The sequence below is a fragment of the Bacillus salipaludis genome (assembly GCF_030938565.1).
Taxonomy (GTDB): Bacteria; Bacillota; Bacilli; order Bacillales; family Cytobacillaceae; genus Neobacillus; species Neobacillus salipaludis_A.
In genome coordinates this window covers 6,051,240-6,105,000 of the sequence record NZ_JAVGVR010000001.1, presented here as the reverse complement: position 1 = coordinate 6,105,000, position 53,761 = coordinate 6,051,240, and the positions used below count along the sequence as shown (strand labels likewise).

Here is a 53,761-nt window from a genome sequence, read left to right as displayed (position 1 = left end):
CCCAAGGGTTGGGCTGTTCGCCCATTAAAGCGGTACGCGAGCTGGGTTCAGAACGTCGTGAGACAGTTCGGTCCCTATCCGTCGTGGGCGCAGGAAATTTGAGAGGAGCTGTCCTTAGTACGAGAGGACCGGGATGGACGCACCGCTGGTGTACCAGTTGTCTTGCCAAAGGCATCGCTGGGTAGCTATGTGCGGACGGGATAAGTGCTGAAAGCATCTAAGCATGAAGCCCCCCTCAAGATGAGATTTCCCATAGCGTCAAGCTAGTAAGATCCCTGAAAGATGATCAGGTTGATAGGTCAGAGGTGGAAGCATGGCGACATGTGGAGCTGACTGATACTAATAGATCGAGGACTTAACCATAGTCTTAAGGTGAACTCGTTTTTACTAAAACTTCTTCTGTATTATCTAGTTTTGAGGGAATGATACCTCAAACAAAATAGTCTGGCAATAATGGCGAGAAGGTCACACCCGTTCCCATACCGAACACGGAAGTTAAGCTTCTCAGCGCCGATGGTAGTTGGGGGCTGTCCCCCTGTGAGAGTAGGACGTTGCCAGGCGAAAGACAGGAAGTTTCTTCTTAGTCTTTTTAAATCCCTTTAAGAATTAAAAACTTTCTCTTGCATTAAAACACCAAGGGTGTTAATATAAGAAAGTTCCTTAAAAAAGGGAAGTCAATTAATAAGATCTTTCGAGATTTTTCCTAAAAAATAATTGACATTGATTTTTGAAAGTGGTAAGATTAATTTTGTCGCTTTTAAAAAAGATTGTTCTTTGAAAACTAAACAAACAAAAACGTCAACAAACAATAATAATCGTGTTTCTTCTATTATATAGAGAACATGAGCCAACGTAACAAATGAGCTATATCAACTTTCTTGGAGAGTTTGATCCTGGCTCAGGACGAACGCTGGCGGCGTGCCTAATACATGCAAGTCGAGCGAATCAATAGGAGCTTGCTCCTGTTGATTAGCGGCGGACGGGTGAGTAACACGTGGGCAACCTGCCTGTAAGACTGGGATAACTTCGGGAAACCGGAGCTAATACCGGATAATCCTTTTCCTCTCATGAGGAGAAGCTGAAAGTCGGTTTCGGCTGACACTTACAGATGGGCCCGCGGCGCATTAGCTAGTTGGTGAGGTAACGGCTCACCAAGGCGACGATGCGTAGCCGACCTGAGAGGGTGATCGGCCACACTGGGACTGAGACACGGCCCAGACTCCTACGGGAGGCAGCAGTAGGGAATCTTCCGCAATGGACGAAAGTCTGACGGAGCAACGCCGCGTGAGCGATGAAGGCCTTCGGGTCGTAAAGCTCTGTTGTTAGGGAAGAACAAGTATCGGAGTAACTGCCGGTACCTTGACGGTACCTAACCAGAAAGCCACGGCTAACTACGTGCCAGCAGCCGCGGTAATACGTAGGTGGCAAGCGTTGTCCGGAATTATTGGGCGTAAAGCGCGCGCAGGCGGTCCTTTAAGTCTGATGTGAAAGCCCACGGCTCAACCGTGGAGGGTCATTGGAAACTGGGGGACTTGAGTGCAGAAGAGGAAAGCGGAATTCCACGTGTAGCGGTGAAATGCGTAGAGATGTGGAGGAACACCAGTGGCGAAGGCGGCTTTCTGGTCTGTAACTGACGCTGAGGCGCGAAAGCGTGGGGAGCAAACAGGATTAGATACCCTGGTAGTCCACGCCGTAAACGATGAGTGCTAAGTGTTAGAGGGTTTCCGCCCTTTAGTGCTGCAGCTAACGCATTAAGCACTCCGCCTGGGGAGTACGGCCGCAAGGCTGAAACTCAAAGGAATTGACGGGGGCCCGCACAAGCGGTGGAGCATGTGGTTTAATTCGAAGCAACGCGAAGAACCTTACCAGGTCTTGACATCCTCTGACACTCCTAGAGATAGGACTTTCCCCTTCGGGGGACAGAGTGACAGGTGGTGCATGGTTGTCGTCAGCTCGTGTCGTGAGATGTTGGGTTAAGTCCCGCAACGAGCGCAACCCTTGATCTTAGTTGCCAGCATTTAGTTGGGCACTCTAAGGTGACTGCCGGTGACAAACCGGAGGAAGGTGGGGATGACGTCAAATCATCATGCCCCTTATGACCTGGGCTACACACGTGCTACAATGGATGGTACAAAGGGCTGCGAAACCGCGAGGTTTAGCCAATCCCATAAAACCATTCTCAGTTCGGATTGTAGGCTGCAACTCGCCTACATGAAGCCGGAATCGCTAGTAATCGCGGATCAGCATGCCGCGGTGAATACGTTCCCGGGCCTTGTACACACCGCCCGTCACACCACGAGAGTTTGTAACACCCGAAGTCGGTGGGGTAACCGTAAGGAGCCAGCCGCCTAAGGTGGGACAGATGATTGGGGTGAAGTCGTAACAAGGTAGCCGTATCGGAAGGTGCGGCTGGATCACCTCCTTTCTAAGGATAATGCAGTCCTAGTGGACTGATAAGATGTTGACTGTTTCTTGTTTGTTTAGTTTTGAGGGAGCAATTCTCTCAAAGCTTTTTTAAATCGTTCTTTGAAAACTAGATAATCGTAAGAAGAAGTAACCAAGTAAAAACCGAGTAATCGCCATTTTAGTTTTTCTCTCAAAATTTAGAGTAAAACCTTTTAGGTTAAGTTAGAAAGGGCGCACGGTGAATGCCTTGGCACTAGGAGCCGATGAAGGACGGGACTAACACCGATATGCTTCGGGGAGCTGTAAGTAAGCTTTGATCCGGAGATTTCCGAATGGGGGAACCCACTGTTCGTAATGGAGCAGTATCTTTATCTAAATACATAGGATAATGAAGGCAGACCCGGGGAACTGAAACATCTAAGTACCCGGAGGAAGAGAAAGCAAACGCGATTCCCTGAGTAGCGGCGAGCGAAACGGGAACAGCCCAAACCGAAAGGCTTGCCTTTCGGGGTTGTAGGACACTCAACATGGAGTTACAAAGGAACGGGGTAGATGAAGCGATCTGGAAAGGTCCGTCATAGAAGGTAAAAACCCTGTAGTTGAAACTTCGTTCCCTCCTGAGTGGATCCTGAGTACGGCCGGACACGTGAAATCCGGTCGGAAGCAGGGAGGACCATCTCCCAAGGCTAAATACTCCCTAGTGACCGATAGTGAACCAGTACCGTGAGGGAAAGGTGAAAAGCACCCCGGAAGGGGAGTGAAATAGTTCCTGAAACCGTGTGCCTACAAGTAGTCAGAGCCCGTTTATGGGTGATGGCGTGCCTTTTGTAGAATGAACCGGCGAGTTACGATTACATGCAAGGTTAAGTTGATGAGACGGAGCCGCAGCGAAAGCGAGTCTGAATAGGGCGTTTGAGTATGTGGTCGTAGACCCGAAACCAGGTGATCTACCCATGTCCAGGGTGAAGTCCAGGTAACACTGGATGGAGGCCCGAACCCACGCACGTTGAAAAGTGCGGGGATGAGGTGTGGGTAGCGGAGAAATTCCAATCGAACTTGGAGATAGCTGGTTCTCTCCGAAATAGCTTTAGGGCTAGCCTCACGAAGTAAGAGTCTTGGAGGTAGAGCACTGTTTGGACTAGGGGCCCTCATCGGGTTACCGAATTCAGACAAACTCCGAATGCCAATGACTTATCCGTGGGAGTCAGACTGCGAGTGATAAGATCCGTAGTCAAAAGGGAAACAGCCCAGACCACCAGCTAAGGTCCCAAAGTATACGTTAAGTGGAAAAGGATGTGGAGTTGCTTAGACAACCAGGATGTTGGCTTAGAAGCAGCCACCATTTAAAGAGTGCGTAATAGCTCACTGGTCGAGTGACTCTGCGCCGAAAATGTACCGGGGCTAAACGTATCACCGAAGCTGTGGGTGGACACCATTAGGTGTCCGCGGTAGGAGAGCGTTCTAAGGGCGTTGAAGCTAGACCGTAAGGACTGGTGGAGCGCTTAGAAGTGAGAATGCCGGTATGAGTAGCGAAAGATGAGTGAGAATCTCATCCACCGAATGCCTAAGGTTTCCTGAGGAAGGCTCGTCCGCTCAGGGTTAGTCGGGACCTAAGCCGAGGCCGAAAGGCGTAGGCGATGGACAACAGGTTGATATTCCTGTACCACCTCTTTATCGTTTGAGTGATGGGGGGACGCAGGAGGATAGGGTAAGCGCGCTATTGGATATGCGCGTCCAAGCAGTTAGGCTGAGAAGTAGGAAAATCCGCTTCTCGCGAAGGCTGAGCTGTGACGGCGAGGGAAATTTAGTACCGAAGTTCCTGATTCCACACTGCCAAGAAAAGCCTCTAGCGAGATAAAAGGTGCCCGTACCGCAAACCGACACAGGTAGGCGAGGAGAGAATCCTAAGGTGAGCGAGAGAACTCTCGTTAAGGAACTCGGCAAAATGACCCCGTAACTTCGGGAGAAGGGGTGCTCTTTGAGGTGAATAGCCTCGAAGAGCCGCAGTGAATAGGCCCAGGCGACTGTTTAGCAAAAACACAGGTCTCTGCGAAGCCGCAAGGCGAAGTATAGGGGCTGACGCCTGCCCGGTGCTGGAAGGTTAAGAGGAGGGGTTAGCGCAAGCGAAGCTCTGAATCGAAGCCCCAGTAAACGGCGGCCGTAACTATAACGGTCCTAAGGTAGCGAAATTCCTTGTCGGGTAAGTTCCGACCCGCACGAAAGGCGTAACGATCTGGGCACTGTCTCAACGAGAGACTCGGTGAAATTATAGTACCTGTGAAGATGCAGGTTACCCGCGACAGGACGGAAAGACCCCATGGAGCTTTACTGTAGCCTGATATTGAATTTTGGTACAGCTTGTACAGGATAGGTAGGAGCCGTAGAAGCCGGAGCGCTAGCTTCGGTGGAGGCGTCGGTGGGATACTACCCTGGCTGTATTGAAATTCTAACCCGCACCCCTGATCGGGGTGGGAGACAGTGTCAGGTGGGCAGTTTGACTGGGGCGGTCGCCTCCTAAAGAGTAACGGAGGCGCCCAAAGGTTCCCTCAGAATGGTTGGAAATCATTCGCAGAGTGTAAAGGCATAAGGGAGCTTGACTGCGAGACCTACAAGTCGAGCAGGGACGAAAGTCGGGCTTAGTGATCCGGTGGTTCCGCATGGAAGGGCCATCGCTCAACGGATAAAAGCTACCCTGGGGATAACAGGCTTATCTCCCCCAAGAGTCCACATCGACGGGGAGGTTTGGCACCTCGATGTCGGCTCATCGCATCCTGGGGCTGTAGTCGGTCCCAAGGGTTGGGCTGTTCGCCCATTAAAGCGGTACGCGAGCTGGGTTCAGAACGTCGTGAGACAGTTCGGTCCCTATCCGTCGTGGGCGCAGGAAATTTGAGAGGAGCTGTCCTTAGTACGAGAGGACCGGGATGGACGCACCGCTGGTGTACCAGTTGTCTTGCCAAAGGCATCGCTGGGTAGCTATGTGTGGACGGGATAAGTGCTGAAAGCATCTAAGCATGAAGCCCCCCTCAAGATGAGATTTCCCATAGCGTCAAGCTAGTAAGATCCCTGAAAGATGATCAGGTTGATAGGTCAGAGGTGGAAGCATGGTGACATGTGGAGCTGACTGATACTAATCGATCGAGGACTTAACCAAAACGAAAAGCGGAGGCGACTGTTCAACTTCGACAGACGTTGAAGAGCCGGCACTGCAAATCCTGCCTTTTGGATTTGTAGGGACGGATCGAAACGGCCGAGAAGTTAGGAGCCGAAGCTAGACAAGTCTTAAGGTGAACTCGTTTTTACTAAAACTTCTTCTGTATTATCTAGTTTTGAGGGAATGATACCTCAAACAAAATAGTCTGGCAATAATGGCGAGAAGGTCACACCCGTTCCCATACCGAACACGGAAGTTAAGCTTCTCAGCGCCGATGGTAGTTGGGGGCTGTCCCCCTGTGAGAGTAGGACGTTGCCAGGCTAAGCCCTTTATGGGGCTATTATTTTTGCTGATTTTTTAAAAAAGGCCCCTTGGTCAAGCGGTTAAGACACCGCCCTTTCACGGCGGTAACACGGGTTCGAATCCCGTAGGGGTCACCAAAGTTTTTATTACGACAGTAAAAAAAATGTCATTATAATGGAGGATTAGCTCAGCTGGGAGAGCATCTGCCTTACAAGCAGAGGGTCGGCGGTTCGATCCCGTCATCCTCCACCATAATATTTTTCTTTAAACCTGCCGGTTTAGCTCAATTGGTAGAGCAACTGACTTGTAATCAGTAGGTTGGGGGTTCAAGTCCTCTAGCCGGCACCATCTTTAATTTTAGAGCCATTAGCTCAGTTGGTAGAGCATCTGACTTTTAATCAGAGGGTCGAAGGTTCGAGTCCTTCATGGCTCACCATTTAGAACAATGCGCCCGTAGCTCAATTGGATAGAGCGTTTGACTACGGATCAAAAGGTTATGGGTTCGACTCCTTTCGGGCGCGCCATACTATCGGGAAGTAGCTCAGCTTGGTAGAGCACTTGGTTTGGGACCAAGGGGTCGCAGGTTCGAATCCTGTCTTCCCGACCAGTCCAATGCTTTAAACTATATACTTTTTATTTTTACGGAGGAATACCCAAGTCCGGCTGAAGGGATCGGTCTTGAAAACCGACAGGCGGGTTAAACCGCGCGGGGGTTCGAATCCCTCTTCCTCCGCCATATGTTTTTATCTTCAGCATTGATTTTTAGCTTTAATTTCTATTATCGCGGGGTGGAGCAGTCTGGTAGCTCGTCGGGCTCATAACCCGAAGGTCGCAGGTTCAAATCCTGCCTCCGCAATTTGGTCTGGTAGTTCAGTTGGTTAGAATGCCTGCCTGTCACGCAGGAGGTCGCGGGTTCGAGTCCCGTCCAGACCGCCATTTGTTGGTTCAGTAGCTCAGTCGGTAGAGCACGCCCGAATAAGCTACAATGAATAAGCATCAGCGCACCAATCGAGCTGCTGCTAGAATAAGCTTTCTGAGATGGGGGCGAAGGACTTACAGCTTTATGGTTGTAGGGGATATAAACTAACATGGCTCAGTAGCTCAGTCGGTAGAGCAAAGGACTGAAAATCCTTGTGTCGGCGGTTCGATTCCGTCCTGAGCCACCATTTAATTTCGTGCTTTTTTTATTTTTATATGGAGGGGTAGCGAAGTGGCTAAACGCGGCGGACTGTAAATCCGCTCCCTCAGGGTTCGGCGGTTCGAATCCGTCCCCCTCCACCATGTTTTTTAATAAGGGCCTATAGCTCAGCTGGTTAGAGCGCACGCCTGATAAGCGTGAGGTCGATGGTTCGAGTCCATTTAGGCCCACCAAAGTTTTTTGCGATAGCAAAAAATTAACCATATTATTAATTGTTCCGCAGTAGCTCAGTGGTAGAGCAATCGGCTGTTAACCGATCGGTCGTAGGTTCGAGTCCTACCTGCGGAGCCATTTTATTTTTTTGAGGGAATAACTAATCCCAGATAATCTTTAACACACCTACATATACCATGCGCCTTTAGCTCAGCTGGATAGAGCATACGCCTTCTAAGCGTACGGTCAGAGGTTCGAATCCTCTAAGGCGCGTAAACATGATGAAAAACGCTTGGACAATTGTCCAAGCGTTTTTTTATAACTTGGAGATTTTTGTATAAATAATAAAAACCCCTCTGAAAAAGAAGAATCAGAGGGGAACGTATTTTTTATATTAAAACATTTGTATTCTGTTGTTCATAAACCTTTTTAATGAAATCTAATAGGGTTAAATAGATCAACCCGTTTCCTTCGACCTTTGGTGAATTTCCTAATGGCACCGTTCTTTTTATTAATTGGGCATACAATTCGGGCTCCGTGAGTACTCTTTCAAATTGCTTTGAAGAAAGATCTTTTAATAAGGCAAGTGCCCCTGAAACATGTGGTGTAGCCATCGATGTGCCACTCAGTGTTGCATACGTTCCATTTAGATAAGTAGAAGTAATTTTTTCACCTGGTGCTACGAGGTCTACTTCATTGTTTGAGTTCGTAAAATAAGAGGATTGCCGGTTCAGGTCAACCGCCCCTACACTAATCACTTCATTATAGCTGCCAGGGAAGGCAAACTCATCGGTTGAGGAATCTCCATCCCCTTCATTACCCGCGGCACAGACGACAAGAATTTGATGGTTCAGCACCGCTTCCTTGATCGCATCATGTAATTCTTTTACATCGGTAGGACCGCCTAATGACATTGAAATGATATCGACTTTTTGTTCGATGGCATAGTGAATGGCGTTAATGATCCAGTCATACTGCCCAGAGCCATCTTTTCCTAAAACCTTTAAGATTAAAAGATTTGCTTCCGGAGCAACGCCTGCTACGCCTGTGTGGTTGATTGTCGCTGCAATCGTACCTGCCACATGAGTGCCGTGGCCATTGTAATCCTCGAAGATAGCCGGATTTCCGCCATCGTCTTGTGTAAAATTTCGTCCGCCAATGATTCGATTTTGCAGGTCCGGATGATCGGTATCACAGCCTGTATCCAGTATAGCTACTGTTATACCTTTGCCAGTTGATTGCGCCCATATTTCGGGGGCTTGAATTAGTTCAACACCTTTGGGAATCTCGTTCACGTTTTCTAACTGCTCAATCATTTTGTAGGGAATCAGATAGATAGCATCTTTCATAAAAATCCCTCCTATTTTTTAATTGAAGTCAGAACTTGGTGATAGAGAAATCATATCATTTTGATAGAGGGATAAATAGGTTAAATAGAATTATTTTCCATACAGGCAGGATGTCCTATTATTTTGTGCGCAGAAAAGGGACTTCATTGGAGGGGATTTTTTTCATAGATGAGAGGGAGAAGAAGTTTATTTGTTGTAATTCAGCAAACGGAGTTCATTTTTCAAAAAAGGGGAATGAGCTCCGTTTGTTATCGTTTGGAGAGTGATTATTTAGGATTATAGAGAAATAAGAGTGTTTTACGTTTGCTAGAATGTTTGGACCAGTAATCATGGAATGCATCCAATACTTCTTTCGCAAATGCATCTCCTTTTTCTTCCTGCCTGATCACGCCATAGTTCAGCTGGCCTTGATGTGTTTTGCCAGTCACTTGTTTATAATTACCTGAGTCCAACTCAATAAAAAATTCCACTTCGATTCCTTCGCTATTTTTGATAGAAGCGAGATGATTTCCGAATTCTTCAATCAGAACCTTGGACACCCACCCCTTTTGCTCACTTTCCTTTAAAAATTCTTGATATAGCCTGATAAAAGAATTTAAATCCATTTATCCACACATCCTTTACTAAGAATTGATCCACACATATAGCAGCAATTGGAATGAAAACGGGAAGGTTCAAGGTGATTTAGATTGTATGTATAGACTATATGCAACAAAATAGAAGGTAAGAATAGAATTTGGTCTGACTCCACTCTATTAAAGTTTAAAGCGGTGAAATGTGAATATGTAAATATCTATATGAATCACAATCAGGTGCCTTTTCTGTTTTTTACAATGTTGATAAAATAAGGTGTTATTGGATGTCATCAATGAAGCAGGAGTGAAGATAAATGAGCGGTAATAAAAAATGGTGGATGCTGGCTGCAATGTTCTGGATGTTGATCATCTTTTTGGTAACACAGCTACCTTATTTTACGGGAGAACGTACGGCGTCGGCGATAAATGAAGTGTCCGGCGCGGGAAAGGGTTTGATAGATGAACTGAATTTTATGATAAGGAAAGCTAGCCATTTTTCTGCGTTTGGAATCCTGGCATTCTTGTTTTATAAGGTAATGAGTAACTATCGATTCGCATATTTCTTTGCCTGGGTTACTGCCTTCCTCTATGCCATGTCAGATGAATGGCATCAATCCTTTATGCCGGATCGAATGGCTTCGTTTAAAGATGTATTGATTGATGGGGGCGGGGCGTTTCTAGCGTTAGTGTTGACTTTTTTGGTTAGCAGGTGGAGAAAGGCGGTTGGATCGTAAAATGAATGACAAGGCCGCCTGCTTTATCAAGGGCTGGCCCTATTTTTAAAAGAATTGTAAGAGCATTAATCGTATGATAAGATAATTTGTGAATTTTCCGATAATAAACATATAGAGTACAAGTGGGGAGGTTGAGGTATGAAATTTAAGTGGTTTAAGAGTTTAGTAGTAACCGCTGCTATCTTGGGATTTGGCATGACTGTATCCGAATCCAGTGTGCATGCGGAGGAAGTTTCGTTTTACACAAGCAATCCTGTCATTATAAAAGTGAAGATGCCAACCTATACATATCAGGACATTGAATTAACGAAAAAGATTGCTTTACAAAAGAAGGATACCTTTTTACATGTAAAACGTTTGGTAAAAACAGAAACAGGGAAACCACGGTTACAGTTAACCAACGGAAAATATGTAACGGCCAATAAATTAAAGGTCGTAAAAACAAAAGGGTATCAAAATCCGAAGCGTTATTATCAAGTGCAATACAAACAAATTCAGCCGACTGGGAAGGTGGGCTATAATCTATCACGCGGCTATGAAGGTGTAAAAACGTGGAAAGTCATGCGCAAACTGGGGATTATCGGTACGCATGGGTATGCGAAATATAACAATAAAACATGGTATGCGGTTCGAAGCTTTCAGGCAAAGCATAAATTACCTGTCACCGGGGATGTAGATCTGAGAACTTGGCAGAAGCTAGGGTTTAGTGAAAGCTCATGGTATAGCATCGATAGCTATATCGCACCGTTAAAGGCGCATGCATGGGATGGCCGTTCTGCTCATATTGAGGCAATGATCAAGCAAGCCTATCAATATATGGGGAATCCTTATATTGTGGGGGCATCTTCGTCTCCAAAGTATGGACTTGACTGCAGTGGATTGGTAACGCAGGCCTTGTATGCTGCCGGGATTAATCCGGTGCCTGTGTCGAGTATTCAGCATGCGCATCCTGGGAACGAATGGAACAGCCGAAAACTGTTTGCTTCGAAGAATTTTAAACACGTGCCCTATAGCCAGCGACAACGCGGCGATTTAATCTTCTACTATCAACCAGGCACCCATACCATTTGGCATGTAGCTATTTATCTAGGAAACAACAAAGTAATCGAATCCTGGCCGCCGCGTGTCATGATACAACCAATCAAGAATTCGCATCGGAACGTGATTGCAGGGGTGGCACGGCCGTTTCTTTAATAGTTCGGCAAAATTCGGGTGGTGCCTGGCACCACCCGAATTTTGTCGGAAATGTATTATATATTATGGCTGAGGGCTATCTTGTTTTGCTAATTCGTCGCCAAAGTTGTTTGCGATGAAGGTTTTTTCTTCTGCCTTTGTCATGGTTCCGTACGCTTTGCCGACGGTGCCGCCTTGTTGCTGCCAGAAATAGTTATGGTCTTCGGCTATTTCTTCAAAATTCCCCACTTTCCATTTCTCTAGTATGGCTAGTAGGTCGCTTTTCAGCTCGAAATCGCTGTTTTTCACTATGTTGTAAACTTGGTTAATAGTATCCGGAATCATCGGGACGGCGCCCCATTTTTCTTTGGCCTTTACTTTTTGGTGGGTCATCTTGTGCATGACCTCAATCACAGCCTCTTGCGAACTACTTTTATCCAATTTAATGTCGTATTGAACTCCGCCAATATAGCCAGTCTGTTCTTTCTTCTCCTTTGCAGCATCCTTTTTCGCAACAGCAGTGGTTTCCACTGTATGTTTTCTTTCAAATTCTGATGCATTGTTCATGACTTTATATACTGCGATTCCCCCGATGAAAAGAAAGGCCAATATCATGGTCGTCGTTAAGCTTAAACCTTTTTTCAATAGAATCCCTCCTAAAAACAGTTGGATAATTCTAACTTAACAAAAAAATAGAAGGTGTACTAGCTATAAGTTTGATAGAAAAATAGTAGAGCTGCGTCTGTCCTAATTTCTGACATACCATCCTTCGACAATCGTTTTAAAGCGTTGAAGGGGAAATGTCTTATTTCATAACGGTTTGCTGTGAATCTAATCAAACGTTTGATTGGATAGCGGATTTAGGGGAACTAGTCAAAGTATGTAGAAGGATTCTATTTTTCGTCAGGATTGGAGCTTTGTAAGGAAATAAAGGCTTTTTTATCGACAAAAAATTTCCCCGGAAACTACAAGTAGTTCGTTTTTCAAAAGGGGTTGTCGGGATTTTTATCAAACGTTTAATTGAATGAATTTCTGTGGAGGGGTGTCGAATGAGTCGTCGGATGTTTCATTCTTCCTCAAGGCGGGTAATGTAAATGAACAAGAGGAGGGATTTCAATGTTTAAACATGACAAGCATTTGGTAGGAGTGTACGATACGGAGAACGAGGCGATTCGGGCGGTTGAAGATCTTAAACGTCAAGGGTATACGGCAGAGGAAATTTCAGTCATCGGTAAGAATAGAGAGGATGTAACGGCAATCAATGATGCGACGGGTACGAAAACGGAAGATGGTCTTGCAGCCGGGGCAGCAACCGGTGGTGCACTTGGCGGCATGGTTGGTTTGTTGGCGGGAATGGGTGCTCTAGCGATACCAGGGATTGGACCGCTTATTGCTGCAGGTCCGATTGCGGCAACGCTGACCGGGGCCGTTTTCGGTGCAGGAGTGGGCGGTCTGACGGGGGCATTGATTGGAATGGGAATCCCCGAGGAGGAAGCAGGGCGCTATGAAGACTATGTGAAAGACGGTAAATTTCTTGTGGTCGTGGAGCGCAGGGAAGATCGTGCAGGTTTTGGGGCAGACGTCTATCAAGATGTTACAGGCAGGAATATGATTGGAAATGATTCACCCAATGCTCCGCTGACTCGGGAGGATCTCGCAAATCGACGCTAAATACTAGAATTCTTTTTAAAAGGAAATTGCTATTTTCGGCAATTTCCTTTTTTGTCTCATTTCCTTGGAGGAACATTTTGGAAGGGGGCATTTTATATTGTGAAATGGGGTTTATTTTTTATTGTGGGTGAAGTGGTACTGTATCGGTTAGGGCATGTTCGCATGACCATGCCTGGAATTTAGGCTGGTCTGTATTGTTTGATTTCACTATGTTCATCAAGCTGAGATTACATTTTAAAAAGCCGATATGGGCAGTCGTTCTCTCATTATTCTTTACTTTACTTTATTTGTATGTGTTTGGATATTTTCGGTAACCGCTGGTGCCGGCATCGGAAACCTCAGTTGACCAATGGACACTTCCAGCCGGAAAGCGGCCATTGGTGTGTTTGTGAAAGATAGACTAGGGGTTAGTTAATTCCCATAAGTTATTCCTTCAAAAATCTTTTGTCCTCTCCTTAGTGTAGTCCACTTGAACAAAGAACTGTCTCCAAGTCTCTATGCTTTCTCCATATCCTTTTGGTCCACATTGAGTTCAATTAAGTTACCATCGGGATCCGCGCAGAATATTTGTGCAAATCCACTTTTGCTGTTTGGCTTTTCTAGAATTTCCACGCCATTTTTCTTCAACCAGTTTAGCGTATTCTGGTAGTTTTCCACTCTCAAAGCAAAGTGGCCTTCCCGGCTGCTCACGTATTTATCTTGGCGAATCGTTTGGGATTTGGGGAGAACAATGAGATGGAGTTGCTGCAGCCCGATTCCATACCATGCCCCTGAAAGTCAAAGTCCGGGCGTTGGATCTCCTCTAAACATAAAATACTGCTATAAAAATCCTTAGCCCTCTCTAAATCCGAAACCGTTAAACTCACATGGTGAAGCTCCCTATATTGAATCAAGCCATTCATCTCCTTACTAGATTTAAAGGGGAAACCCTACTTGTTCTATCTTAATAGATTATATTATTTTACCAGAAATATGGTTTCGACAAAATTCGGGTGGTGACAGGCACCGCCCGAATTTTGTCGAATGGGTTGGGTAGTACTATTCCCATTCTTTCCACAATAAATTGAGATTAGCAGATGTCTGTTTTTATTAGTTTGTAAAGGGGGGAGGGTGCTGGTGGTTTGTAGGGGAGGCAGGTGTCTGTCAGGTTGTGTTGTGGTTTTTAAATTGGTTAAGGAGTTAAGCTGCGGATGTTGGATGTATTGTTGACGGAGAAGACGGTACAGGTTAGGTCAAGGGTTGGGGATTGGGCTGAAGCAATTCGTATAGCTTCGAACCCTTTGGTGACAGACGGATCCGTTACTGGAGGGTACGTGCAGTCGATGATTGACAATGTCAAGTCGCTTGGCCCCTATATTGTCATCGTCCCGCAGATTGCGATTCCGCATGCCCGGCCTGAACAAGGGGTCAAAAAATTAGCGATGAGTATGCTTTGTTTGGAAAATCCAGTGAGTTTTTCGGAAAAGGAAGAGCATCAAGTCAGGCTTGTCATTGTGCTGGCTGCCATCGATCATGAGCAGCATTTGCAAGCTTTGTCTGAATTGGTCACACTCCTTGCAGACAAGGATAAGGTTGTTCAAATCATGTCGGCCTCAACTTCAGAAGAGGTGTTATCTGTTGTACATGGAGCATAAAGGAATGGAGGGATGATCATGAGAATTTTAGCCGTATGCGGCATGGGTTTTGGCAGCAGCATGGTGTTAAGGATGACGATTGAAGCGGTGCTCAGGGAAGCGGGGATTTCTGCAAGTGTTTCTACGTCGGATATCAGTTCGGCCAAAGCCGAGCCGGCGGATGTCATTGTGACCTCTGCCGAATTTTCGGAGCTTTTATCTGGAATGAACATCCCGATTGTGACGGTAAAAAATTACGTGGACAAAAATGAAATGAAACAAAAGCTGATCCCAATTTTATCAAAATAAGGGGGACTAACAAATGGCTGTGTTACATTTTATTGTGGATGAGATTTTGAGCAATGCCGCGATTCTTGTTGGTTTTATGGCTCTTATCGGTTTAATTGCCTTGAAAAAGTCTTTAAGTGATACGATAACCGGAACACTGAAAACGATTATCGGGTTTTTGATCCTTGGCGGAGGCGCCGGAATCATTATTGGGGCGCTGAATCCTCTCGGTGCCATGGTTCAAGCAGGGTTCAATCTGCACGGGGTGGTACCGACGAACGAAGCGATTGTGGCGATTGCGCAAAAAAGTTTCGGGGCGCAGACCGCGATTATTATGGCCCTCGGTTTTGTCGTCAACCTGCTGCTAGCCCGCTTTACACCTGCTAAGTTTATTTTCTTAACTGGTCATCATTTATTTTTTATGGCAACCGTTTTAGCAGTTGTGCTTGGCAGTGCAGGGATTACCGGAGTAAACCAGGCTATCCTCGGAGCGATTTTCCTTGGTACGGTCAGCACGATTATGCCAGCGCTGGTTCATCCTTTTATGAAAAAAGTAACCGGAAATGCGCCATTTGCGCTTGGTCATTTTAATACATTAGGTTATATCATTTCGGCATTGGTTGGGAAAGCCACCGGAAAAAATAGCCGGACGACAGAAGAGATCAAGGTTCCGAAAAATCTAGGCTTTTTACGCGATTCGCTGGTTATGACCACGTTAACGATGATTGTGATGTACTTAATTCTTGCGCTTGTTGCGGGTCCGGATGCATTGAAGGATTTTACGGGTGGTAAAAATTATATTGTGTACGTAGTGGTGCAAGCGCTTACTTTTGGCGCCGGAATTGCTGTTGTCCTCATGGGCGTACGGATGATTCTAGCAGAGCTTGTTCCTGCGTTCCAAGGGATTGCCAATAAAATTGTACCAAATGCGCTTCCTGCGCTTGATTGTCCGACGACGTTTACGTTTGCTCCGACTGCTGTAATAGTTGGATTTATTTCGAGTTTAATTGGCGGGATTATCGGGATGTTTTTGATGGGGCCGCTTGGTCTGGCGTTGATTATTCCGGGGATGGTGCCGCATTTCTTTGACGGGGGGACTGCCGGGGTTTTCGGAAATGCAACTGGCGGCCGTCGTGGTGCGGTGATTGGCGCGTTGATTAATGGCTTTTTAATCACGTTGATTCCAGCTTTGCTTTTATCTTTCTTAGGGTCGCTCGGGTTGTCGAATACGACGTTCGGTGATGCCGATTTCGGCTGGGTCGGAATTCTTGCCGGAGCTATGGCGAAGGTGGGTGTCGGCGGTTTTTATGCTTTAACGGTGATTGTCTGCGGCGTCTTGATTGCTTTTGCAAGTTTTGTTTCGGTTAAAACGAATAAAGGTGATGCAGAGGCTTAATGGTTGGAGGCTGAGCGGGTGCGATGGGGATTGGATCGTGCCCGAAGTTGAGGGAAAAGAGGTAGAGCGGGCACTAAAGGGATTAGGTTGTGCCCGTAGCTGAGGAAAAAGAGTTTGTGCGGGCGCTATAAAAGATGGATAGTGCCCGTGATGGTGAGAAAAAGGTTTGTGCGGGCACTATGAAAGTTTAATAGTGCCCGTAACTATTTAAAAAGAGGTCCAGTGGGCACAAAAAATTTGAAAGCGCTAAAACACTCTTAAAGAAGCGTAATAGGTTGCTTTTTCAAAAAAAAATAAGAAACTTTTAGTAGAAAGGATGTAAGCATTGAATTCACCGATTCAGCAGCTTGCCATCAATACGATTCGAACGCTTGCCATTGATAGTGTGGAGTGCGCCCAATCCGGTCATCCGGGGATGCCGATGGGCGCTGCCCCGATGGCTTTTACCCTGTGGACAAAATTTTTAAAGCAAAACCCTGAACATCCAAAATGGTATAATCGCGACCGCTTCATTTTATCATCGGGGCATGGATCGATGCTGTTATACAGTCTTTTGCATTTATCAGGATTTGATTTGACCCTTGAGGATTTGAAAAATTTCCGCCAGTTTGGCAGCCGCACACCCGGTCATCCTGAATACAACCATACCCCGGGAGTAGAAGCCACAACAGGCCCGCTTGGGCAAGGGGTGGCGATGGCCGTCGGGATGGCAATGGCAGAACGGCACTTGTCGGCCATATACAACCGAGCCGGCTATCCGATTGTTGATCATTTTAGCTACTGTATTTGCGGCGATGGTGACTTGATGGAAGGGGTTTCGGCTGAAGCCGCATCCTTGGCCGGCCACCTAAAGCTTGGACGCCTCATCGTGATGTATGATTCCAATGGGACGTCTCTGGATGGCGAGACAAACCTTTCGTTTACGGAAAATGTTGGCGGACGATTTGAAGCCTATGGATGGCAGGTTCTCCATGTTGAAAACGGGAATAACGTGGGGGCAATCGAAAGTGCTCTGGAAGCGGCTAGACTGGAAACCGAGCGTCCGACGCTCATTCAAGTAAGGACGATTATTGGATACGGGGCTCCCAATAAGGCGGGAAAAAGTGTTGCTCATGGTGCGCCGCTAGGCAGGGATGAAGCTTCTGCTGCTAAAGCTTTTTACCATTTGGTTTCTACTGAGGAATTTCACGTCCCTGACAAAGTCTATGAATTTTTTCAGACCATAAAGGAGCAGGGGAAGCAAAGAGAAAGGGAATGGATTCAACTTTTTCAAAACTATAAAGAGGTGTATCCGACGCTTGCGGATCAATTTGAACGAATTACCAATGGAGATTTACCAGAAGAATGGGACTCGGCACTTCCTTTTTATGATGCAGGAGGAAAAATGGCGACGCGGGTTGCCTCCAATCAGGTTCTTGAAGCTCTCGGGCAGCGCTTACCGGAGTTTTTTGGAGGCTCGGCAGACTTGGCGTCTTCTACTAAGGGCAAGATTAATGGCGGCGGCGATTTCCGAGCGGGACACTATGAAGGCCGTAATGTTCACTTTGGTGTCCGCGAATTTGCGATGGCCGCAACGGCAAACGGGATGGCGCTTCACATTGGTGTCCGGCCTTTTGTAAGCACGTACTTTGTTTTTTCCGATTACCTGCGCCCTGCCCTCAGGCTATCCGCCTTAATGGGCGTCCCGGTCACGTATATTTTTACCCATGATAGCCTTGCCGTTGGAGAGGACGGTCCGACACATCAGCCGGTGGAGCAGCTATTATCCCTTCGTGCGATCCCCAGGGTATCGGTAATTCGGCCTGCGGATGCGAACGAAACCGCGTTTGCATGGAAGGCAGTGGTGGAGGAACGAGAGCGGCCGACGGTTCTTGTGCTGTCACGCCAGGATTTACCGATTCTCGAAGGCACAGCCTGTTTGGGGAAAAATGGTGTGGAAAAAGGGGCTTATGTTTTGTCCGAGGCAAAGGGTGAGGCGAAAGCATTGTTGATGGGCTCCGGGTCAGAGGTGCAGCTTCTGTTAGGTGCGCAAAAGGTTTTGGCTGAAAAAGGGATTGGCGTATCTGTGATCAGTTTCCCATCGTGGGAGCTTTTTGAAAAACAGTCACAGGACTATAAAAACCAAGTGCTTCCCGACTCGATTGATGTACGGTTGGCAGTGGAGATGGGGTCTTCGCTTGGCTGGCATAAATATGTTGGCAGGAATGGGAAAGTGATTGGGGTCGACGATTTTGGGGCATCGGGTAAGGGGGCGCAGTTGGTAGAAATGCGCGGGTTTACCGTTGAACATATTGTTTCACAGGTATTGGAACTGTTGGGGGACTGACCAAAGATTGGTTAACTCCAAGAAACCACCACGATAATGCAAAAAAAGGAGAAGCGTTCGCCGCACTTCTCCTTTTTGACATCCTATTTATCTTCTCTTAACAAATAATCATTTCCATCTTGGTCCTTAAAGGAGAACATCGTTCCAAACGGCATGCGCATCATTTCGTCTACCTGAACTCCGTTTTGTTTCATATTTTCATAAGCGGATTCGATATCGGTTGTGCTGAATAGAATCGAAGGGTGGGCAACCTTCGATGGAACATGCTGCTCCATTGCTTCCTTCGCATAAAGTACCAAAGTAGTAAATTCGTCTTCGCTTGGGCCGACCTCAATCCAAGAAAAATCCGGTCCCATCGGCTGCTCCATTTTCAACACAAAACCAACCTTATTTATCCAAAAATCCTTTGCCTCTTCTTGATCTTTTACATACACCGTTATTTTACCAATTTTATTAATCATGAACGAAAACTCCTTTATATATATTTGCGTGAATTTAGTTTATCAACGCAAAAGGGCAAAAGCAATTTTGACGTCGGATTTTTGGAGGTAATTTCTCTTAATAAATAGCCCCCATTTACAAGCATTTCTTTAATTCTCCTTAGAGGATGGAAGTTGAATGAATCCATATAAATAAAAAGGGAAAGATGGATTGGCCTATCGATAAACTGTTATAATAAAGCAGTGATTTTATTGTTCGACAAAATCCGAGTGGTGACAGGCACCGTCCGAATTTTGTCGAATACTTTACTAGTTGTGATTTGAAAGGTTGATTGGATGTTTTTGCATTTTGATCCGACGTTGTTGGTTATTTTGGTTGTGTTTGGGTTTTTGGCGGCTTTTATTGATTCGGTTGTTGGCGGGGGTGGGTTGATTGCGTTGCCTGCGTTATTGTTTACGGGTTTATCGCCGGCGGCAGCGGTTGCGACGAATAAATTGGCAGGGACGATTGGCTCGTTGACGAGTACAATTATGTTTTATCGTTCCGGCAAGCTTGATATAAAATCCGTATATAAGCTATTTCCGCTCACGTTTATTGGCTCGATGATCGGCGCTTGGACGGTTCATTTGATGAATCCGGAATTGCTGAAGCCGCTGATGCTGGTCATGCTTGCGGCAGTTGCGATTTATACCATTTTCAAAAAGGATTGGGGCAGTATTTCCAGCGTTAGAAAATTATCCTTCCAGCACATGGCCCTTTTTATCTTTGCCATTTTTGCGATTGGTTTTTATGATGGATTTCTTGGACCGGGGACTGGTTCCTTTTTAATGTTTGCCTTTTTAATGATCGGTTTTGATTTTTTGAAGGCGGCTGGAAATGCGAAGTTTTTAAACTTTGGCAGTAATATTGCAGCCCTGATTATGTTCATGTTTTTGGGGCAAGTCAATTATGCTTATGGTATTCCGATGGGAATTGCTCAAATTGCGGGTTCAATTGTTGGCTCAAGATTCGCGATTAAAAGGGGAAGCGGCTACGTCCGCGCTCTGTTCATTACCGTCACTTTTTTATTGCTGGCGAAAAATGCGTATGATTACTTTCTTTAAATGTTTTTGCGAAAAAGAGGACCTCATCAAAAGGTCCTCTTTCTTAACTTATCTACTATTCAAATAATGGTCATACATTTCTAGACATTCCAGTAGCTCTGTTTTATAGACCATTAATGCCTTTTTTACGGTTTCAGTATGGCTTTTCTGAAGCTCTCGGTTACATTCCTCTAAATCTATTGTTTTCATAACCGTAAGTTCATGATAAATACTGGTCAAATCTCTGCTCATTTCTCCGTTCCCCACTTCTATTTTTGTATTCTGCTCTCTGCTATCAGCATCGCCAAAATACTCACTTTTTAAACAGAAGCAGACCATCTATCCACTTATTTAATGATAAATACCGGGCACGGAGATTTTTGGACGACGTAATGGCTGACGCTTCCGAGGAATAGCTCTTTTAATCCACTCAATCCACGGCTTCCCATTACAACAAGATTTGCGTTTTCTTCTACGATGAAATTGACAATCGACATGGCCGGGCTTCCTTCAATGATGAAGGTTCTTACCTTGTTTGGCAGTTCTGAAAGCTTTTCTTTTACCTCATTGAGCATTTCTTTGGCTTCAGCCAGCTGAGCCTGCCGTACTGGATCACTGTCAAAATTAACATAGTTATAAATAGTTGTTTGGGTATTAATAACGGTAACCACATTCACTTCAATTTTTTCATCCTGTTTGGCCATTGTTATCGCTGTTTCCAACGCCCTTTTACTTAATTCAGATTGATCATATGGAACCACAATTCTTGAGCAAATCGTTAACATCTTCATCATCCTCCTAGAAAAATCAATTTCCTCTTCCTTGCCTTCATTGTATCAGCATCTATCAATCTATAACCCACTAAGATTTGACAATATTAAGGCAATGTAAAAGTGGTTATGGTGCCTGTCACCACCCGAAATTTGTCGAAAACAGTTTGGATATTCATGATTAAAAGAGGGTGTGGAGAATAATGGGTTTCTGGGATTTTTTAGCGCCCGAAAAAGCAAGGTCGGTTAAAATTCGGTAGGGAATAAAGGGGAGGGCAAAATAGCTGGCAAGAAAGAAAAAGTGTCCTTCAATGCTCAGTGAAGGACACAATTATTTAGGGGAATCCGATAAATTTTTCCAAAAACCAAGACTTAGCATAAATTCTGCCATACTCTTGAGCTGTTAACCACTGAGTTATTTTCAATAATGGCATAGGCTGCATTCGTAATCGCCTGTGCCAACGTTACCCCAGTCCCGCGCACTTCATTGAAGCAAGCCTCGGAATTGTCATTTGTTGTAAATGTATACCCAAACTGCTCTAATCTTTCCACAATACGCATCGCATGATCAAGGTTATCCTCAGGCTGAAAATCGGAATCATGAATAAAAGTACGGTTCTCATAATCATACCAACGATCCCAGCGATTTAACTTCCACCCCAAAATTCTCCGTGCAATTGAATCCGTTTTGTTCATACCCATTACCCTCTTTTCATTTTTTTGATTGGTCTATTATATAACAGTTTTAATTGATTGATAATATTATATAACACAATCACGAAAAACGACCACCATTTTTGGTGATATTTTCAATATTTCATTCGACAAAGTTAGGGTGGTGCCTGTCACCACCCGAATTTTGTCGAAAATAAAAAGCATTCAAGGTGTTGGCCCTGAATGCTTTTATGTGTTGTGGATAACTTGGACTCGTCCAATTTTTCCGTCTGTCAGCCTTACTTTGATTCCGTGGGGATGGGTGGCTGATTTGGTGAGTATGTCTTTTACAATGCCTCTGGTTAGTTTTCCTGTTCGTTGGTCTGCTTTTAAAACGATATCAACCGTCAATCCCGGTAATACGTCTTTTCGATTTTGTCCATTCATTCCACACTAAACGCCCATTTTTCTGCGAGTATTGCTAGGTTTCTTTGTTTGCTGGCTTTTCATTTTTTTCGTGGAAAGATCGCCAGTGGCCTTACCATTCCCAGCAGAGTTCTGGTTCTTTTTGTTTTCAAGCTGCTGTCTCATTGCTTCCTGCAGGCTGATCTTCTTTTTTGGTGCTTCGGTTTGATTGTTTTCTGTCATCGTTAAATCCTCCTTTTTCAAATAGGGTAGTTAGTCCAGTATAATCTATTTTCGGCCGTTTAGGAAATTGATAGAGGGATGAAGTTTGAAAATTATTGGGACAATCCCGAAAAAATTAAAAACCTTCATAAACAGGGATCAACACTCATAGATTATTTTAATGACCAATAAAAGAGGGGGCCGAAGGAATGAAATACAGAAAGTCGATAGTAGGCGGTCTTGTGGCGATTGTGGTCTTGATTCTAGTGTTTTCTTCCCTCACGACAGTGTCATCAGGTAATCGAGGAGTTCTTTTGCAATTCGGTGCGGTTAAGCCGACGATTTTGTCGGAAGGGCTACATTTTAGGATTCCATTTATGCAAACCGTTCAACAGATTGAAGTTCGCGTGCAAAAAGAAGAAAGCTCGCAGTCAGCTGCTTCTAAAGATCTTCAGATCGTCACGACCAAGGTGGCGGTCAATTATTCAGTCGATCCCGAAGCAGTCAATAAACTTTACCAAGAAATCGGCTTGGATTATCGTTCCCGGATTGTAGATCCTGCCATTGCTGAGTCGCTTAAAGCTATTACGGCACAGTACACGGCAGAAGAGCTTATTTCCAAACGGCCCGAGGTTTCAGCCGAAGTGAAAGATATGCTTGGCAAAAAATTAACGAAGTACTATATGAAACTAGAGGACATCAATATTAAAGAATTCGCTTTTAGCGAGGAATTCAATAAAGCAATTGAAGCTAAACAGACGGCGGAACAAAACGCACTAAAGGCCAAACGAGATTTAGAACGCGTCAAAATCGAAGCCCAGCAGCAAGTCACCCAAGCTCAAGCAGAAGCACAAGCCTTAAAACTGAAAAAACTCGAAGTGACCCCAGAACTCATCCAACTCAAACAAATCGAAGTCCAAGAAAAAGCCCTTGAAAAATGGGACGGCAAACTGCCAAGCGTCACAGGCGGCGCCACCCCTTTCATCGATGTAAGTGGGATTACGAAGAAATAATGTTTCGACAAAATTCGGGTGGTGCCTGTCACCACCCGAATTTTGTCGAAAAGAGCAGTCTTATCTAAAGCAGGTTAAGCGTCTATTCCTCTCTCTTATTGGACACATACACTATGTTGGAATTGATCTAAAGAGGAGAGAGTAATATGGAAAATAAGCCCTATCAAGGTTCGAATGTTATGCCAAATTTACCGATGGCGCCGGCGAATGTGATGCCTTCAAACATTGCGCCAAACGTAATGCCGAATATGGTGCCTTCAAATATGCCTTATGTAGCTCCGCAAGTGCAGCCGCAGCCATGTGTGGTGCCGTATTATCAAAATTGCTGTTATCCGATGCAAAATCCGTGTTGTTATCCGATGTATAACCCTTGCTGCTATCCTGCTTACAATCCTTGTTGTTACCCAAGTTACTATCCTTGTTGTTAAAAGATCTTTATAGCAAATAATTATAAAACCCCATTTCCGTGGATTACCGGGAACGGGGCTTTTCTATGTTTGCCTCAGTAATATTTCGGTTATTTCTTTTATCAGTAATTAATTGTGAATTTTGGAAAAATTCATTAAGTAACTGAATAGAAAGTGCCATTCTTGTTGATATTGAGAGTAGAGATGCAAATTAAAAAAGGGAGAGTTGTCTTATGCAAAAATTTGATCAGGAATTTTGGGAAGAAAAATATGCTCACTTTGGTGCGGTTGCAGCCATTACGGAAATTCTTTATTTTGCGGTACATGAGGAATAGAGGAATCCAAAATTCGACAAGTGCCTGTCACCGCCCGAATTTTGTCGAAAAAAAGCCCGTTTCAGCAATTAAGCTGGAACGGGCTTTTTGTGTGGAAATCTTATCGCACATGCATATCGTTGGGATGTGAACCCCTGCGGCGATCTCGATTAAGCTGATGAATTTGCTGCATTTCATCTGCATTTAGCTCGAAATCAAATACATTAAAGTTCTCCTCGATTCTCGCTGGAGTAACAGATTTCGGAATGACAATCGTGTTGTTTTGTAAATGCCAGCGCAATACGACTTGTGCAGGTGATTTACTATGTGCTTCGGCAATTTTTAGAATTACTTCATCCTTCAGCACTTCTCCACCCTGTTCAAGCGGGCTCCACGCTTCCACAAAAATATCATGTTTTGCACAGAAATCTTTTAATTCTTTTTGAGAAAGGTATGGATGGCACTCTACTTGGTTTAAAACAGGTTTTACTTCACATTCGTTTAAGAGGCGCTCGAGGTGTTCGATTTCAAAATTACAAACACCGATCGCTTTCACACGGTCATCATGATAGAGCTTTTCTAAAGCTTTGTATGTATCAACGTATTGATCGAATTTAGGGGTCGGCCAGTGAATTAAGTATAAATCCACATACTCAAGACCTAATCTTGCCAGGCTTTCGTCAAAGGCTTTTAGTGCATTATCATAGCCTTGGTCGCTATTCCACACTTTTGTTGTAATAAAGAGGTTTTCACGGGGAACTGTGGATTCCTGAATTGCTTTACCCACACCTTCCTCATTTTTGTAAATCATCGCTGTATCGATAGATGTATATCCGACTTCAAGTGCTTTCGCTACGGCAGTGGTCGCTTGATTATTTTCGACCTGCCAAACACCAAAACCAAGCTGCGGCATTTTAACACCATTATTTAAAGTAACAAAATTCATTTGAACTTTCTCCTTTACCATTTATTTGTTTCTCAACAACAAAAGTAGTCTTCCCACTGCGATTGGAAAAACACCCCAAATCACATGTTTATTATACTGCAGCGGAAGTGGGAAAGTATAGAATTTAGGATTGCGAAATATAATTAGGTTCGACAAAATCCTGGTGGTGCCTGTCACCACCAGGATTTTGTCGGAATTTATTGATGGATGGAACCCCTAGTCTCGGTGGAATACTTAGGATAATATTCTTCCTTTTGGATATACTTCTGCGAAAAGGGGGGTCGAATTATGTCGAAGGAAAAGAGAATAATTATTTCCTCTTTGATCGTATCTTTTTTGTTGCTTTTGTTTTTAACGCCTAAAAGAAAGATCCGTCAGGCTGCCCTCATCCTTTTATTTCAGCAAACTTATGCCTGGATTACGGGTTTATTTGTGGTTGAAAAGGGATGGATTGCTTATCCGAAACGGATATTTTTCAAGAAATCCTATAAAGGAAGCTTTACTTTTGAACATTTTGTCTTCCCCATTGTTTCTGTTCTTTTTAACCTTTATTACCCTGTTCAAAAGAATTCAGTCTTTAAAGTACTTTATTATCTATTTTACTGTTCCGTTATATGTACGTTAGAAGTTATTGGCGTTAAATATACTCGAGTTGTTACCTATAAAAAATGGCATTGGTATTTTAGTTTTATCAGTATGTGGTTTTCGTTTTATGTTTCTAGAGTTTTCTATAGGTGGTTTTTTAAATATGGACTTGTCAAAGATGAAAAATAGTTCTACAAAAATTTGTTGGTCACCACCTAATTTTTTATCGAATCTAAAAAGCACCTCATTCCCAATAAAATTCAGGTTTGAGGTGCTTTTTGCGTTATGCAGTGTGGTTCACTGCTTTATTTCCTTTTGCAGTTGTTCTACGGATGAACGGTATCACCCAGCGGTCTAAACCGTATCGGCCTGCGTTGTAGCCGGCTGCAATGATGATTGCTCCCATGATAATATCAGTTGGGCTGTGAGAAACGGTTCCTGCCATTATGAATGAGAGGTTCATAACTACTCCAAAGAACGCAGCAGCAGCGGTTAAGCATCCAAGAATTAATCCTAAGCCGACAAGGAATTCACCTAAAGGAATAATGGTATTGAAAAGATCCACATTTGGTAATGCAAAATGTTGTAAGAAACTTACATACCCCGCATAGACGGCGCTGCCATCCGGACCTTTGACCGGGTTGGCGATTGCGCCTTTTAGGAATCCAGCTGCGTCAAACCCGCCTGTTAGCTTGTGAAATCCAGCTGTTAACCAAGAATATCCAAGATATAACCGAACGACGGTAAGAAGGGCTGCAGCGACTTTGTTCTCTCTTAAAAATTTGTTAAACATATAAAAGACCCCTTTAGAAAAAGTATTATTAATAACTTGATTACACTTATATTATAATCCGTTTATCTTGAAATGAGAGTTATTTGTTCACTATTTCACAAATTTGTAATAAAGGTTTGAACAAATTATTACAAGGGTGTGGGAATCGACAAAAAGCACCTCATTCCTGGGAAAGTTCAGGTTTGAGGTGCTTTTGCGTTATGCAGTGTGGTTCACTGCTTTATTTCCTTTCACAGTTGTTCTACGAATAAACGGTACTACCCAGCGGTCTAAACCGAAGCGGCCAGCGTTATAACCTGCTGCAATGATCATGACACCTAGTAAAATATCTAATGGGTTGCTAGAAACGGTTCCGGCCATTACATAAGCGAAATTCATGACAAGTGCAAAGAATACAGCGGCAGTTGTTAAGCAACCAAGAATCAAGCCTAAACCAACAAGGAACTCACCTAATGGAATCATCGTATTGAAAAGATCTGCATTTGGAAGGGCAAAGTGTTTTAAGAACCCAACGTAAGTGGCATAGACAATGCTTCCATCTGGACCTTTGACCGGGTTTGCGATTGCGCCTTTCAAAAATCCTGTAGCATCAAATCCACCTGTGAGTTTGTGAAGACCGGCCATCATCCATTCATACCCAAGATATAAGCGAATGACTGTAAGAAGAGCAGCAGCGACTTTGTTCTCTCTTAAAAATTTGCTAAACATATAAAAGACCCCTTTTAGAAAAAGTATTATTAATAACTTGATTACACTTATATTATAATCCGTTTATCTTGAAACAAGAGTTCTTTGTTCACCTTTTCACAAATTTGTAATAAAGGTTTGAACAAATTATTACAAGGGTGTGGGAATCGACAAAAATCGGGTGGTGCCTGTCACCGCCCGATTTTTGTCGATTCCCAACTACTTTTTCACAGGGCTTAAGATTACACTTTTTTGATGTCAAAGTGCTGGTTTATTGCTTGGCATGTATTGCGGAGGGCTGCAGCAAGCTTCTGCTCGTTACCATAAAAACGGGTTGATGGGAGCGGAATCGAGACAGCGCTTAAATTCCCCATTGAATCCAAAATAGCTGCGCCGACTGCACAAATTCCCGGAATGTGCTCTTCCCTGACAAAAGAAACACCCTCTTTATGAACCACTTCCAATTCCATTAACAATTCATCCCTGCTTGTAATCGTATGATCTGTGTATGGTTGCAGCTGCATTGGCAACAATTTTTCAACGTCAGCAATAGACATTGATGCCAGAATGGCCTTTCCGTTTGCGGTGCAATGTAATGGAAAAGATGCCCCGGGTTGTGAAGTTGCTTGTAATGGATGCGGAGCAATAATCTGATCCACAAAAAGCACCTTTCCGTTATCTAATACGGAGAAATCGACTGTTTCATTGACTTGATGGGAAAGTTGTATTAAAAATGGCCTAATTTCTTCTCTTATATCACTATGGACTGCATTCGCAAGCATCGCAATCTCGGGTCCAAGACGGAAACCGCCGTTAGCAGAGGCTGCTGCAACATAACTTTCCTCCTCCAGGGCAGTCACAATTCTTTGAACCGTTGACCTAGCCAGCCCCACCTCTTTGGCAATTTGCGATAGACTTAATCCTTTTGGATGTTCCCGAAGCGCCCTCAAGATTTTTGCCGCACGAGAAATGACTTGAACACTAGATGTTTTGGTTTGTTCCTGTTTATCGATGTTCAAAAGTATGAACTCCTTCCTGTATCCATCGTTCTATTATAACGAAAATTTATTATATAACAGTGGAAAAATGGGGCCATTAATTTGCGCCTTATAATAATAAAAGCTGGACAGCAAGAGTAATAAATTGTTATGGACATGTGGATTAATGATATTTTATACTAAGGTTAATCACTTTATGATACAAGTGTACCACAATGTGGTTAAATATAAAAACCTCATTAAAAATGATAATAAAATTAATCCCAAAAAGGACGGTGATTGATATGGATGTAGTTAAAATTGGTGTGATCGGCATTGGAAATATGGGCAGTTCACATGTTCAAATGCTTACCAAAGGCCAAATTAACGGAGCGGTATTAACGGCAGTTTGCAGCAGGAATGAAAACCGTATTGAATGGGTGAAAGCCTATACAAAGGGAACTGTGAAAATTTTCAAGGACGAAGAGGCCTTTTTCAACGATTCAGATATCGATGCCGTCCTGATTGCAACACCACATTACAGTCATCCAGAACTAGCCAAAAAGGCCTTTGCAAAAGGGAAACATGTCCTTATCGAAAAACCAGCCGGTGTCTATACAAAAAACGTACTGGAAATGAATGCAGCAGCGAAATCTTGTGGGAAAGTGTTTGGCATCATGTATAACCAAAGGGCAAATCCCCTTTATCAAAAAATTCGATTCCTTATTCAATCTGGCCAGCTGGGTGAATTAAAACGAACAAATTGGATTATTACGGATTCATACCGTCCGCAAAGCTATTACGATTCAAGCCATTGGAGAGCAACCTGGAAAGGGGAAGGCGGCGGGGTTCTTTTAAATCAGGCACTTCACCAATTAGATCTTTTGCAGTGGACGACGGGGTGTATGCCAAAAAGCGTTCGTGCCGTTTGTAGTGTAGGGAAGTATCATGATATTGAAGTGGAAGATGATGTAACAGCATTTGTGGAATATGATAATGGTGCAACTGATGTGATCATTGCTTCAACGGGAGAAGCACCAGGGACAAATCGTTATGAGATCGTTGGGGACCGGGGAAAAATCATAGTCGAAAATGAGGAACTTCTTTTTTATCAATTATCACAATCAGAACGCGAATTTAATGCTATGTATGCAGGAGGATTCGGCAAGCCTGATTATGAAAAAATAAAAATTCCCGTAATCAGTGAAAATGCGAATCATGCGACCATTGTTCAAAACTGGGTGAATGCCATCAGGAATGGAACACCGCTACTTTCACCTGGTGAGGAGGGCGTCAATGCGCTGGAAATTTCAAATGCCATCTACTTATCTTCCTGGTTAAACGAAACGGTAGAATTGCCAGTTAACCCAGATCTGTATTATGAAAAATTACAAGAAAAAATCAACACATCCAACCTTGAGAAAAAGCATGTAACGAACACTACGTTGGATGTCAGCGGGACTCATTAGTAATTAAACAACAGAAGATTTGAAGATTGAGAGTTCAACAAAATTCGGGTGGTGCCTGTCACCACCCGAATTTTGTTGAATCCCTAAATATAAAGTCCGTTCGCATAAACGGCGGTCATGGTTCCGGCGATTTCTTCGACGGTGCCAAGGTGTTCGTTGCGGACGATTTCCCATAAGTACATTTCGTTGGTGAAGAACCAGCCTCGGGCGACGAGTCCATGGTTTAGTTCCGTTCGAGCTAGACCTCTTTCTTGAGCGAAGGCAATATCTTTTGAGATTCGTTGGATAAATTTTTCGCGGATTTCTTTCCATTTGGTTGATATCGAAGGGGAAATCCCAATGGCCTGCTCGAACAATTGCATCATGCTTCGTTCGGTTTCGGCCATTTTTAAAAAGGCAGTTGCCTGCGAAAGGATGATCTGCCTGGCTTCCTCCTTTGTTTTTGGTAAAAAGGAAACCTCGGCAATGTCATAAAATTTTTCCATGACATCATCCATCAAAATCATTAAAATTTCCTCTTTTCCCTCAAAATGAACATATGCGGTGCCATAGCCAATCCCCGCTTTTTTAATCATTTGCGAAATCGTTGCTTTTTGAAAGCCCTCCTCAAGAAACACTTCTTTTGCTGCTTCTAGCAGCTTTTGCTTTGTCTTTATCGAGCGCAAATGGCGTTTGTCAATCACATCATGTTTCTCATTCATATCCGTTTCCCCCCGTACTCTCTACCATTAAGCATATAAGGATTTTTCCAAAAATAAAAGTGATTACAACATTAGCAATTTTCAAAATTATAATATTGACATGATGTCATATTTATTGATATAGTTTCTTCAAGTAATAAAAAGGGGGAAAATCATAATGATGCAACCAACTTTAGAATACGCCAAACAGTTGGACAAGGGGGACTCGTTAAGGCAGTTTCGCGAGGAATTTTATCTAAAGCCAGGGACGATTTATATGGACGGAAATTCATTGGGGCTGCTTTCGAAGCGGGCGGAACGAACCCTTCTAGAATCAGTCGAGGATTGGAAAGAACATGGAATTGACGGCTGGACGATGGGAAATCATCCATGGTTTGCACTTTCTGAGAGATTAGCAGAAAGGTTGGCACCACTAGTTGGCGCATCTGCTGATGAAGTAATTGTAACCGGTTCCACGACCGTCAATCTTCACCAGCTGGTGGCGACCTTTTTTCAGCCGCAAGGAAAACGGACGAAAATTTTAGCCGATGAGTTGAATTTTCCGACCGATATTTATGCGCTAAAAAGCCAGCTGCGTATCCACGGATTTGATCCGGAACAGCATTTGATTCGTGTAAAAAGCCGCGATGGCCGCCTGATTGAAGAAGAGGATATTATTGAAGCAATGACAGATGAGGTTGCGTTAGTGATTCTTCCAACGGTACAGTATCGCAGCGGGCAAATCCTTGATATGAAGCGGTTAACCAAGGAAGCCCATAAACGCGGGATTTTAATTGGCTTTGACGGCTGCCATTCTGTCGGCGCGATTCCACATTCTTTCAGTGAATGGGATGTCGATTTTGGCTATTGGTGTAATTACAAATATTTGAATGGCGGACCGGGAAGTGTTGGCGGGCTGTACGTCAACCGCAAACATTTTGGCGCGAACCCGGGATTAGCCGGATGGTTTGGTTCCCGTAAGGATAAGCAGTTTGACCTTGAGCATACTTTCACTCCTGCGGAAACAGCGGGAGCTTATCAAATTGGCACACCGCATGTATTAAGTATGGCACCGCTGCTTGGCTCCCTGGAAATTTATGATGAAGCAGGAATTGAAAATATTCGAAAAAAATCGCTTGAGATTAATCAATATTTTATGGATTTGATTGAAGTTGAATTGGCGGGTCTTGGGTTTGAAATTGGCAATCCGCGTGATGATGTACGCCGAGGCGGCCATGTTTGCCTGGAACATCCGGAAGCGGCACGTATCTGTAAATCATTGAAAGAAAATGGGATTATTCCAGATTTCCGCGCACCTAACGTGATCCGTCTTGCCCCGATTGCGCTATATACTTCCTATGAAGATGTTTGGAACGTGGTTCAAATTTTGAAAAAGATTATGGTTGAAAAGCAATATGAGAAGTTTGCGAATGAGCGGGAAATTGTAGCATAGATTGATTCGCGGATAAACGCTATCAATCCGCGGATAAATCACTCCGATTCGCGGATAAAACCCAAAAATTCGCGGATAAAATTCAATTATATACTCTAGGATCTTTCAAAAATCGATTTCTACAAAGGAAAGGCGGGGACGTATGGAGAATAAGATGGAAAAGGGATTAAAGCGGGAGTTAAAAACAAAGCAGTTGACGATGATTGCGATGGGGTGTGCCATCGGGACCGGGCTTTTCCTCGGCAGCGGTCTTGCGATTAGTACGGCAGGACCGGGCGTGCTGATTAGTTATGCGGTCGGGGCATTTATTGTTCTGCTGCTCATGGGGTGTTTAGCGGAAATGACCGTTGCACACCCATCCTCAGGATCATTTGGACTGATTGCCGAAAAATACATTCACCCGATGGCCGGATATCTTGTCCGCTACTCGTATTGGGTTGCCAATGTACTCGCGGTCGGCGTCGAAGTAAGCGCGATTGCCGTTTATATGAAATACTGGTTCCCAACCGTTCCGGGGATTGTCTGGATTTTGCTGTTTGGAGCCGTACTTATTTATGTAAATGCCACCAGTGTAAACACCTTTGCCACCTTTGAATACTGGTTTTCAATGATTAAAATCAGTGCAATTATCGGTTTTATTTTACTAGGAGCCTATGTTTTATTTGGATCCACCTCTGGCGCTGCCAAAATTGGACCTGAAAATTTCACAAACGACGGGGGATTTCTTCCGTTCGGCTTTAAAGGCGTCTGGATCGCCATCTTCATTTCATTGTTCAGCTTTTTAGGAACGGAATTGATTGCCGTGACCGCTGGTGAAGCGAAGGATCCCGATGTTGCAGTGCCAAAAGCCTTGAAGGCAACCGTTTTCCGTCTTTCTACTTTTTACGTCTTAACGCTCGCTATCATGTTGATGATTGTTCCTTGGAAAAATGCAGGCATCGATAAAAGCCCATTTGTAAAAGTAATGGAAATTTTGAATATCCCTGGTGCATCCGGAATTATGAATTTTATTATTTTAACCGCGGCATTATCGGCGATGAACAGTCAATTGTATGCATCGACGAGAATGGTGTTTTCCTTATCGCAGTCAAAATTTGCTCCGGCCGTTTTTGGAAGGGTCAATAAAAGAGGAGTGCCATCATCTGCTCTTGCAATATCCGCAGTTGGGATTATAGTGGCAGCAGTTGTTAGTGCCTTGTTCCCGGAAACTTCGTACGCCTTTATGATGGGAATTTCGATGTTTGGCGCAATTTTCACCTGGTTTATGGTATTTATCTCGCATTTATTTTTTCGAAAAATGTGGGAAAAATCAGGCGGCCGTAAGCTGCCAGTGAGAATGATCGGATTTCCTTATTTGACCATTCTTGGGGCGGTTCTGTTAGTGAGTTTAATGATTACGACGTGGTTTACGCCTTTTAAAATTTTGCTTCAGTTCGGTATCCCATGGCTGGTGTTTTTAACGGTTGTGTATTTCTTTTTTCATAAAAAAAGGGTGGAGGCAGCTGCCCAACAAGATATTGTGATAGAGGATTAATTAGGAGGTCTTGAAAATGGAAAACTCAGAGAATAAAAACTTAGAAAAAGGCATTCAATTAGACTTTAAAAAGGATATGTCTTATGGCGATTATCTCCACCTTGATAAAATTTTATCGAGCCAGCACCGGCTTTCGGATCACCATGATGAAATGCTGTTTATTGTTATTCATCAGACAAGTGAGCTGTGGATGAAGCTGATTTTGCATGAAATGAATGCAGCGATTGCGTGTATTCGTCAAAATGATTTGGAGCCATCGTTTAAAATGTTGTCGCGGGTATCGCGGATTCAACAGCAGTTGATTCAGTCGTGGAGCGTTCTTTCGACACTCACACCTTCTGAGTATATGCAATTCCGCGATAAATTGGGTCATTCTTCTGGATTCCAATCCTATCAGAATCGCTTGATTGAGTTTGCGCTTGGAAACAAGAATGCTCGTACTCTTGCCGTCTATCAGCATCAGCCGGAGCTGTATCCGGTGATGGTGGAGGCTCTTAACGAGCCGAGTATTTATGATGCCGCGATTTCGGCGCTTGTGGCGCACGGGTTATCGGTTGATGAGGAAGCCCTGAATCGGGATTGGTCACAAAATTATGAGCCAAATGCGAGTGTCGAGGCAGCGTGGCTGACTGTGTACCGCAATCCGGATCAATATTGGGATTTATATGAGCTGGCGGAGAAGTTGGTGGATATCGGTAACCAGCAGCAGCTATGGCGATTTAATCATATGACGACGGTGGAAAGAATTATCGGGAACAAAATGGGAACGGGCGGTTCGTCTGGGGTAACGTATTTAAAAAGAGTACTCGATCAGCAGTTTTTCCCTGAGTTGTTGAGTTTACGGACGAAGCTGTAGAATGCAAGAGGCGGTCTTCCTGGTGATGGGAGGACCGCTTTGCGTGATATTTGCGTTTCGGGGCTATACAAGAATTTTTCAAAAACAAATATAAAAAGTAAAGTAGGAGGACATTTTACATGAATCCTTGGATTGATATTTCACAGCCGCTCGACAACAAAATTGCGGTCTGGCCGGGAGATACCCCATTTACATACAAAGTCAATTGGAGCAAGGAAGAAAGCGGCTCGGTTAATGTCGGACAAATCAAGATGAGCACCCATACCGGTACCCATATTGATGCACCGTTCCATTTTGATAATGAGGGCAAGAAGGTCATCGATCTCGATGTGAATCTTTATATTGGCCCTGCAAAGGTGATTCATCTGCCAAAACCAACATCAATCGGAATAAAGGAATTATCTGATTACGAACTAGACGGAGTTACCCGTCTGCTAATCAGAACCGATTCCTTGGTGGACCGACAGGAGTTCCCAAGCGCGATTCCAGAGATTGAACCCGAACTAGCCTCCTATTTAGCTGGATACGGGGTCCGTCTCATTGGGCTCGACCTGCCATCCGTCGACCCCATTGACAGCAAAGAACTCACCGCTCACCACGAACTAACCAGGCACGGAATCCATATCCTCGAAGGCCTGGTCCTGGAACAAATCGAACCAGGTGAATACGAATTAGCCGCACTCCCACTCCCATTAATAGAAGCCGATGGAAGCCCAGTACGTGCTGTTGTAAGGAAAATTTAAATTCGACAAAAATCGGGTGGTGCCTGTCACCACTCGATTTTTGTCGAATGGATTAATAAAATAATTTTTCTTTTAGAATATCCAGGGCCCGATTTATGTCTTCTAGGTCTTTTTCTGAAGTATTTTGGATGCGATGAAGGAAACGAGTTTCTATTGATGCAAAGGTCTTGTCCATTATTTTTTCTCCTTCTTTAGAGAGGCAAATATATTGTTTGCGCCGATCTTCTGGGGAACTGAATTTTTCAATTAAATTTTTTTCTGTTAATTTTTTTAACTCACGGCTTGTATTTGGCAAGGACATATGCTGACAATCGCTAATCTCGCTTGGAGAAACAGGCTGATTTACTGTTATATATTCAAGAATGCTATATTGAACGGGCGTAATCGAATCTGATTTTGCATTTTTTGTTAATTCATGTGTTGCTCGATGAACAGCGGTTGTAAAGGCCACACATTTTAAAAAAAGAGCTTTTTTGTCCATAACTCTCACCTCTTACAGACAAGATAACAAAATTGTTATCAAATAACAATTATCATTTGACAACTAAATAAAAAGAGAGTTATTATTTAGTTATCAAATGATAAGTATAAGGGGTGCGCAATGAAAACACTGGTTATTTATTCTCATCCTAATCACCAAAGTTTGTGCTATGCTTTTTTACAAAAAGTTATCAAAGGATGTAACGAAAATCCTCACGTTAAGGAGTTACAGGTCCTTGATTTATATGAAGAGAATTTTAATCCACTTCTTGTGTTTAATGAACATAAACGAAGACGTGATATGTATCGAGATCCTCATATTGAAAAATATCAAAAACAAATTATGTGGGCTGAACAGATGGTCTTTGTCTATCCAATCTGGTGGGGAAGACCTCCGGCCATGTTGCTGGGATATATTGATCAATTATTTGCCGCAAATTTCGCCTATCGGGATAAAAGAGGACTATTTCCAGAAGGGCTTTTAAAGGGAAAGTCCGTTGTATGTATATCCACCATGAAAGGACCAACCCACTATCCGCTTATTTGGTTAAATAATGCCCATAAGATGTTAATGAAGAAAGCCTTATTTCATTTTGTAGGCATCAAAAATATAAAGTTTTTTGAATTTGGTAACATGGAAAGCCCAAACGGGAAACAAGAGAAAAAACTAGAAAAAATTTATCGTTATTTCAAAGGGATGGTGCACGAATATCATTAAAAAATTCCCTCCCGGGCTGGGAGGGAACGAAATGGTTAATCTTCCAATTGGAAGTCATAGTTGAAATGGATTTTTCCATTTTCATCTCGTATTTCTACTGTGGCCTTGTTCGTTGTCGGATCGACTTTGAAGACGCCAAAGTTGAAGAAATTGCCTTCTGCGTACATGCTTTCGGGGCTAAAGGTTGGGTCCAGTGTGCCGGGATTTATTTTTACCGCGCCGATTGGACCGCTGATGAGCTCGTGATAATCGGTTTTGCCGTCATGATTGGCATCATATTTAATCACTTGAGCAAAGTGGACATCCGTCGTAACAAAGAATACATTCTTAATTCCCTTTTCCACAATAAAATCAGAGATTTTTTTGAACTCATTCTCATATCCGGTCGGATCATTTGGGTTTACTTGATTGCCATTTGCCCAACCATCCCTGGCATTTGCCTTTCCAGTTGGAACAGAGATTGGCACAGAAGTAGCAACCAGTTTAATTTTGGCATCCGATTCAAGGAGCTGCTTCTTCAGCCACTCTAACTGTTCCCCGCCAAGCATCGTTTTATCCGCACCGTCTGCCTGGGTATTTGGAGCACGATAACCGCGGTTATTCAAAATCATCATATCGAGGGTATTGCCCCAAGAATAGGTGTGATAAAGCTTGTCTGCAGAACTGCGTTCATTCGAAATCGGCCAATAATCTTCAAATGCCCGAAGGCCAGTCGGTGTCAATGGCTGAGACGGTCCCGAAAAATCGTTGGTCACTTCATGGTCATCCCAAATCGAGAAGGTAGCCGTTTTTTGCAGCAAGCTTCGTAATCCAGCGTCCGTACGGTTCTCCTTATATTTTGCCCAGAAATCCTGTACCGATTGAGATGGAGGATTTGGCACAGCCGGTGTCTTATTATCGGCATAAATCGTGTCACCGCTGAACAGGAAGAAGTCTGGATTTAAAGCGGACATCGCCTTAAAGGAGTTATACGGCGGGATTTCTCCTTGTCCGCCCGTATCGCCGCCCCAGACCATGGTCAATGGTTTTAAGCTGTTTTCAGCCGGTGCCGTTTTGAATGATCCGTTCACGGTATAGCTGCTGGAAACAGCATGAGCACGGTAAAAATACGTCGTATCCGGCTTCAAGCCATCCATTTTAGCCTTTACTGCAAAATCATTTTCGGCCTCAGCATGAACGGTTTTTACGATAAACGGCTCTTTAAAGCTGCTGTCCGTAGAAATTTCAAATTGGACATTCGCTGCGTCATTTGTCCGTGCCCATAGAATCGCTGATGTATCAGTGACATCACCACTCGCAACGCCATGGGAAATAAATGGCTTGTCCGTTAGTTCAACCATCTTATCAGGATTATTGGTAAACTCTCCATCGACCCCAAGGGAAAGAAGGGACGCTAAATCATCCTGGGAATTCACCGTCCATGGATGCACAAGCAGTTGATTTTGATGTGCAGCCTCCATGAATTTTGGAACAACGAGTTCCTTACTTGGACCAATACCAGAAGCGTAATCCGCAACACGTTTAAATTCCTGATAAACATCTTTACCCTTCAGCATCGCCCCCGTATATAGCTGAATCAGCTTTACATTTGGCGCCAATGTTTTCAACTTGCGCAGGCTGTCTTCACTGAATGATTCCAGAAAAAGATTCTTGCTATCTAGCACCTTGTTTTTTTGCAAGATTTCAATCAATTTTTCTTCCATTCCCGGATAAACATCTGGTGCTTTTGTCTCCATATAGAGGCCGACTTTTCCGTTCCCATGTTTTTTCACAAATTGAATCGCTTCATCAAGAGTAGGAACATGCTGCCCGATGTATTCTTTCTTCGCCAGCTCCGGATAAGCCGCATTGAACCATGAACCTGCATCAAGACGTTTAATCTCATCCATTGTAAAATCCTTCACACGCCAAGGTGCACGGTCCGGGTACAATTCCTTTGCATTGGTCGTTCTCGCCAATGTTTCATCATGCATAGCGATCAACTGACCGTCCTTTGTCATTTGTAAATCAAATTCCACGTAATCAGCTTTCATTTTAATGGCCTCTTTGTATGCAGCCAGTGTGTGTTCCGGCCCGTATGCAGAGGCTCCCCGATGTGCAATAACCGCTACATCAGAGGTGATTGGCTGTAAGGTAGATTGTCCATTGTCAGTTGCAACGGTTTGGTGAGGTGCTGCTAGAACTGCCCATGGAGCAGCTGAGGATAATGATAAAGAAAGACAAGCAATTCCCGCTACTAAACTCTTTTTCATTTTTCATTCATCTCCTATAAGTTATGTACTCGTACTTAACTTATAGGAGAATTGTAAAGTGGCTTTTAATAGAATATAAACGTTTGGTAAATTTGACAAAAATAGTAAATTTTGCTTATAAAAATAGATGTAAAAGATGCATATTTAATGAAAAATACCTATTTGACAAAAAACGGGTGGTGCCTGTCACCACCCGTTTTTTGTCGAATGTACTATTGAAGTCCTTCAATCTTAATTTCCTTCACCGGAAGGAATTGTTCCTCAGTATTTAAGTAGGTTAGTCTTACTTTATCTCCTTCTTTTAGGTAGATGATGAGTGGTTCCTTTTCAGATGAGAGAATAAAGTTTTGGCGATTGTTGAGCAGAAAGGAGACGACCGTGAAGTCACCTGATTTTTCTTTGTACACTCTAAGGACGGTTCCGCTGACCTGTTTTTCATCGGCTTTTGAACTGCCGTCAACCGTTCCTTTGCCACGTTGTAAGGCTGTTTTATACTGTTTTAAGGCATCGTTCGGCGTAGAACCATAGGCGGAAATTTCCGGATTTGCCGCTGAAACGATAAAGTAGTTTTGTAAAAATCCATTGGAATCAAGGACGGGGGTCAACCAGCTTGCCTCTCCATAAAAGTTATAAAGGATTGGCATTTTTCCTTCCCATTTTTTCTCAATGAATTTTTTTTCAATAATTTGCAGAGCTCCTTGGGAATCCATATACGATTCTTCCGGGTTTCCCGTATAATAGGTTGCCTTGCCCGACCTTGCATTTGTCAACGAATAACCGAGCATTGAGTCGACACTTTTCTTCGGGCTGGTGAAGTCTGTGAAATAATACATGATTCCATTTTCATCAAAAATCGGACTGACATTGGCCTCCGTACCCTCATCAGAAGGCAATTTCACATCTGATTTTCCAAATTTACTATTCCAGTAGCCATGAATAAAGTTGCCAAAATAACTGTTTTGCAGGCTGACAGCTTCCGGTGAGACAGCGCCATCAATAAAATCTGGAGCTTCATCTAATGAATATTCCTTTGTTTCCCCGGTTTTCGCGTCAACTAAAACAACCCCTTCTACGTTAAAACCATTTCGAGCAGAGATGAAATCACCGTAGGAACGAATATAGTATGGTGTCCCATCCTCATCCACTTCTAACTGGACATCACCGAAGAAAATCTTTTTAGGAAATTCCATGCGAATATGTCGTTCAATATTTTTATTGAAAAAAGAAGAGGGGGTATATATCATTTCTTTCTTTATGAACTTAGGATTTGCTGATGAATCAGTTGCGCTTAAAGAAAAATAACCTGGCGTTTCTGACCCCTTCCACCATTTGAAAAACCCCGAGAATTCAACGGGAGCAATATAAACATAGTCTCCGTTCACTTTTTGGATTTGCAGGTTGCCCAGTTCATAATAACTTGTGTTCGGGACCTGTCCAAATGCCTTTTTCATTTTGTTACGGGCAAATTGCGGCGGGACGCTTGCCGGTTTTTCATGCTCATCAAATGCTTTGATTTCAACCTTTTCCGTCATTTTGGCCATCGTATATTTTTCGTTGGCATTAAATAGAAAGGCCGTAAGAAAGTAAATGCCCAGGGCCAGGCTCCCCAAAAACAGGCTTGCTTTAATCTTTTGTTCCAATCCAGTGGAAAGAACTGTCCCGGCCGCCGTTAAGATGATTGCCAGCGGCCATATGACGGATAAATTTCGATCTAGGTTTGAAAAATAAAAGAATGCGAAAATAGCAAGTATAAAAACAATCAAACCCACCACCAAACCTCGAGCTTTTGGAGCATTTCCTTTCGGACTCCTAATAGGGACCAAAATAACCACCGAAACAACACCGATAATAAACGTAAACAAAATCATATTTCCCATAAACCCAATCCCTTCCAACTTCTATATGAATATTCCTACGAACGATGTGCTAGAAAAGTTTCATCGACAAAATTCGGGTGGTGCCTGTCACCACCCGAATTTTGTCGATAACATGTTTATTAAGATAATAGGCTTTAAAAAGGAATTGGGGCGGCATTAACCAAAATCTTACTCTATCAGAGCTCCATTATTCCTTCGTGAAAGCAAAAGATCTTCCTGAAAATGGCAGGCTAATAGAATTTGCAGGTAGTCCTCCGGGTTGTGAAACTCTAGCCCGAGCAGTTCTTCAATTTTTTTAATACGGTTATAAAGTGTGTTTTTATGAATATGAAGTGTTTCAGCCGTTTCGATCATCGATTTATTGCATTTTACATAGGTCATCAGTGTTTTCTCCAGATCATTATTCCTGGCTTTTTCCGTTCGAAGCGGCGTTAAAATTTCTTCGGCAAAGCGCTCAATTTCCGGAGAGGATCCTGTCGGAAATAACCGATTGATTCCCATTTTCTTATAATCCATCATCCCTGTTTGCTTTCGACTGATTAAATAAGCCAAGGATTTATTTGCTTCCTCATGGCATTTCACAATCGATTGGATTCCTTCGTGCGGCGTACTCAGGCCGGCGTGGAGCGGCATTTCCTCGCGATCACTCCACTTGACTAATAAAGAATGAAGCGAATGGACCCATTCGTTTATCTCGTGTGTGTGCTGTGTCGAGAAAAGAATGGTTACTTTATTATGGAATCCAAAAATCAAGATTCCCTGGCTTGCAATCCGCCGCTTTAATTGGGAAATTAAGCGATGGATCACCGCTTCTAATGTTTGCAAATCTTGATATGCGACTACTTCAACTAATATGACAGAAAAATGTGATTGCGAATTCAACCCTAATAATTCGCCTATTTCCTCTAGGGCTGATGGGTCCTTATATTGCAGCAAGTCATTAAATAATTCCTGCGTTTTTTTGTAATATACCTCTGCCTGGGTTTTTCGTTTTGTTAATTCCAATGCCAGAATAGAACTGGCCTGCTCAATCGTCATTTTATCCTGCTGAGAAATCGGCTCCCGCAGCGGGACGAAAAAACAGCCAAGTGTGACACGATCCGACTGAATCGGATACACATAGTATTCGATTTCGCTCCCATCCACAATCATCATTGAGAAAGGCCTTTTTCTTGTTCTCAGAATTTTTGAGAATTCATCATTACTTAAATAGGAGGAGGGAATGTTCTTTTTTGGGAAAAGCTCCATATCGAGATGATCGAAAAAGAAGATTTCGCTGTTCATCATGCGGTTCAATTCCAGAATGATGAATTCGACACTCTTATTTTGCAAGGAAAGCTGTGTTAATGTTTCATGAATTTCCGCCCGCCTTAAAAGCAGTTTATTTTTTTTCTCTAATTCTCGTGTTAAGTTAGTGATTTCCGCTAACCGGGCATTCTTTTCTTGAAAAAGCTTGGCATTTTGAATTGCAATTGCTGCTTGGGCGGCAAATCCTTGTAATAAGCTGAAATCGCGCTCTCTCAATTTTCCCTCTGTGTTAAATTGTTGAACCGCCATAACTCCAATTGCTTTATTTTCCAAGATTAGTGGAATGGCAATCATTGATTTTATTTGCAAAAGATCAATGGAATTTTCAAAAATCGTTAAATTCCCCTTTGTGATGGTTTTCATCTCTTCGAAAACCTCAGAAGGTGATTCATACATCACAGGTGTTCTGTCCTGAAAGACCTTTCCGGTTATCGATTCCCCGCTTTTTATTTTTACCGCCTGAAGTTTTTCATTGTATCCGACAGCTGCACGTGGAATTAATTCATTTGTTTTTTCATCATAGAGCTGCAGGTATCCTTTATCTGCCGCAGGAATGACACTTAGGGCCTGCGTAATGATTTTATTTAACACCTCTTCAAGCTCTAGTGAGGATGTAATCGTCAGACTGCTTTCGATCATGCTGGCAATTTCCGCTTCTTTCTCCCGTAAAGTAATTTCCGTCTCAAGAAAAGAAAACATCACATACAGTTGTTCAAGTTCTTTCTCTGAAAGGTTCACTTTAGGGCTGGAAAGAGTGAGAAGGACCTGATTGTTCTCTGAGTAGTAAAAAGAAACCGCCGTTTGGTTTCCATCAAATTGAATCGCGATGTTGTCTGTTGCTGAAGCAGGCAGAATCGTAAAGTGATTAGGCGCTGTTTCATTATTTGTATATAGCAAATGAGATGATTGCTTTCTGTTTTCAAAAAAGTAAATTTGAAAAGGAATTGGATTGAATTTTTTACAAAGAAAGGTGTAAAGATGCAGATTTTTCATGTAGAAGACCTCCCTATGGACTAGTATACAGTAAATGAGTGATTTTATTGTGCTATTGTACATTGATATAATTTTCAGATATTTTATACTTTTTAGTATAGTAGAAAAACATACACAGTAATTTTTTTATATAGGAGGTCAATGAAATGAACAAGCTTTATGAATTATTGGATCAGGCATACGAAGAAATGGTAGAAATTCGTCGTTATTTACATCAACATCCTGAGCTTTCCTTTCAGGAAGAGAATACAGCCAAATATATTGCCGAGTATCATCGGAATTTGGGACATGAAGTCCGGACAGGTGTAGGCGGCAATGGTGTTGTTGCTACATTGCATGGTGGTAAACCTGGACAGACCGTAGCCTTACGTGCTGATTTTGATGCATTGCCAATTCAGGAGGAGACCGATGTTCCGTACAAGTCGCAAGTGCCAGGTGTCATGCATGCATGTGGACATGACAGTCATACAGCAACCCTTCTCGGACTCGCTAAAGTGCTAAACTGCATGAAGGATGAAATCGAAGGGAATGTCGTCTTTATCCATCAGCACGCAGAGGAGCTTCTCCCAGGCGGCGCGATTGCAATGATTGAAGATGGCTGTTTAGAGGGTGTCGATGTCATTTTTGGCCAGCATATTTGGTCCCCAACACCTGTTGGAACGATTGAATACCGGACCGGCCCAATGATGGCAGCAGCAGACTTTTTTAAGGTGAAAATTCAAGGCCGCGGCGGACATGGATCCCAGCCGCATTTAACAAAGGACAGTGTTGTGATTGGAGCGCAACTTGTCGGAACTATTCAGCAGATTGTCTCACGCCGAGTCGATCCGCTCGATTCAGCCGTTATTTCCATTGGTTCGTTTGAAGCGAAAAATGCATCGAATGTGATTGCCGATACGGCTTTCCTTCAGGGTACCGTTAGAACCTTTAAAGAAAGTACAAGGGAATTTATTGAAGCGGAAATTGAAAGGGTTATAAAAGGAACTTGTATTACTGCTGATTGCACATACACTTATGAATATCAAAAAGGCTATCCAGCCCTTGTCAATCATAAGGAAGAAATGGAGTTCGTTGCGAATCTTGCTGAAACCGTTCCTGGTGTTACCGCTGTGAGGGAAATCGAGCCGCTAATGGGTGGCGAAGACTTTGCTTACTATTTAGAACATGTGAAAGGGGCGTTTTTCAACACAGGCGGCCAAAGCCCAGAGTGGATCGAAACCTATCCACACCATCATCCGAAATTTAACATTGACGAAAAGGGTATGTTAATTGCTGCTAAAGTTTTAGGAGCAGCTACATTAACATATTTGGAGAATAATAAAAAATAAATTGGGGTTAGGCACTTGATCTTTGAAGGGTCTAGTGCCTACGAAAATAAAAAAAGAAAGAAGGGATTCTTATGTCTCAAATGCTTGCACTAGTAATTGTTGTTCTTATTTTATTTATTGGAGACGTTGTGGCGGTTAAGACCAAAGCTTGGATTCCTTCTGTATTTATCAGTGCGGTTTTATTCTTGATTGGCTATTGGACATTTTTCCCGAAGAATATTGTTGAGTTAGCGGGTGTGCCGCCGGTTGTAGCGACAATGATGATCTACTTATTGATTACCAATATGGGCACGTTACTTTCTTTAAAGGAATTAAAGAAACAATGGAAGACGATTATCATTTCGCTTGCAGGGATTGCCGGAATCATTGCGTTATTATTTGGAATTGGAACCTTTATTTTTGGCTTTAAAACCATTGTTGTTGCGATTCCGCCGTTAGTCGGCGGCTTAGTATCTGCCTTGATTATGTCGGAAGGGGCAAAGGAAGCAGGGCTTACAACGTTATCCGTCTTTGCCATCGTCATTTATGTCATGCAAGGATTTGCCGGTTATCCACTTACTTCGATTGTATTGAAAAAAGAAGGAAGAAATCTTCTTCAGAAGTATCGCAGCGGTCAATTGGGTATGGCTCAAGCAAATGAGGAGGTTGCCGCTACAGCTGTCGCGGAACCAAAGGAACTTAAATTATTTAAAAATTTGCCTGATAAATATAATACTGATTATTTCAAATTCTTACGACTTGCATTTGTCGGATTCTTAGCCTTCATCGTTTCCACTTTATTGAAGCCAGTCGTCGACATTAGTCCATTTGTTTTATGTTTATTATTTGGTGTTATTGCACGAAGTGTCGGCTTCCTTGAAAGGCATGTACTGCAAAAAGCGAATGGTTTTGGAATTGCGATCATGGTTCTCATGTTGTTTGTTTTCGATCCGCTGCAAAGAGCAACGCCAGGGATGATTATGGAAATTTTATATCCGTTGATCGGCTGTATTGTGTTAGGTGTCATCGGAATGTACATTTTCTCGTTTATCATTGGAAAGGTCCTTGGGGTCAGCAAACACATGTCCTTTGCCGTATCGTTAACAGCACTATACGGATTCCCATCCGACTACATCATCACAAACGAAGTCATCAAATCCCTAACCAAAGACGAAAAAGAACAAGAAGTGTTGACCAGCCACATGCTGCCACCCATGCTCGTCGGCGGATTCATCTCCGTCACAATCGTTTCCGTCATATTAGCAGGAATATTTGTAGGATTTTTATAGGGTGGTTTCGACAAAAATCGGGCTGTGCCTGTCACCACCCGATTTTTGTCGAATTCTTTTTTTGTTTTAAAAGCCATTGTTTTGTTGTATATTAAAGAGGATAATTGGATTTTTATACATTGCTTTTTTAGGTGGCAATGCTTTAGCGCTTGTCCAAGTAGGCAGTTTTTCTATACTCCGGTCACTTTGTCAAAACTTGTAATATAATATTCTTTGAATATGTAAACGTTTTCAATTATAATGTGGATAGGTGGATGGCGCGCGTGGCCATCATGGTATTGAGCGTAGGGTGGGGCCGATACTATCATGATTGATTACTAGGTATGTAGTGACTGCAGAACGAACAATCTATTAGTAAAATTTTATAAAGAAAATCCAGCGAAGGAAAAAGAAAGGGGTAAAAAAACGTGGAGAAACATAAAAACTTGTTTGATCTTTTTGTACAGGAAGACCGATTTGAACTTCATTCCTATTTAACTTATTTGTTCAACCAGCTCTGTGATCATCTTCCAGACCATGTCGAAGAAAAATTGGCGAACCAATAAAATATGAAAAAAAATATGAAAAATACCAAACCATAAAGGCGGCCATTTTATTTTACTGAAAATAAAATGACCGTTTTTTTGTGCTGTTTTGGGACTAGCACACTCGGATGCTTTTGAAAAAGAGCGGTGCCTGTCACCACCCGAAATTTGTCGAATAAATTTACATAATTTACTGAGTAGTCAGAGTTTGTTAGAATAATATTATACGTGGATAATAAAAGAGTTAGCAGCAGGACAGGAGGTTCCATGGGATTACTTGTAAATGACATCTTACAGTTAGAGATTATGAAGGACGCTATGGTGGTTGCCGGGGAAGATTTGGTACAGGAAAAAGAGGTTCAATGGGTTTCTGCTATGGAAATGCCGGTAGAAAGTTTTGTACGAAAGAATGAATTTGTGTTAACTACAGCAATCGGCTGCGGTCAAAACGTGAAGGAATTTGAAAAATTTGTACAAGATGTGATCGATTCTGAGGCTTCCGCACTGGCAGTAGCTTTAGGACGTCATATTTTTGAGATTCCAAATGAAGTGATTGAAAAAGCGCATCAGAATCATTTAATCCTGATTGAGCTGCCGTGGGAATTGCGCTTTTCTGATATCATTGAGGAAGTCATGCTTCAATTAAATGATGTCAATTATAAGGAAAGCAGAAGATCTGAAAAAGTTCAGCAGGAGCTTTTGAATCTAATATTAACCGAGACCGGTCTAACTTGTATTTCGAATTATTTATACGGGTGTATAGAGTACCCAATTGTAATAACCGACCAAATTGGGACCATCCAGGCCCAAAGTAAAGATGCCCCCAATTTTCTCGAATATTGGCGAGGTTATGCTGTAAAAGGGGTCCTTCCCCAGCGGAAGCCAACGCTAAGGTCGTCACATGATCCAATGATTCAAAAAATCCAATCCATTTATATTGACGAATATTGCATCTTACAGCTCCCCGTCATTCAGGTCTCAGGAAATACCCTGGGCTATTTATTCGTCATCTTGCCGTCTGAGGTATTGCTAGATCAGTTTTTAACTCAGTATATTGTCAATGTATTAGAGCATGCTGTCACAACCATCGCTTTGTGGTTTTCAAGAAAAAATGCTGTTGAAGAGGCAAAATCCATTCTTCACGATTCTTTTGTCAAAGAATTAACGAGTGGAGAATTTACGTCTTGGGATTCAGCAAATTCCAGAGCTGAAATTGTCGGCTATAACTTGAATCTTCCCTATATTTGTTTGATTGGCGTGCCGGAAAATTTAAAAAAGCTTTTTCAGAAAAACAATTGGGATGAAATGGCTTATCAGCAGTGGGTTGACAGCATGATTCATTATATAAAAGAAGAAATTTATTATGCTGCCCAGTCCTTGAATAAAGAAGTGATGATTACCTATCAACAAGAAAAGCTGATCGTTATGATTGAAATTTCTTTAGAAAACAAAAAAGAAAGCGTAACCAATTTTTTAGATCTTGTCGATCGCCGCCTGCGCAGTTTACTTCCAAAGGTGGTGATCTCTTGGGGGATTGGCAATTATAATGAAGGGGTTTTAGGTTTTAAGGAAAGCTATCAAAATGCGCTGACCGCCCTAAATATCAGCAGGAATAAAAAAGGAATCGGAAACCGGGTGATGTATGAAAACACAAGGATCGACCGAATCCTTCTCACCCTCTTTCAAAACCAAGAAATGAAAGAAATCATTACAGCCACCGTTGAACCGCTCGTTGAATATAACAAACAGCGAAATCTTGATTTAATTGATACCATCAGTACCTATAATCATTATCAGGGGAATGTAAGTAAGACTGCGAAAGCATTATTTTTGCATCGGCAATCCTTACTTTACCGTTTACGAAAAATTGAAGAGTTAACCGGGCTGTCACTTGTTGACCCAGATGATTTGTTTTTATTAGATTTGAGCATAAAAACTTGGAAAATGGGGCAATAAATTTCGCAGATCATTTTATAAAAAGCTGGCAAATGAAATGGAAGTCACTTCATTGCCTGCTTTTTTTCATTCAAAGTGTATGAAAAATCCGCCTTAGTTATCGACAGTTTTGACAATTGATATCCCAGTACCAAAAACTTAGGATTAGAGTAAAATGCACGGAGGTTGGTTCCATGACAGCTATACAAAGGAAAAAAGAATTAATGAAAATTCGGGACGTATGGGAAGCAAGACAACGAATTAGTCCGCTCATCAAACGAACACCAGTCATCCAGTCGTCCATACTATCAGAAAAAATTGGCCGCAATGTGTATTTAAAGCTCGAAAACGTTCATGAAGTTGGGGCCTTTAAAGTAAGGGGAGCAGCCAATAAAATCCTAAGCTTAAGTGAGGAAGAAAGAAAACGAGGAGTTGCAACGTACTCAACCGGAAATCATGGCATGGCGGTAGCTTATGTAGCAAAAAAGCTTGGCATTAATGCGGTTGTTTGTATTTCCAATCGGGTGCCAAAGGCAAAAGTCGACTCCTTAAAAAGGCTTGATGCACATATTGAAATCGTCGGTGACAGCCAGGATGCTGCAGGTGTGCGCTGTTATGAGCTCGAGAGGGAGAGGGGATTAACGGTTATTGAGCCATTTGATGACCCGTATGTGATTGCAGGTCAAGGAACGATTGGGCTGGAATTATTGGAGGACATCCCCAATCTAAGCGATGTAATTGTTCCGCTTTCGGGCGGCGGACTGCTGTCTGGAATTGGCTTGGCAGTGAAATCCAATGATCCAGGAATCCGCGTAACGGGGGTTTCGATGGAAAAATCAGCTGTGATGTATGAGAGTTTAAAAGCGGGTAAGCCAGTCGTGCTTCCGGAAAGCGAGACACTCGCTGATAGTTTACTTGGTGGAATCGGCCTCGATAATCAATATACCTTTCCAATGGTCCGAAAATATATGGATGAGGTCGTTCTAATTCCAGAAGAGGAAATTGCTTTTGGCATGGCTTTTATGATGGACAAACACCGAATGATGATGGAAGGTGCTGCAGCAACAGGAATTGCAGCTATTTTAGGCAATAAAATCCTACACCAAGAAGGGGATGTTGCTGTTATTATCAGCGGTCAAAATGTCGATCTGTCCATTGTCCATTCGGTCATCGAAAAATATCTTTCAATACACAAGTGATTTTGTCACTTGTGTTTTTTTTGGAAGAAGGTTGTTTCATCGATTCTTTGATAAGTGACCAAGATTCGCTGATAAACTGGTCGATAAATCCCGAACATTCGCTGATAAAATTAATCTTCACTTACTTTTTGCTAATTTTGACTAGAAACTAGCAAAATCTTTCATACAGAATGTCAGATGAAAAAGCTTTTAACAGTTTTATATAATACAAACAAATAGAAATATTCCAAAAATAAATATAACAAAACAGGAGTGAACAAGATTTATGTCATTCTCAATAACAGAATATAAAGAACGTATCCGCAAAACAAAAGAACGAATGGCTGAAAAAGGAATTGAGGTTCTCCTACTTACAGACCCAGCAAATCTAAACTATCTTTCCGGTTATGACGGATGGTCGTTTTACGTTCATCAGATGCTTGTTGTCATGCTTGATGAGGAACAGCCAAAATGGATTGGACGCGGCCAGGATGCTAACGGAGCAAAAGTAACGACTTGGCTAACGGATGATAATATCATTCCTTATCCTGATGAATATGTTCAATCCGATCTTAAACACCCAATGGATTTTGTTGCCGATCGATTAAAAGAATTTGGCAAAGATAACTGTTCAATCGGTGTGGAAATGGAAAACTACTATTTCACGGCAAAGTGCTATCAGCAGTTAACAAAGGGGCTACCAAATGCCACTTTCCAAGACGCAACCCTACTCGTCAACTGGGTCCGTTTAATCAAGTCGGATGCAGAAATTGAATATATGAAACGCGCAGCCAAAATTGTTGAAAAAGCAATGCAGGCAGGAATTGATCTAATTGAAGAAGGCGTAAGGGAATGCGATGTTGCTGCGAAGATTTTTTACAACCAGATTACCGGTACCGAAGAATTTGGCGGCGATTATCCATCGATTGTTCCATTATTGCCATCCGGAGAAAAAACTTCGACACCGCATTTAACCTGGACAGATGATCGCTATAAAGACGGGGACGCTGTTATTGTCGAAATAGCCGGCTGCTATAAACGATATCACTCACCGCTCGCGAGAACCGTTCAGATTGGCCGCCCTACAGATGAAATGAAAACTCTTTCGAGTGTTGCAGTTGAAGGCATTAATGCCTGCTTGGATATGATTCGTCCTGGTATCGCGGCTGAAGAAATTGAAGAAACCTGGAGAAAAACAATTGAGAAAAGCGGATTTGTGAAGGAATCACGCCTTGGCTATTCAATGGGCTTGAATTACCCGCCAGATTGGGGCGAGCACACCATGAGCATCAGAAAAGGCGATAAGACGATTTTACAGCCTAATATGACCTTCCATCTCATTCCAGGATTGTGGCTTGACAAATATGGCTTTGAAGCGAGCGAGTCCGTTCGGATTACGGAAACTGGATGTGAAACCTTTGCGAAGCTTCCTAGAGACTTGACGTTAAAGGGGCATCAGCTTTTAAAGTAAACCTTAAATGGAGGTGAATCACACGATGCGAATCTTCACAGAGCAGGAACTAAAGCAATTTGTTTCATTAAATTCTGAGGCTGTAAAAGTGGTTGAAGATGCTTTTACTAGCTTATCACAAGATCAAGTTTCCATGCCGCCGATTATGAGAGTGGATATTGACGATCAAAACGGTGAAGTCGATGTAAAAACGGCTTATATCAAGGAAAAAGAAATGTTTGCAATCAAAATCTCTTCCGGCTTTTTCAATAATCATCTTCTTGGGTTGCCAAGTGGTAATGGGATGATGATCCTGATTAACACAAAAACCGGGGTTCCGGAAGCCGTCTTACTCGACAATGGCTACTTAACCGATGTCCGCACGGCGGCAGCTGGAGCGGTTGCAGCATCCTATCTTGCCAAAAATACGATTGAAACCGTTGGGATCATTGGAGCGGGCAGCCAGGCAAAATATCAGCTGCGGGCACTGAATATTGTAAGGAAGTTTCAAAAGGTCCTCGTGTACGCCCGGTCAGCTGAACGCGCAAAGAAATACGCGGAAGAAATGACTGCTGAATTAGGAATTAAAGTTGTGGCCGTTGACAGCGCTGAAGCGGTAGTCCGGAATAGTGACATTGTGATTACCACCACCCCGGCAAAAGAGCCAATCATCAAAGCCGAATGGCTGCACCCTGGTCTACATATTACTGCGATGGGATCGGATGCTGAGCATAAGCAGGAATTAGAAGCCGAAGTTATAGCGAAAGCAGACATTCTTGTCTGTGATACAAAAGCTCAATGTGCCCGGTTAGGGGAACTGCATCATGCTCTTACAGCTGGTGTCCTCACGGAGGAGTCGGAGGTTGTCGAATTAGGTGACCTAACTTCCTTGTGGGGGGCCGGACGTAAAAACGACGAACAAATTACCGTATGTGATCTAACAGGAACGGGTGTACAGGATACAGCCATTGCCCTGTTTGCTTATAAAGAAATGGTGAAAAGAAACAAAGGCATAACCATCGAAAACAATAAAATTTTACAAAAAAACTAATGAGGAGTGGTTTTAATGACGAACACAAACGCGAAAATGGGAACGAAAGCAGTATGGGCTGGAGAAAAGGATTATTTAGTACATGGAGCAACTCAAGTACCAGTGGTATTGAGTGTTGCTTATGGCTATGACGATATGGACGAATGGTATGATGTCGCAATTGGTAAAAAGAAAGGTCATATCTACGGACGTAACACGAATCCAACAGTACAGGCGTTTGAAGATAAAATCAAAATCCTTGAAGGCGCAGAAGCAGCAACAAGCTTTTCAACAGGAATGGCTGCCATCAGCAACACACTTTCCACTTTTTTAGTACCTGGAGACAAGATTATTTCCATTAAAGATACGTACGGCGGCACAAATAAAATTTTTACAGAGTTCCTTCCGCGTCAGAACGTAGAAGTCGTGTTATGTGAAACAGGAAACCATGAGCAAATCGAGCGTGAAGTAGCGAAAGGCGACGCTAAAATTCTATACCTAGAAACACCAACAAACCCAACTGTAAAAATTACTGATATTGAACGGATGGCAAAAGCAGGTAAAGCGGCTGGAGCATTAGTGATTGTTGATAATACGTTCGCAACTCCAATGAATCAAAATCCACTTTCCTTAGGTGCTGATTTGGTTATTCATAGTGCAACTAAGTTCCTAGGCGGACACGCAGATGCATTAGGCGGCGTTGTATGTGGTTCTGAAGAATTAGTGGAAAAAATTTATCACTTCCGTGAAATTAACGGCGCGACAATGGACCCAATGGCAGCGTACCTGATCCTTCGCGGAATGAAAACGCTTCACTTGCGTGTACGCACACAATGTGAGAATGCTATGAAACTAGCGAACTACCTACAAACGAAGGATCTTGTGGAAGGGGTTTATTATCCAGGTCTTGAAACACATCCACATCATGATGTGGCGAAAAAACAAATGAGAGACTTCGGCGGTATGCTTAGCTTTGCAGTAAAAGGCGGTGTTGATACGGTTCGTGATCTTCTTCCCAAATTACAGTATGCCAACCGTGCTGCGAACTTAGGTGCAGTTGAAACAACTGTTGGACCTGCTCGTACAACTAGCCACGTTGAGTGTACACCAGAAGAGCGTGCTGCAATGGGAATACCTGAAGGATTGATTCGTATTTCTTGCGGTATTGAAGATATTGAGGATATCATTGCAGACTTTGAACAAGCATTTACTCACGTTGAAAATCTTTTAAAAGTGAAATAGACTTCCAAATCAGTAGGAGGAATGAACGGATGGAAAATCATCCTACAGCAGTTCAAGCAAAAGCATTGAGCGAGCAGCTGATTGAATGGAGGCGCCATTTTCATCAACATCCCGAACTCAGTTTTCAAGAGTTCGGGACCTCCCAATTTGTTGCCGAAACACTAAAAAAGATAAAGGGTTTACGGGTGGAAACCGGGATTGGCGTCGAGACGAGTGTTGTTGCAACGCTAACATCAGGGGAAGGACCCGTGATAGCTATTCGTGCGGATATGGACGCTCTTCCGATTAAGGAAGAAAATACGATTGACTATCAATCGAAAAATGAAGGTGTCATGCATGCATGTGGTCATGATGCCCACACCACCATCTTGCTAGGTGCCGCCCATCTTCTAGCAGAGAAATTTGAAAAAGAAGGGCTTCAAGGCACCGTTAAATTTATTTTTCAACCAGCAGAAGAAGCCACTGATGAACATGGACTTTCCGGTTCACCGTACATGGTTCAAGCGGGCGCTTATGATGATGTAGACGCAGCGATTGCCCTGCATATGTGCCCATGGCTTCCGGTTGGAGCGGCCCAGGTGAATAATGGGTATAGTATGGCCAATGTCGACGTGTTTACGGCGAAAATTTTTGCAAGCGGCGGACATGGTGCCTATCCTGAACTAGGAACAGACCCGGTTTGGATGTTGGGACTTGTGATGCAGGCGTTACATGGTGTTGTGGCCCGCAGAATTCCTGCATTGGAAGCGGGTGTCATCAGTATTGGTCAGATCCATGCCGGAACGGCAAGCAATATCATTCCAAGTGAGGTTTTCATCTCTGGGACAATCCGCAGCTATACGCCTGAAGTACGGGACTTATTAAGTCTAGAACTGAAGAAGGCGCTGTCGATTGTGGAACCAATGGGCGGAAGCTACACACTTGAAGTGGAAAGAGGCGAACCTGCCTTAAACAATGACCCTCATGTGAACGAGTTATTTTTAAAGGCAATGGATGAAATGTATCCGGATTTTCAAATTGTTAAGCGTCCCTTTGGGATGGGCGGAGAAGATTTTGGCTATGTGACGCAAAAACTGCCAGGAGCCTTATTTTTCCTAGGAAGCGGGACAGAGGATGGGCTGAAGCGGGATTTACATACACCAATCTTTGATTTGGACGAAAGCAGCTTATCCATTGGTGCCGCGATTCTAACGCAAACGGCTGTGAATTTTTTAAAAGAAAAATCCCAATCTTTAAAAACGGAGGTGCAGGTACATGGCGCATAAATTAGCCTTTATCGGCTTTGGCGTTGTTGGTCAGGGCTTAGCAGAAATATTACTCGAGAAAAAAGAACAATTAAAGGAAAAAGAAGGATTCGAAGCAACGGTTGTGGCGATTTCTGATTTTATCAAAGGGTCGATCTATCACCCGAATGGCCTAGATTTAGATCTTGTTTTAAAAACCCTAAGAGAGACAGGAAGTCTAGAAAATTATCCTCAGACATCAGGTTTAATCATAGGCTGGGATAGTTTTCAAACGATCAAGGCCACAAACGCAGATACGGTTATTGAAGTTTCCTATACGGATGTCAAAACCGGCCAGCCGGCGATTGACCACTGCAAAGCAGCATTTGAAAGTGGAAAAAATGTCGTGATGACCAATAAAGGTCCCGTTGCCCTTGCTTATAAAGAATTATCGGAAATTGCTGAAAAGAATGGGGTTCATTGGGGCTTTGAAGGGACAGTAATGAGCGGCACTCCATCTTTAAGAATGCCAATTGAAACGCTGGCAGGAAATGAGATCAAGGAAATCCGCGGGATTTTGAATGGTAC

Annotated in this window: 44 protein-coding genes, 14 tRNA genes, 5 rRNA genes and 1 pseudogene (2 of these 64 only partly in view); 45 read left to right on the top strand and 19 right to left on the bottom strand. The window is 43.1% G+C overall.

What is annotated here, in order from left to right; genetic code table 11:
* From RCG21_RS30340 to RCG21_RS30250, 19 genes are all read left to right on the top strand, one after another.
* Positions 1 to 363, top strand: a 23S ribosomal RNA gene (locus RCG21_RS30340); it begins 2,573 nt to the left of the window's first position.
* An 80-nt stretch (positions 364 to 443) separates the two neighbouring features.
* Positions 444 to 560 (top strand): 5S ribosomal RNA (rrf, locus tag RCG21_RS30335).
* A gap of 315 nt (positions 561 to 875) precedes the next feature.
* Positions 876 to 2,425, top strand: a 16S ribosomal RNA gene (locus tag RCG21_RS30330).
* A gap of 196 nt (positions 2,426 to 2,621) precedes the next feature.
* Positions 2,622 to 5,557 (top strand): 23S ribosomal RNA (locus tag RCG21_RS30325).
* A 204-nt stretch (positions 5,558 to 5,761) separates the two neighbouring features.
* Positions 5,762 to 5,878: ribosomal RNA gene (rrf, locus tag RCG21_RS30320) — 5S ribosomal RNA — on the top strand.
* Together the 16S, 23S and 5S rRNA genes with 14 tRNA genes alongside form the textbook arrangement of a ribosomal RNA operon.
* 44 nt (positions 5,879 to 5,922) lie before the next feature.
* Positions 5,923 to 5,997: transfer RNA gene (locus RCG21_RS30315), tRNA-Glu, on the top strand.
* Between the two features lie 39 nt (positions 5,998 to 6,036).
* Positions 6,037 to 6,112: transfer RNA gene (locus tag RCG21_RS30310), tRNA-Val, on the top strand.
* Between the two features lie 20 nt (positions 6,113 to 6,132).
* Positions 6,133 to 6,208, top strand: a tRNA-Thr gene (locus RCG21_RS30305).
* 12 nt (positions 6,209 to 6,220) lie between these two features.
* A tRNA-Lys gene (locus RCG21_RS30300) sits at positions 6,221 to 6,296 on the top strand.
* A gap of 11 nt (positions 6,297 to 6,307) precedes the next feature.
* Positions 6,308 to 6,384: transfer RNA gene (locus RCG21_RS30295), tRNA-Arg, on the top strand.
* A 6-nt stretch (positions 6,385 to 6,390) separates the two neighbouring features.
* Positions 6,391 to 6,467 (top strand) — tRNA-Pro (locus tag RCG21_RS30290).
* Between the two features lie 36 nt (positions 6,468 to 6,503).
* Positions 6,504 to 6,596: transfer RNA gene (locus RCG21_RS30285), tRNA-Ser, on the top strand.
* A gap of 46 nt (positions 6,597 to 6,642) precedes the next feature.
* Positions 6,643 to 6,716 (top strand) — tRNA-Met (locus RCG21_RS30280).
* 3 nt (positions 6,717 to 6,719) lie between these two features.
* Positions 6,720 to 6,796: transfer RNA gene (locus RCG21_RS30275), tRNA-Asp, on the top strand.
* 154 nt (positions 6,797 to 6,950) lie between these two features.
* Positions 6,951 to 7,026: transfer RNA gene (locus RCG21_RS30270), tRNA-Phe, on the top strand.
* Positions 7,027 to 7,056: 30 nt separating this feature from the next.
* Positions 7,057 to 7,141: transfer RNA gene (locus RCG21_RS30265), tRNA-Tyr, on the top strand.
* A gap of 13 nt (positions 7,142 to 7,154) precedes the next feature.
* A tRNA-Ile gene (locus RCG21_RS30260) sits at positions 7,155 to 7,231 on the top strand.
* A 43-nt stretch (positions 7,232 to 7,274) separates the two neighbouring features.
* Positions 7,275 to 7,349 (top strand) — tRNA-Asn (locus tag RCG21_RS30255).
* A 61-nt stretch (positions 7,350 to 7,410) separates the two neighbouring features.
* Positions 7,411 to 7,484: transfer RNA gene (locus RCG21_RS30250), tRNA-Arg, on the top strand.
* A gap of 116 nt (positions 7,485 to 7,600) precedes the next feature.
* Here RCG21_RS30250 and RCG21_RS30245 read toward each other — a convergent pair.
* Positions 7,601 to 8,560, bottom strand: a complete 960-nt coding sequence (locus RCG21_RS30245) for a S8 family peptidase (protein ID WP_133333786.1) — start codon at positions 8,558 to 8,560, stop codon at positions 7,601 to 7,603.
* A gap of 266 nt (positions 8,561 to 8,826) precedes the next feature.
* Positions 8,827 to 9,165, bottom strand: coding sequence for a hypothetical protein (locus RCG21_RS30240; protein ID WP_133333787.1), 339 nt, complete (start codon positions 9,163 to 9,165; stop codon positions 8,827 to 8,829).
* A gap of 284 nt (positions 9,166 to 9,449) precedes the next feature.
* Between RCG21_RS30240 and RCG21_RS30235 the strand changes: the two genes are divergently transcribed.
* Positions 9,450 to 9,869 carry a VanZ family protein gene (locus RCG21_RS30235; protein ID WP_133333788.1) on the top strand — a complete coding sequence of 140 codons (420 nt, stop codon included), beginning with the start codon at positions 9,450 to 9,452 and terminating at the stop codon, positions 9,867 to 9,869.
* A 138-nt stretch (positions 9,870 to 10,007) separates the two neighbouring features.
* The gene (locus RCG21_RS30230; RefSeq protein ID WP_133333789.1) at positions 10,008 to 11,063 is read left to right on the top strand and encodes a DUF5776 domain-containing protein; all 1,056 of its coding nucleotides are present in this window, start codon (positions 10,008 to 10,010) and stop codon (positions 11,061 to 11,063) included.
* Between the two features lie 63 nt (positions 11,064 to 11,126).
* Here the strand turns inward: RCG21_RS30230 and RCG21_RS30225 are convergent, their stop codons facing one another.
* Positions 11,127 to 11,687: a DUF6241 domain-containing protein gene (locus tag RCG21_RS30225; RefSeq protein WP_308914175.1), complete on the bottom strand. Its 561-nt coding sequence runs from the start codon at positions 11,685 to 11,687 to the stop codon at positions 11,127 to 11,129.
* Between the two features lie 471 nt (positions 11,688 to 12,158).
* Between RCG21_RS30225 and RCG21_RS30220 the strand changes: the two genes are divergently transcribed.
* Entirely contained in the window at positions 12,159 to 12,713 is a 555-nt protein-coding gene (locus tag RCG21_RS30220; protein WP_308914174.1) for a general stress protein, read from the top strand.
* Positions 12,714 to 13,208: 495 nt separating this feature from the next.
* On the opposite strand, the pseudogene RCG21_RS30215 reads toward RCG21_RS30220, so the two are convergent.
* Positions 13,209 to 13,606 (bottom strand): annotated as a pseudogene (locus RCG21_RS30215) (VOC family protein).
* 297 nt (positions 13,607 to 13,903) lie between these two features.
* Between RCG21_RS30215 and RCG21_RS30210 the strand changes: the two are divergent.
* The 4 genes from RCG21_RS30210 (at position 13,904) to tkt (ending at position 18,336) form a co-directional block, all read left to right on the top strand.
* The gene (locus tag RCG21_RS30210) at positions 13,904 to 14,347 is read left to right on the top strand and encodes a PTS sugar transporter subunit IIA (RefSeq protein ID WP_308914173.1); all 444 of its coding nucleotides are present in this window, start codon (positions 13,904 to 13,906) and stop codon (positions 14,345 to 14,347) included.
* An 18-nt stretch (positions 14,348 to 14,365) separates the two neighbouring features.
* Positions 14,366 to 14,635 (top strand): PTS sugar transporter subunit IIB, encoded by a 270-nt coding sequence (locus RCG21_RS30205; RefSeq protein ID WP_133333793.1) that lies wholly within the window; start codon positions 14,366 to 14,368, stop codon positions 14,633 to 14,635.
* 19 nt (positions 14,636 to 14,654) lie between these two features.
* Positions 14,655 to 16,010 (top strand): PTS ascorbate transporter subunit IIC, encoded by a 1,356-nt coding sequence (ulaA, locus tag RCG21_RS30200; protein WP_308914316.1) that lies wholly within the window; start codon positions 14,655 to 14,657, stop codon positions 16,008 to 16,010.
* Between the two features lie 325 nt (positions 16,011 to 16,335).
* A complete protein-coding gene (gene tkt, locus RCG21_RS30195; RefSeq protein ID WP_308914172.1) occupies positions 16,336 to 18,336 on the top strand; it encodes a transketolase in 2,001 nt (666 codons plus the stop codon).
* 83 nt (positions 18,337 to 18,419) lie between these two features.
* On the opposite strand, the gene RCG21_RS30190 is transcribed toward tkt, so the two are convergent.
* Positions 18,420 to 18,797, bottom strand: a complete 378-nt coding sequence (locus RCG21_RS30190) for a VOC family protein (protein ID WP_308914171.1) — start codon at positions 18,795 to 18,797, stop codon at positions 18,420 to 18,422.
* Between the two features lie 315 nt (positions 18,798 to 19,112).
* Between RCG21_RS30190 and RCG21_RS30185 the strand changes: the two genes are divergently transcribed.
* The gene (locus tag RCG21_RS30185; protein ID WP_133333797.1) at positions 19,113 to 19,880 is read left to right on the top strand and encodes a TSUP family transporter; all 768 of its coding nucleotides are present in this window, start codon (positions 19,113 to 19,115) and stop codon (positions 19,878 to 19,880) included.
* A gap of 48 nt (positions 19,881 to 19,928) precedes the next feature.
* On the opposite strand, the gene RCG21_RS30180 is transcribed toward RCG21_RS30185, so the two are convergent.
* From RCG21_RS30180 to RCG21_RS30160, 5 genes are all read right to left on the bottom strand, one after another.
* Positions 19,929 to 20,111, bottom strand: a complete 183-nt coding sequence (locus RCG21_RS30180) for a hypothetical protein (RefSeq protein WP_026575729.1) — start codon at positions 20,109 to 20,111, stop codon at positions 19,929 to 19,931.
* 95 nt (positions 20,112 to 20,206) lie between these two features.
* Positions 20,207 to 20,644 (bottom strand): universal stress protein, encoded by a 438-nt coding sequence (locus tag RCG21_RS30175; protein ID WP_308914170.1) that lies wholly within the window; start codon positions 20,642 to 20,644, stop codon positions 20,207 to 20,209.
* 357 nt (positions 20,645 to 21,001) lie between these two features.
* Positions 21,002 to 21,325 carry a BC1872 family protein gene (locus RCG21_RS30170; protein WP_308914169.1) on the bottom strand — a complete coding sequence of 108 codons (324 nt, stop codon included), beginning with the start codon at positions 21,323 to 21,325 and terminating at the stop codon, positions 21,002 to 21,004.
* 207 nt (positions 21,326 to 21,532) lie between these two features.
* A complete protein-coding gene (locus RCG21_RS30165) occupies positions 21,533 to 21,730 on the bottom strand; it encodes a YwbE family protein (protein WP_133333800.1) in 198 nt (65 codons plus the stop codon).
* 6 nt (positions 21,731 to 21,736) lie between these two features.
* Positions 21,737 to 21,931: a hypothetical protein gene (locus RCG21_RS30160; protein ID WP_133333801.1), complete on the bottom strand. Its 195-nt coding sequence runs from the start codon at positions 21,929 to 21,931 to the stop codon at positions 21,737 to 21,739.
* 188 nt (positions 21,932 to 22,119) lie between these two features.
* On the opposite strand from RCG21_RS30160, the gene RCG21_RS30155 reads away from it, so the two are divergent.
* Complete coding sequence (locus tag RCG21_RS30155) at positions 22,120 to 22,923, top strand: prohibitin family protein (protein ID WP_133333802.1); 804 nt, start codon at positions 22,120 to 22,122, stop codon at positions 22,921 to 22,923.
* An 842-nt stretch (positions 22,924 to 23,765) separates the two neighbouring features.
* On the opposite strand, the gene RCG21_RS30150 is transcribed toward RCG21_RS30155, so the two are convergent.
* Positions 23,766 to 24,590 (bottom strand): aldo/keto reductase, encoded by an 825-nt coding sequence (locus RCG21_RS30150; RefSeq protein WP_133333803.1) that lies wholly within the window; start codon positions 24,588 to 24,590, stop codon positions 23,766 to 23,768.
* A gap of 288 nt (positions 24,591 to 24,878) precedes the next feature.
* Here RCG21_RS30150 and RCG21_RS30145 point away from each other — a divergent pair, with 288 nt between their 5' ends.
* Positions 24,879 to 25,364, top strand: coding sequence for a CBO0543 family protein (locus tag RCG21_RS30145; RefSeq protein WP_133333804.1), 486 nt, complete (start codon positions 24,879 to 24,881; stop codon positions 25,362 to 25,364).
* A 94-nt stretch (positions 25,365 to 25,458) separates the two neighbouring features.
* On the opposite strand, the gene RCG21_RS30140 is transcribed toward RCG21_RS30145, so the two are convergent.
* The 3 genes from RCG21_RS30140 to RCG21_RS30130 form a co-directional block, all read right to left on the bottom strand.
* A complete protein-coding gene (locus RCG21_RS30140) occupies positions 25,459 to 25,968 on the bottom strand; it encodes a DoxX family protein (RefSeq protein ID WP_133333805.1) in 510 nt (169 codons plus the stop codon).
* A gap of 198 nt (positions 25,969 to 26,166) precedes the next feature.
* A complete protein-coding gene (locus RCG21_RS30135) occupies positions 26,167 to 26,676 on the bottom strand; it encodes a DoxX family protein (protein ID WP_133333807.1) in 510 nt (169 codons plus the stop codon).
* A gap of 221 nt (positions 26,677 to 26,897) precedes the next feature.
* A complete protein-coding gene (locus RCG21_RS30130; RefSeq protein WP_308914168.1) occupies positions 26,898 to 27,674 on the bottom strand; it encodes an IclR family transcriptional regulator in 777 nt (258 codons plus the stop codon).
* Between the two features lie 263 nt (positions 27,675 to 27,937).
* Here RCG21_RS30130 and RCG21_RS30125 point away from each other — a divergent pair, with 263 nt between their 5' ends.
* Positions 27,938 to 29,101, top strand: a complete 1,164-nt coding sequence (locus RCG21_RS30125) for a Gfo/Idh/MocA family protein (protein ID WP_308914167.1) — start codon at positions 27,938 to 27,940, stop codon at positions 29,099 to 29,101.
* Between the two features lie 83 nt (positions 29,102 to 29,184).
* On the opposite strand, the gene RCG21_RS30120 is transcribed toward RCG21_RS30125, so the two are convergent.
* Positions 29,185 to 29,802, bottom strand: a complete 618-nt coding sequence (locus RCG21_RS30120) for a TetR/AcrR family transcriptional regulator (protein WP_133333809.1) — start codon at positions 29,800 to 29,802, stop codon at positions 29,185 to 29,187.
* Positions 29,803 to 29,959: 157 nt separating this feature from the next.
* Here RCG21_RS30120 and kynU point away from each other — a divergent pair, with 157 nt between their 5' ends.
* From kynU to kynB, 4 genes are all read left to right on the top strand, one after another.
* Positions 29,960 to 31,234 (top strand): kynureninase, encoded by a 1,275-nt coding sequence (kynU, locus tag RCG21_RS30115; protein ID WP_308914166.1) that lies wholly within the window; start codon positions 29,960 to 29,962, stop codon positions 31,232 to 31,234.
* Between the two features lie 142 nt (positions 31,235 to 31,376).
* Positions 31,377 to 32,768: an amino acid permease gene (locus RCG21_RS30110; RefSeq protein ID WP_133333811.1), complete on the top strand. Its 1,392-nt coding sequence runs from the start codon at positions 31,377 to 31,379 to the stop codon at positions 32,766 to 32,768.
* A 16-nt stretch (positions 32,769 to 32,784) separates the two neighbouring features.
* Positions 32,785 to 33,624, top strand: coding sequence for a tryptophan 2,3-dioxygenase (kynA, locus tag RCG21_RS30105; RefSeq protein WP_133333812.1), 840 nt, complete (start codon positions 32,785 to 32,787; stop codon positions 33,622 to 33,624).
* Between the two features lie 119 nt (positions 33,625 to 33,743).
* Entirely contained in the window at positions 33,744 to 34,367 is a 624-nt protein-coding gene (kynB, locus tag RCG21_RS30100; RefSeq protein WP_133333813.1) for an arylformamidase, read from the top strand.
* Between the two features lie 52 nt (positions 34,368 to 34,419).
* Here kynB and RCG21_RS30095 read toward each other — a convergent pair whose 3' ends face one another.
* Positions 34,420 to 34,848, bottom strand: a complete 429-nt coding sequence (locus RCG21_RS30095; protein WP_308914165.1) for a MarR family winged helix-turn-helix transcriptional regulator — start codon at positions 34,846 to 34,848, stop codon at positions 34,420 to 34,422.
* A 120-nt stretch (positions 34,849 to 34,968) separates the two neighbouring features.
* On the opposite strand from RCG21_RS30095, the gene RCG21_RS30090 reads away from it, so the two are divergent.
* Positions 34,969 to 35,565: an NAD(P)H-dependent oxidoreductase gene (locus RCG21_RS30090; protein WP_133333815.1), complete on the top strand. Its 597-nt coding sequence runs from the start codon at positions 34,969 to 34,971 to the stop codon at positions 35,563 to 35,565.
* A gap of 35 nt (positions 35,566 to 35,600) precedes the next feature.
* Here the strand turns inward: RCG21_RS30090 and RCG21_RS30085 are convergent, their stop codons facing one another.
* The 3 genes from RCG21_RS30085 to RCG21_RS30075 form a co-directional block, all read right to left on the bottom strand.
* Positions 35,601 to 37,817 carry a glycerophosphodiester phosphodiesterase family protein gene (locus RCG21_RS30085; RefSeq protein WP_308914164.1) on the bottom strand — a complete coding sequence of 739 codons (2,217 nt, stop codon included), beginning with the start codon at positions 37,815 to 37,817 and terminating at the stop codon, positions 35,601 to 35,603.
* A gap of 212 nt (positions 37,818 to 38,029) precedes the next feature.
* Positions 38,030 to 39,694 (bottom strand): MFS transporter, encoded by a 1,665-nt coding sequence (locus RCG21_RS30080; protein ID WP_133333817.1) that lies wholly within the window; start codon positions 39,692 to 39,694, stop codon positions 38,030 to 38,032.
* A gap of 168 nt (positions 39,695 to 39,862) precedes the next feature.
* Positions 39,863 to 41,995, bottom strand: a complete 2,133-nt coding sequence (locus RCG21_RS30075; protein WP_308914163.1) for a helix-turn-helix domain-containing protein — start codon at positions 41,993 to 41,995, stop codon at positions 39,863 to 39,865.
* A 146-nt stretch (positions 41,996 to 42,141) separates the two neighbouring features.
* Here RCG21_RS30075 and RCG21_RS30070 point away from each other — a divergent pair, with 146 nt between their 5' ends.
* The 10 genes from RCG21_RS30070 to RCG21_RS30025 form a co-directional block, all read left to right on the top strand.
* On the top strand, positions 42,142 to 43,323 hold the full coding sequence (locus RCG21_RS30070; protein ID WP_308914162.1) for a M20 family metallopeptidase: 1,182 nt from the start codon (positions 42,142 to 42,144) through the stop codon (positions 43,321 to 43,323).
* A gap of 71 nt (positions 43,324 to 43,394) precedes the next feature.
* Complete coding sequence (locus RCG21_RS30065) at positions 43,395 to 44,591, top strand: hypothetical protein (RefSeq protein ID WP_133333820.1); 1,197 nt, start codon at positions 43,395 to 43,397, stop codon at positions 44,589 to 44,591.
* Between the two features lie 407 nt (positions 44,592 to 44,998).
* A complete protein-coding gene (locus tag RCG21_RS30060; protein WP_165976215.1) occupies positions 44,999 to 45,136 on the top strand; it encodes a hypothetical protein in 138 nt (45 codons plus the stop codon).
* Between the two features lie 246 nt (positions 45,137 to 45,382).
* The gene (locus RCG21_RS30055) at positions 45,383 to 47,071 is read left to right on the top strand and encodes a PucR family transcriptional regulator (protein ID WP_133333821.1); all 1,689 of its coding nucleotides are present in this window, start codon (positions 45,383 to 45,385) and stop codon (positions 47,069 to 47,071) included.
* A 173-nt stretch (positions 47,072 to 47,244) separates the two neighbouring features.
* On the top strand, positions 47,245 to 48,249 hold the full coding sequence (gene eutB / locus RCG21_RS30050; RefSeq protein ID WP_133333822.1) for a hydroxyectoine utilization dehydratase EutB: 1,005 nt from the start codon (positions 47,245 to 47,247) through the stop codon (positions 48,247 to 48,249).
* A gap of 265 nt (positions 48,250 to 48,514) precedes the next feature.
* Positions 48,515 to 49,699: a M24 family metallopeptidase gene (locus RCG21_RS30045; protein ID WP_133333823.1), complete on the top strand. Its 1,185-nt coding sequence runs from the start codon at positions 48,515 to 48,517 to the stop codon at positions 49,697 to 49,699.
* A gap of 25 nt (positions 49,700 to 49,724) precedes the next feature.
* The gene (locus RCG21_RS30040) at positions 49,725 to 50,729 is read left to right on the top strand and encodes a cyclodeaminase (protein ID WP_308914161.1); all 1,005 of its coding nucleotides are present in this window, start codon (positions 49,725 to 49,727) and stop codon (positions 50,727 to 50,729) included.
* Positions 50,730 to 50,744: 15 nt separating this feature from the next.
* A complete protein-coding gene (locus RCG21_RS30035; protein WP_308914160.1) occupies positions 50,745 to 51,950 on the top strand; it encodes a cystathionine gamma-synthase family protein in 1,206 nt (401 codons plus the stop codon).
* Between the two features lie 29 nt (positions 51,951 to 51,979).
* Positions 51,980 to 53,215: a M20 metallopeptidase family protein gene (locus RCG21_RS30030; RefSeq protein WP_308914159.1), complete on the top strand. Its 1,236-nt coding sequence runs from the start codon at positions 51,980 to 51,982 to the stop codon at positions 53,213 to 53,215.
* Positions 53,205 to 53,761 carry the 5' portion of a homoserine dehydrogenase gene (locus tag RCG21_RS30025; protein ID WP_308914158.1) on the top strand. 499 nt of this gene lie beyond the right edge of the window, so 557 of the gene's 1,056 nt are visible here — the first part of the coding sequence; the start codon lies at positions 53,205 to 53,207; the stop codon falls past the right edge of the window. Before RCG21_RS30030 ends, RCG21_RS30025 begins: the two co-directional genes overlap by 11 nt.

What these genes read in the sequence shown, in the direction of transcription:
- RCG21_RS30245 (WP_133333786.1), bottom strand. Translation starts at nt 8,560, where the DNA reads ATGAAAGATGCTATCTATCTGATTCCCTACAAAATGATTGAGCAGTTA.
- RCG21_RS30240 (WP_133333787.1), bottom strand. Translation starts at nt 9,165, where the DNA reads ATGGATTTAAATTCTTTTATCAGGCTATATCAAGAATTTTTAAAGGAA.
- RCG21_RS30235 (WP_133333788.1), top strand. Translation starts at nt 9,450, where the DNA reads ATGAGCGGTAATAAAAAATGGTGGATGCTGGCTGCAATGTTCTGGATG.
- RCG21_RS30230 (WP_133333789.1), top strand. Translation starts at nt 10,008, where the DNA reads ATGAAATTTAAGTGGTTTAAGAGTTTAGTAGTAACCGCTGCTATCTTG.
- RCG21_RS30220 (WP_308914174.1), top strand. Translation starts at nt 12,159, where the DNA reads ATGTTTAAACATGACAAGCATTTGGTAGGAGTGTACGATACGGAGAAC.
- RCG21_RS30210 (WP_308914173.1), top strand. Translation starts at nt 13,904, where the DNA reads ATGTTGGATGTATTGTTGACGGAGAAGACGGTACAGGTTAGGTCAAGG.
- RCG21_RS30205 (WP_133333793.1), top strand. Translation starts at nt 14,366, where the DNA reads ATGAGAATTTTAGCCGTATGCGGCATGGGTTTTGGCAGCAGCATGGTG.
- RCG21_RS30190 (WP_308914171.1), bottom strand. Translation starts at nt 18,797, where the DNA reads ATGATTAATAAAATTGGTAAAATAACGGTGTATGTAAAAGATCAAGAA.
- RCG21_RS30185 (WP_133333797.1), top strand. Translation starts at nt 19,113, where the DNA reads ATGTTTTTGCATTTTGATCCGACGTTGTTGGTTATTTTGGTTGTGTTT.
- RCG21_RS30180 (WP_026575729.1), bottom strand. Translation starts at nt 20,111, where the DNA reads ATGAGCAGAGATTTGACCAGTATTTATCATGAACTTACGGTTATGAAA.
- RCG21_RS30175 (WP_308914170.1), bottom strand. Translation starts at nt 20,644, where the DNA reads ATGTTAACGATTTGCTCAAGAATTGTGGTTCCATATGATCAATCTGAA.
- RCG21_RS30170 (WP_308914169.1), bottom strand. Translation starts at nt 21,325, where the DNA reads ATGAACAAAACGGATTCAATTGCACGGAGAATTTTGGGGTGGAAGTTA.
- RCG21_RS30165 (WP_133333800.1), bottom strand. Translation starts at nt 21,730, where the DNA reads ATGAATGGACAAAATCGAAAAGACGTATTACCGGGATTGACGGTTGAT.
- RCG21_RS30160 (WP_133333801.1), bottom strand. Translation starts at nt 21,931, where the DNA reads ATGACAGAAAACAATCAAACCGAAGCACCAAAAAAGAAGATCAGCCTG.
- RCG21_RS30155 (WP_133333802.1), top strand. Translation starts at nt 22,120, where the DNA reads ATGAAATACAGAAAGTCGATAGTAGGCGGTCTTGTGGCGATTGTGGTC.
- RCG21_RS30150 (WP_133333803.1), bottom strand. Translation starts at nt 24,590, where the DNA reads ATGAATTTTGTTACTTTAAATAATGGTGTTAAAATGCCGCAGCTTGGT.
- RCG21_RS30145 (WP_133333804.1), top strand. Translation starts at nt 24,879, where the DNA reads ATGTCGAAGGAAAAGAGAATAATTATTTCCTCTTTGATCGTATCTTTT.
- RCG21_RS30140 (WP_133333805.1), bottom strand. Translation starts at nt 25,968, where the DNA reads ATGTTTAACAAATTTTTAAGAGAGAACAAAGTCGCTGCAGCCCTTCTT.
- RCG21_RS30135 (WP_133333807.1), bottom strand. Translation starts at nt 26,676, where the DNA reads ATGTTTAGCAAATTTTTAAGAGAGAACAAAGTCGCTGCTGCTCTTCTT.
- RCG21_RS30125 (WP_308914167.1), top strand. Translation starts at nt 27,938, where the DNA reads ATGGATGTAGTTAAAATTGGTGTGATCGGCATTGGAAATATGGGCAGT.
- RCG21_RS30120 (WP_133333809.1), bottom strand. Translation starts at nt 29,802, where the DNA reads ATGAATGAGAAACATGATGTGATTGACAAACGCCATTTGCGCTCGATA.
- kynU (WP_308914166.1), top strand. Translation starts at nt 29,960, where the DNA reads ATGATGCAACCAACTTTAGAATACGCCAAACAGTTGGACAAGGGGGAC.
- RCG21_RS30110 (WP_133333811.1), top strand. Translation starts at nt 31,377, where the DNA reads ATGGAGAATAAGATGGAAAAGGGATTAAAGCGGGAGTTAAAAACAAAG.
- kynA (WP_133333812.1), top strand. Translation starts at nt 32,785, where the DNA reads ATGGAAAACTCAGAGAATAAAAACTTAGAAAAAGGCATTCAATTAGAC.
- kynB (WP_133333813.1), top strand. Translation starts at nt 33,744, where the DNA reads ATGAATCCTTGGATTGATATTTCACAGCCGCTCGACAACAAAATTGCG.
- RCG21_RS30095 (WP_308914165.1), bottom strand. Translation starts at nt 34,848, where the DNA reads ATGGACAAAAAAGCTCTTTTTTTAAAATGTGTGGCCTTTACAACCGCT.
- RCG21_RS30090 (WP_133333815.1), top strand. Translation starts at nt 34,969, where the DNA reads ATGAAAACACTGGTTATTTATTCTCATCCTAATCACCAAAGTTTGTGC.
- RCG21_RS30085 (WP_308914164.1), bottom strand. Translation starts at nt 37,817, where the DNA reads ATGAAAAAGAGTTTAGTAGCGGGAATTGCTTGTCTTTCTTTATCATTA.
- RCG21_RS30080 (WP_133333817.1), bottom strand. Translation starts at nt 39,694, where the DNA reads ATGGGAAATATGATTTTGTTTACGTTTATTATCGGTGTTGTTTCGGTG.
- RCG21_RS30075 (WP_308914163.1), bottom strand. Translation starts at nt 41,995, where the DNA reads ATGAAAAATCTGCATCTTTACACCTTTCTTTGTAAAAAATTCAATCCA.
- RCG21_RS30070 (WP_308914162.1), top strand. Translation starts at nt 42,142, where the DNA reads ATGAACAAGCTTTATGAATTATTGGATCAGGCATACGAAGAAATGGTA.
- RCG21_RS30065 (WP_133333820.1), top strand. Translation starts at nt 43,395, where the DNA reads ATGTCTCAAATGCTTGCACTAGTAATTGTTGTTCTTATTTTATTTATT.
- RCG21_RS30055 (WP_133333821.1), top strand. Translation starts at nt 45,383, where the DNA reads ATGGGATTACTTGTAAATGACATCTTACAGTTAGAGATTATGAAGGAC.
- eutB (WP_133333822.1), top strand. Translation starts at nt 47,245, where the DNA reads ATGACAGCTATACAAAGGAAAAAAGAATTAATGAAAATTCGGGACGTA.
- RCG21_RS30045 (WP_133333823.1), top strand. Translation starts at nt 48,515, where the DNA reads ATGTCATTCTCAATAACAGAATATAAAGAACGTATCCGCAAAACAAAA.
- RCG21_RS30040 (WP_308914161.1), top strand. Translation starts at nt 49,725, where the DNA reads ATGCGAATCTTCACAGAGCAGGAACTAAAGCAATTTGTTTCATTAAAT.
- RCG21_RS30035 (WP_308914160.1), top strand. Translation starts at nt 50,745, where the DNA reads ATGACGAACACAAACGCGAAAATGGGAACGAAAGCAGTATGGGCTGGA.
- RCG21_RS30030 (WP_308914159.1), top strand. Translation starts at nt 51,980, where the DNA reads ATGGAAAATCATCCTACAGCAGTTCAAGCAAAAGCATTGAGCGAGCAG.